Origin of the sequence: Acidithiobacillus sp. IBUN Pt1247-S3, assembly GCF_041146875.1 — a bacterium.
Taxonomy (GTDB): Bacteria; Pseudomonadota; Gammaproteobacteria; order Acidithiobacillales; family Acidithiobacillaceae; genus Igneacidithiobacillus.
The window spans coordinates 1-48,270 of record NZ_JBFRXP010000021.1; the positions used below are offsets into that span (position 1 = coordinate 1).

At 59.1% G+C, this 48,270-nt stretch carries 38 protein-coding genes, 1 tRNA gene and 1 pseudogene; 21 read left to right on the plus strand and 19 right to left on the minus strand.

Annotated elements, in window-relative coordinates; genetic code table 11:
* Positions 1-145 precede the first annotated feature (145 nt).
* The 4 genes and pseudogenes from AB4090_RS12605 to AB4090_RS12620 all read left to right on the plus strand — a co-directional run bounded on the left by AB4090_RS12605 (position 146) and on the right by AB4090_RS12620 (position 2,946).
* A tRNA-Lys gene (locus tag AB4090_RS12605) sits at positions 146-221 on the plus strand.
* A gap of 110 nt (positions 222-331) precedes the next feature.
* On the plus strand, positions 332-1,375 hold the full coding sequence (locus tag AB4090_RS12610; protein WP_369574238.1) for a site-specific integrase: 1,044 nt from the start codon (positions 332-334) through the stop codon (positions 1,373-1,375).
* 513 nt (positions 1,376-1,888) lie between these two features.
* A pseudogene (locus tag AB4090_RS12615) lies at positions 1,889-2,329 on the plus strand (transposase); the annotation flags it as partial.
* Between the two features lie 329 nt (positions 2,330-2,658).
* A complete protein-coding gene (locus AB4090_RS12620) occupies positions 2,659-2,946 on the plus strand; it encodes a YrhK family protein (protein ID WP_369574239.1) in 288 nt (95 codons plus the stop codon).
* 154 nt (positions 2,947-3,100) lie between these two features.
* Here AB4090_RS12620 and AB4090_RS12625 read toward each other — a convergent pair whose 3' ends face one another.
* The 7 genes from AB4090_RS12625 to AB4090_RS12655 form a co-directional block, all read right to left on the minus strand.
* Positions 3,101-4,516 (minus strand): MFS transporter, encoded by a 1,416-nt coding sequence (locus tag AB4090_RS12625; RefSeq protein ID WP_369574240.1) that lies wholly within the window; start codon positions 4,514-4,516, stop codon positions 3,101-3,103.
* Positions 4,517-4,656: 140 nt separating this feature from the next.
* Positions 4,657-7,035 (minus strand): sucrose synthase, encoded by a 2,379-nt coding sequence (locus AB4090_RS12630; protein ID WP_369574241.1) that lies wholly within the window; start codon positions 7,033-7,035, stop codon positions 4,657-4,659.
* A gap of 9 nt (positions 7,036-7,044) precedes the next feature.
* The gene (locus AB4090_RS12635; protein ID WP_369574242.1) at positions 7,045-9,150 is read right to left on the minus strand and encodes an HAD-IIB family hydrolase; all 2,106 of its coding nucleotides are present in this window, start codon (positions 9,148-9,150) and stop codon (positions 7,045-7,047) included.
* A gap of 56 nt (positions 9,151-9,206) precedes the next feature.
* Complete coding sequence (locus AB4090_RS12640; protein WP_369574243.1) at positions 9,207-10,148, minus strand: PfkB family carbohydrate kinase; 942 nt, start codon at positions 10,146-10,148, stop codon at positions 9,207-9,209.
* Positions 10,145-10,273: a hypothetical protein gene (locus AB4090_RS12645; protein ID WP_369574244.1), complete on the minus strand. Its 129-nt coding sequence runs from the start codon at positions 10,271-10,273 to the stop codon at positions 10,145-10,147. Before AB4090_RS12645 ends, AB4090_RS12640 begins: the two co-directional genes overlap by 4 nt.
* A 1,259-nt stretch (positions 10,274-11,532) precedes the next feature.
* The gene (locus AB4090_RS12650) at positions 11,533-12,399 is read right to left on the minus strand and encodes a hypothetical protein (protein ID WP_369574245.1); all 867 of its coding nucleotides are present in this window, start codon (positions 12,397-12,399) and stop codon (positions 11,533-11,535) included.
* The gene (locus AB4090_RS12655) at positions 12,377-13,708 is read right to left on the minus strand and encodes a helicase RepA family protein (protein ID WP_369574246.1); all 1,332 of its coding nucleotides are present in this window, start codon (positions 13,706-13,708) and stop codon (positions 12,377-12,379) included. Before AB4090_RS12655 ends, AB4090_RS12650 begins: the two co-directional genes overlap by 23 nt.
* 628 nt (positions 13,709-14,336) lie before the next feature.
* Here AB4090_RS12655 and AB4090_RS12660 point away from each other — a divergent pair.
* A complete protein-coding gene (locus tag AB4090_RS12660; RefSeq protein WP_369574247.1) occupies positions 14,337-14,876 on the plus strand; it encodes a protoglobin domain-containing protein in 540 nt (179 codons plus the stop codon).
* A complete protein-coding gene (locus tag AB4090_RS12665) occupies positions 14,873-16,123 on the plus strand; it encodes an EAL and HDOD domain-containing protein (RefSeq protein ID WP_369574248.1) in 1,251 nt (416 codons plus the stop codon). Before AB4090_RS12660 ends, AB4090_RS12665 begins: the two co-directional genes overlap by 4 nt.
* Here AB4090_RS12665 and AB4090_RS12670 read toward each other — a convergent pair.
* The 4 genes from AB4090_RS12670 to hemC all read right to left on the minus strand — a co-directional run bounded on the left by AB4090_RS12670 (position 16,120) and on the right by hemC (position 19,488).
* Positions 16,120-16,716, minus strand: coding sequence for a TonB family protein (locus tag AB4090_RS12670; protein WP_369574249.1), 597 nt, complete (start codon positions 16,714-16,716; stop codon positions 16,120-16,122). The two genes, AB4090_RS12665 and AB4090_RS12670, sit on opposite strands and share 4 nt — an antisense overlap.
* 86 nt (positions 16,717-16,802) lie before the next feature.
* Positions 16,803-17,789, minus strand: a complete 987-nt coding sequence (hemB, locus tag AB4090_RS12675; RefSeq protein WP_369574250.1) for a porphobilinogen synthase — start codon at positions 17,787-17,789, stop codon at positions 16,803-16,805.
* Complete coding sequence (locus tag AB4090_RS12680) at positions 17,786-18,574, minus strand: uroporphyrinogen-III synthase (protein WP_369574251.1); 789 nt, start codon at positions 18,572-18,574, stop codon at positions 17,786-17,788. The genes hemB and AB4090_RS12680 overlap by 4 nt, the downstream gene beginning before the upstream one ends.
* Complete coding sequence (hemC, locus tag AB4090_RS12685) at positions 18,571-19,488, minus strand: hydroxymethylbilane synthase (RefSeq protein ID WP_369574252.1); 918 nt, start codon at positions 19,486-19,488, stop codon at positions 18,571-18,573. Before hemC ends, AB4090_RS12680 begins: the two co-directional genes overlap by 4 nt.
* Positions 19,489-19,661: 173 nt before the next feature.
* Here hemC and AB4090_RS12690 point away from each other — a divergent pair, with 173 nt between their 5' ends.
* Positions 19,662-20,462, plus strand: coding sequence for a DNA-formamidopyrimidine glycosylase family protein (locus tag AB4090_RS12690; RefSeq protein ID WP_369574253.1), 801 nt, complete (start codon positions 19,662-19,664; stop codon positions 20,460-20,462).
* Positions 20,463-20,498: 36 nt separating this feature from the next.
* Here AB4090_RS12690 and AB4090_RS12695 read toward each other — a convergent pair whose 3' ends face one another.
* The 4 genes from AB4090_RS12695 to AB4090_RS12710 form a co-directional block, all read right to left on the minus strand.
* Positions 20,499-20,942: a rhodanese-like domain-containing protein gene (locus tag AB4090_RS12695; RefSeq protein WP_369574254.1), complete on the minus strand. Its 444-nt coding sequence runs from the start codon at positions 20,940-20,942 to the stop codon at positions 20,499-20,501.
* A gap of 88 nt (positions 20,943-21,030) precedes the next feature.
* Positions 21,031-24,093 (minus strand): efflux RND transporter permease subunit, encoded by a 3,063-nt coding sequence (locus AB4090_RS12700; RefSeq protein WP_369574255.1) that lies wholly within the window; start codon positions 24,091-24,093, stop codon positions 21,031-21,033.
* 10 nt (positions 24,094-24,103) lie between these two features.
* Positions 24,104-25,186 (minus strand): efflux RND transporter periplasmic adaptor subunit, encoded by a 1,083-nt coding sequence (locus AB4090_RS12705; protein ID WP_369574256.1) that lies wholly within the window; start codon positions 25,184-25,186, stop codon positions 24,104-24,106.
* Positions 25,183-26,649 (minus strand): efflux transporter outer membrane subunit, encoded by a 1,467-nt coding sequence (locus AB4090_RS12710; protein WP_369574257.1) that lies wholly within the window; start codon positions 26,647-26,649, stop codon positions 25,183-25,185. Before AB4090_RS12710 ends, AB4090_RS12705 begins: the two co-directional genes overlap by 4 nt.
* A 162-nt stretch (positions 26,650-26,811) precedes the next feature.
* On the opposite strand from AB4090_RS12710, the gene AB4090_RS12715 reads away from it, so the two are divergent.
* The 7 genes from AB4090_RS12715 (at position 26,812) to rpoS (ending at position 33,463) form a co-directional block, all read left to right on the plus strand.
* Entirely contained in the window at positions 26,812-27,516 is a 705-nt protein-coding gene (locus AB4090_RS12715; RefSeq protein WP_369574258.1) for a response regulator, read from the plus strand.
* A complete protein-coding gene (locus AB4090_RS12720) occupies positions 27,509-28,816 on the plus strand; it encodes an ATP-binding protein (protein WP_369574259.1) in 1,308 nt (435 codons plus the stop codon). Before AB4090_RS12715 ends, AB4090_RS12720 begins: the two co-directional genes overlap by 8 nt.
* A 152-nt stretch (positions 28,817-28,968) precedes the next feature.
* Positions 28,969-30,384 (plus strand): glutamate--ammonia ligase, encoded by a 1,416-nt coding sequence (gene glnA / locus AB4090_RS12725; RefSeq protein ID WP_369574260.1) that lies wholly within the window; start codon positions 28,969-28,971, stop codon positions 30,382-30,384.
* A gap of 112 nt (positions 30,385-30,496) precedes the next feature.
* Complete coding sequence (locus AB4090_RS12730) at positions 30,497-31,012, plus strand: DUF4124 domain-containing protein (RefSeq protein WP_369574261.1); 516 nt, start codon at positions 30,497-30,499, stop codon at positions 31,010-31,012.
* Positions 31,013-31,095: 83 nt separating this feature from the next.
* On the plus strand, positions 31,096-31,854 hold the full coding sequence (surE, locus tag AB4090_RS12735; RefSeq protein WP_369574262.1) for a 5'/3'-nucleotidase SurE: 759 nt from the start codon (positions 31,096-31,098) through the stop codon (positions 31,852-31,854).
* The gene (locus AB4090_RS12740) at positions 31,830-32,528 is read left to right on the plus strand and encodes a protein-L-isoaspartate(D-aspartate) O-methyltransferase (protein WP_369574263.1); all 699 of its coding nucleotides are present in this window, start codon (positions 31,830-31,832) and stop codon (positions 32,526-32,528) included. Before surE ends, AB4090_RS12740 begins: the two co-directional genes overlap by 25 nt.
* Before the next feature lie 2 nt (positions 32,529-32,530).
* The gene (gene rpoS / locus AB4090_RS12745) at positions 32,531-33,463 is read left to right on the plus strand and encodes an RNA polymerase sigma factor RpoS (RefSeq protein ID WP_369574264.1); all 933 of its coding nucleotides are present in this window, start codon (positions 32,531-32,533) and stop codon (positions 33,461-33,463) included.
* Between the two features lie 3 nt (positions 33,464-33,466).
* Here rpoS and AB4090_RS12750 read toward each other — a convergent pair whose 3' ends face one another.
* Positions 33,467-33,841, minus strand: a complete 375-nt coding sequence (locus tag AB4090_RS12750; RefSeq protein ID WP_369574265.1) for an Mth938-like domain-containing protein — start codon at positions 33,839-33,841, stop codon at positions 33,467-33,469.
* 87 nt (positions 33,842-33,928) lie between these two features.
* On the opposite strand from AB4090_RS12750, the gene alaC reads away from it, so the two are divergent.
* Genes alaC through AB4090_RS12775 form a run of 5 tightly spaced genes read left to right on the plus strand, consistent with a single transcriptional unit; the run spans position 33,929 to position 40,312 of the window.
* Positions 33,929-35,113 (plus strand): alanine transaminase, encoded by a 1,185-nt coding sequence (gene alaC, locus AB4090_RS12755; protein ID WP_369574266.1) that lies wholly within the window; start codon positions 33,929-33,931, stop codon positions 35,111-35,113.
* Positions 35,110-36,432 (plus strand): homoserine dehydrogenase, encoded by a 1,323-nt coding sequence (locus tag AB4090_RS12760; RefSeq protein ID WP_369574267.1) that lies wholly within the window; start codon positions 35,110-35,112, stop codon positions 36,430-36,432. Before alaC ends, AB4090_RS12760 begins: the two co-directional genes overlap by 4 nt.
* Before the next feature lie 12 nt (positions 36,433-36,444).
* Positions 36,445-37,584, plus strand: a complete 1,140-nt coding sequence (gene thrC / locus AB4090_RS12765) for a threonine synthase (protein WP_369574275.1) — start codon at positions 36,445-36,447, stop codon at positions 37,582-37,584.
* Entirely contained in the window at positions 37,584-38,543 is a 960-nt protein-coding gene (locus AB4090_RS12770) for a hypothetical protein (RefSeq protein WP_369574268.1), read from the plus strand. Before thrC ends, AB4090_RS12770 begins: the two co-directional genes overlap by 1 nt.
* Before the next feature lie 2 nt (positions 38,544-38,545).
* Positions 38,546-40,312: a DHH family phosphoesterase gene (locus AB4090_RS12775; RefSeq protein WP_369574269.1), complete on the plus strand. Its 1,767-nt coding sequence runs from the start codon at positions 38,546-38,548 to the stop codon at positions 40,310-40,312.
* 8 nt (positions 40,313-40,320) lie between these two features.
* On the opposite strand, the gene AB4090_RS12780 is transcribed toward AB4090_RS12775, so the two are convergent.
* Together AB4090_RS12780 and katG are read right to left on the minus strand one after the other, a co-directional pair.
* The gene (locus tag AB4090_RS12780) at positions 40,321-42,792 is read right to left on the minus strand and encodes a heavy metal translocating P-type ATPase (protein WP_369574270.1); all 2,472 of its coding nucleotides are present in this window, start codon (positions 42,790-42,792) and stop codon (positions 40,321-40,323) included.
* Positions 42,793-42,967: 175 nt separating this feature from the next.
* Positions 42,968-45,148 carry a catalase/peroxidase HPI gene (katG, locus tag AB4090_RS12785; RefSeq protein WP_369574271.1) on the minus strand — a complete coding sequence of 727 codons (2,181 nt, stop codon included), beginning with the start codon at positions 45,146-45,148 and terminating at the stop codon, positions 42,968-42,970.
* A 158-nt stretch (positions 45,149-45,306) separates the two neighbouring features.
* Between katG and AB4090_RS12790 the strand changes: the two genes are divergently transcribed.
* Both AB4090_RS12790 and AB4090_RS12795 read left to right on the plus strand, forming a co-directional pair.
* A complete protein-coding gene (locus tag AB4090_RS12790; RefSeq protein WP_369574272.1) occupies positions 45,307-47,571 on the plus strand; it encodes an FdhF/YdeP family oxidoreductase in 2,265 nt (754 codons plus the stop codon).
* A 66-nt stretch (positions 47,572-47,637) separates the two neighbouring features.
* The gene (locus AB4090_RS12795; protein WP_369574273.1) at positions 47,638-47,871 is read left to right on the plus strand and encodes a hypothetical protein; all 234 of its coding nucleotides are present in this window, start codon (positions 47,638-47,640) and stop codon (positions 47,869-47,871) included.
* Positions 47,872-48,042: 171 nt separating this feature from the next.
* Here AB4090_RS12795 and AB4090_RS12800 read toward each other — a convergent pair.
* Positions 48,043-48,270: DUF4168 domain-containing protein (locus AB4090_RS12800; RefSeq protein WP_369574274.1), on the minus strand; the 228-nt coding region annotated here is incomplete at its 5' end.

The window sequence follows — 48,270 nt, forward strand, 5'->3', positions numbered from 1 at the left end:
CACGATCATCCTCCGATGATCCCAAACTCAGACCGTTCAGGCTCACTTCACCTTGGAATCACGCCCTCCCTTCAGGCTCATGTGTCATTGGAAGAGGCTAGGAGTTGACCCCCTGGGTATGGACAACGCATAATTCACCGCCCTAGGGGGTGTAGCTCAGTCGGTAGAGCAGCGGCCTTTTAAGCCGTGGGTCGAGGGTTCAAATCCCTCCGCTCCCACCAATAAAATCAATGATTAAGGCTGGTGTCTAGGCCATTTTTTCATGCCGAGTTGATTTTCCGCGACACTGGCGCGACACTAACTACAGATTCGCTGTCGCGGAGATGTGCGCATGGCTACCATTTCACCCAGATTCGACGACCAAGACGTTCGCATCGGTTGGCAGGTCCGCATACGCAAGAAAGGCTATCCGTCACAGGTCAAAACCTTTCGCAACAAGTCCGAAGCCGAGCGGTGGGCGAGAGCGATCGAGAGTGAAATGGATAAAAGCGTGTTTGTGTCGAGGACTGAATCCGAGAACACCACACTGCATGATCTGCTGGACCGATATGCTCGGGAAGTCCTGCCGAATCTGAAAGGCGGTGCCCGCGAAATGTCCAGACTTCGCGCCCTGCAAGAGGGTATGGGTCAATACTCGCTTGCTGCGATCACTTCATCGTTGGTTGCCAGGTATCGGGACCAGCGTCTTGCAACGGTCAGTGCGAAAACCGGTCGCCTGCTTGGCCCGCAAACCGTAAAACATGAGATTGGATTGCTGCAAAGGGCCTTGAAGAAAGCTGTCATGGAATGGGGGATTGCTCTGCCCGGCGGCATCCCCACCGCTATGGTAGCCAAACCCAAGATGCCCAAGCCAAGGGACCGGCGGCTGGTGAATGACGAGGAAGCGCGGCTGCTGGATGCCTGCAGGAAATCCAGGAACCCCTGGCTTTTTCCCGTTGTGCGCTTAGCCATTGAGACGGCCATGCGTGCAGGGGAAATCGTGGAGGGGCCAGACGGCGAGGGTTTGTACTGGAAGCATGTGGACCTGAATCGACGCACCGCATTTCTTCCGGAGACAAAAAACGGCACGGCTCGCACGGTGCCGCTGTCATTATTGGCCGTGGAGACCTTACGGGCCCTGCCCCGCTCGGTAGATGGCCGGGTATTCCCGACCACCTACAACGCAGTCTGCAAGTTGGCATTTACTCGCGCCTGCAAGCGGGCAGTCGTCGAGGGCCTGCGCTTTCACGACCTGCGCCATGAAGCCACATCGCGTCTTTTTGAGAAAGGTCTGAACCCCATGCAGGTGGCGGCCATCACGGGGCACAAGACCTTGCAGATGCTGAAACGCTATACGCATCTTAGGGCGGAAGACCTGGCGAAGCTGCTGGGGTGATGGCCGAAAGGGTGTCAGCAATGCGGACACCGTGGCGACGATCAATCTGGGGACAAAAGCGGAAAGCGTCTCATGACGCAAAGGGGCTTGCGTCATTGCCGCCTGATGCTCCTCCGGCGATATTCGCAACCGGAGAACCGTTGTGTATTTCCGTGCCATGTCGTCAATCCCCAATGGAAGTTCCTATGACTATGGGGATGTGGCGGACCTGATCGCTGTTCTAACCAACCAGGCGCAATCGTTGGGCCTTGCGGGGTTCTGACTGACCGTGCGCCTTGATTCGGATGCGTTCGATGCGGGACAGGGGCAAGTCATGAACGGAGTAACGGCTTACGGGGCGGGACTGCGGTAGTGGTGGATATGGGACGAAGGGTTTATTGGCGATAGGGCTGCTACCTGTTGCTACTGTAAGCTTGGCAGACATAATTTGCTGCGAGCTGCAAACGCGACCCAACCGCGAAGCCTACCGGGGACTACTCGCTCTCCTGGCTAGCAGCGAGGGATGCTGTGCCGCTGGCTTATCTGGGGCATGTGCTCGTGGATAACCGCCATGGCTTGATCGCTGGAGAGCAGGTCACTGCAGCAGATGGAACTGCAGAGGTGGATGCTGCAGTGCAGCTCATCGAGGATCTGGGCGGCGCGGAGAGCATTACCTTGGGAGCCGACAAGGGCTATGATCGGCACGAATTTGTGCAGAATCTTCGTGACCGTAATGTCCCTCCTGTGGCTCGCAAATGCAAGGGATCAGCGGCTGATGGCCGGACCACCCGTCACGTCGGGTACACCATCAGCATTCGCGTGCGCAAGCGGATCGAATCGATCTTTGGCTGGATGAAGACCGTGGGCGGGATGCGCAAAACGCGATTCCGGGGATTGGATCGTGTGGGTCTGCACTTCGCCTTGGTGTCCACCGCCTACAATTTGGTGCGTATGGTACGACTGGGGATGGCGTGATGGGAGTGCTGCGGCTAGCCTTCGGGAAATCGAGCAAAGTGACTAGAAAAACCGCACAAAAGCCGTCTAGAAGTTCCTTCAGGCCGCGTTTTTCGAGAAAATCAGGTGCCCAGCAGATTTTATTTCAGGTTTTTCGCAGCCTGCTAGACATCGGCTGGGTCTCTAGGACTCTACAGCCGATGCCCGTGCCACGCTTTTGGGCTGCCTGCCTGCCTGCCTGCTTGAATTGCCTCGGTGCTGGTGGCATTACTCTATATGTAAGTGTAATGTTGCCTGAGCTGGGTACCGCGAGCGATGCCCAGTCTGCAATTTGCTACAGGAGGATACCTTTGCCGACAGACCCGCGCGCCCAACCCACCCTTCAGAAGGTGACACTCCACCTTGGCAGGGATGAACTGGTCATCCGCAACCGCTACGAAACTATCAGTATCATCAATGATTTCTTGATTGGTATCTTGTTTCTGGTGGGGAGTGTGTTCTTTTTCTATCCCAGCATGGAGACAGCTGGCGTGTGGCTTTTCGTCATTGGTAGTGCCGAGCTGCTCATCCGCCCGAGCATCCGTTTGGCGCGTAATATCCATGTCAAAAGAATCACCGGCAGCAGCTGGGACATGTAAGAGCACAAATACCTCAGTGATTACAGTGAAAAATCTGCGGCTCACCATGGACAGTCACGATGCCCGTTTCGGGGTCGCGAAGGGGTTGGGGATACATACGGGCTTCTGGCATCAGCACGGGTGCCAGCATACTTAGGACAAAAGCGGCCGCGCGTCAGCTTTGGGCCGTCGCCGGACGCGACGTCACCATAGCACCCGTTGGCGCCTCGGCCTGCAGTCCGTGACCCGATAGCCAACCCAGTAAAATACCAATGAGTGCCATGGCCGAGAGGGCGGGATATCCGATGGCAGCCACCAGCGGCCCGCCCAGAAAAGTGCCGACCACGGTTGCCACGGCACCACTGGCGTTAAACAAACCCATGGCCGCTCCTTGGCTGAGAGGCGTCAGCCGCGCGGTCAGGGTCATCCCGGAAATGCTTTGCAGAGGCCAGGCGAGAATAATCAAGACGAAGCCCAGCAACGCAATCAACGCTTTGGGTATGGGTAAGAAAAACACACCCAGGAGCAACGCAAACCCAATAAAGCGAAGGATCAGTGACCAGCGATATACCCTTCCGGCACCATACTTGCCGGACAACTGGCCACCCACGGAATACAACACCAGGGCAATGGCGGCAGTGACCGCATAGGTACTGGACGTCAACGCGGGCGCTACGGCATAGGCTTTTTGCATGGCGACGGGGAAATAGGCAAAAAAAGCAGCGACCCCAAATGCAACGATGAACCACGAAAATAAAAAGCGCCCAAAGCGCGTATGGGCAATGGCTCCCAACTGTTTGACGCCATGCACGGATAAATGGTGGGAAAAGCGCAGGAGTCCACCTCCCAGTAATTCAGGGCGACCAAAATTGGCGAGAAAGCGCCAGTCCAGTTCGCGTCGCATGTGTTGCCCGATTTGTGCGGGCCAATCACTCTGGGAACCTGCCGGCAGCCCTTTCGCGCCCAGCCATAGCGCCGGCAACAACACTAGCGCCGAACAAATCAGGCCCCATTTGAAATCACTGACGAAAATGCCTGCCACCAACAGTCCGGCCACCTGCCCCCCACCATTGAAAGTCTGCAGCCAGCCCAGTCGAGGTTCCCACTGATTTTGCGGATCGAATTCCACAACAAATAAACTGGCCATGGTGGCCACCGCCGACGTACCCGCACCCGCCACCAGTGACAATCCCGCCCAGGTATAAACCCCTGGCACAAACGGCATGAGAGCCAGGGCCACCACTAGCGCCACAAAACCTGCAAAGAAAATGGGGCGGTGCAGGCGGCGACGGTCGGCCAGTCCACCCCACAGGGGCGAACTGAGCAGGCCCAAATTAAACCCACCCATGACGTAGGCGACCCAGCTCAGGTGGTGCGTAAGCGCAACGATCATCAGCGGCAGCAGAATGGGGAGCAGCCCCGACGATACTGCGCCAAGTAGGGCGTAGGCCAGAAACCAAATGGAAATCCAGCGTCGTGGTGACGCTAGTACTTGGCGCAGGCGTGCCAAGCGTGCCTGCGCCAGACGGATACGCTGCGCCAGGAATTCTTCAGGTGTTGGGCCGGGCGTTACCTGGGGAGCATCTGCCATGATTACACCTCCGGAGAGCGGGTCGGGTCCAAAGCAGCAGATAGCACTGCATAAAATATATGGATGACCATTCCAGCCATTGGTTCCCTTGGGATTGATTGCAAATGTTCGGCAACGTCCCGCTAAGGTGGAGGGAAAACCTAGCCCAGGGGCACCTTTTGGGCCAGCGGCCGCCACTGCAAGTGCTGAAACATCTGCAGATAACGCCGTGCCGCGCGCCGATCGGTCTTGCGCATATAGCGCCAGAATCCGAAAATGCGCGCCAAGGTCATCATGCGCGTGGCATAGTGTTGCCAGGTGTATTGGGCACTGACCCTGGCGAGAGCGGCATCGGAAATGGCCTTCCAGATGCTGGGGTCTGCGGCCGAAGCCTCCAGAAAATCGGCCAATTTCGTGGCCGATCCAGCGATGTTATTGGGGTCGATATGAAAACCCGAGACCTTATCCTCAATGATCTCCAACGGGCCGCCAAAACGGGTGGCAAATACGGGGAGTCCAGAACTCATGGCCTCGATGACCGTCAAGCCAAATGCCTCGAACAGGGCGGGCTGCACGAAACATCCACCACCATCGGCCACATGGCGATACCATTCTCCCGCCAGACGCTTGTCCAGTAGCGCACCGATCCAGCGCATTTGTCCATCCAGATCGTAGTGATCCATCACATCATGGATTTTTTGGATCTCGACGCGCTCTTCTGCATCCTGGGAGGCGTGCAGATCGACGTGACCACCGATGATCACCAGATTGGCTAGCTTGCGGAGCCGCGCACAGCTCCCGAACATCGTCACGAGGCCACTCAGATTTTTGATGTGGTCCATGCGCGCCATGCTGAAGATAATGGGTTTTTGGGGATCCTGCAGCATGCCCCGGTGATCCACTTCAGGGGTTTCCGAATAGCACAGTTTCTGAATGTCCTCCTGCAAGAAATTGAGACGATCGGCAGTACGGGCATAGGAAAAATAATAATGCGGATCAGCGCCGGGTGAGACGATATTGAACTTGGTGTCAAAGACGTCGATCCCGTTCTCTACCCGATACAAACCGGGCAGACTGTAGTTCTGATGGCCTTCATATTGCCCCACTTCCTGTTCATTACCGGCGATTTCCTGATAGGTGCTGGCGACGATGATGTCGGCGGCATTCATGGCGATGAGATCCGCCGTAAACTGGCAGGCAAAATGGTGGCTGGCATCATGATCACGCCAATAGAGGTCGCTGTAGAGATATTTGCTTTTTTCCAGGGCATGGGCAATGTTGCACTGTGTCACGTTCAGCCGCTCGCTGAGTAGGGAAGCCACCATATTGCCGTCCGAATAATTGCCGATCAGTAGATCGGGACGGTGTCCAAACTCCGCCAATAGCTCGCGCTCCAGGTCTTCCGCATAGCGTTCCAACCAGGGCCATATTTCAAATCGCGAAATCCAATGGGGATGTACTGCGCCGTTGGGATAACGAAACGGAACCCGCAAGATTTGCACGTTTTCGGCGCCGTGGACCGCCTCCAAACGTTGATTACAGGTTGTGCCATCGGCATCGGGGATCAGGCGGGTGGCGATCAGTATACGGGGGATGATGTCCACGCCCTGACGTTGCAGACGCGCGCGCATTTCCTGTTCCAAGGCGCGTGCCTGATCCAGGATATAAACAATTTGTCCGCCAGTATCCGGTCTCCCGAGTACCTTGTCTTGGGCAAACCAGCCGTGAATGGACAAGATCAATATACGGGAAATCATGGGAATGCGGTCAATGAAAGCTTCCAGACTTTCGGCCGACGGTGCATCCAGCAGATCCATGAGTAAGCGCATGGTCTCGCGCACGCGCCCGGCACAATCCCCCCAGCCCGGCGCAAAACCCCGACGCGTCATCTCCCCCACGATGTCCGTCCAGGGCGTCGTCTTGGGCAGGGTACCGAGATACTGGACGGTTTCCCGCAAGGTCTCAAAATCCGGCGTATCACCGCGCACCATCAGCGATTGGCCGTTCAACTTGTGTAGCGCCAAAAAATCGAGAATGCTCTGCCGACCCTTGGCAATGTCCGCAAACAGCGCTCCGGCCAAACGCCGATTCATGTACATCAATCCCTGGCCAATGGTGGCCTCGTCACGCAGACGATAAGGGGCGGTCTGGAAATCCTCAAAGTCCACCGTCAATACCGCTGCATTCGCTGCTGCCGGTGGCAATACCTGACTTTCCTTGAAAGCCAGATAATCGGCTACCTCCAAGGCTTCCAAGTGCAAATGTTCGCGATGCAGGCGCCAATATTCCCAGCGTCCTGGTCCCGGCCGCCACGCCATATACCACCAGGGATCGGCCATGATGGATTCCTGCAAACGACTAAAGAAACGTTCCAAGACCTTTAGTTCGCTATCCCCACCGTATTGGCTCGCGAATTCGGCGAAGGATTTCTGCAGATCGGTATACAGCAAAAACGTCCGCTGCTGCTGAAACAAATGGCGCATCAGGCTGGATACACAATGGCCGTTATGGGCAATACACTGCTGCAGATCGTCTGACATGGGCGCTCCTTATTGGGCAAAGGCGTAGTGTTGGATGCCTTCCATAATCCCCCAGGCATAAAAGGCATCGGCAAAATAGATGTGCGGTTTCTGCCGCAGGCGGCGCAGTTCTGGGCTGTGATTGCCCACCACTACTCCGCATATTTCGCCGCCCATCATGTCGGCGTCGTTACCCGAATCGCCAGCGGTCAATACCGACTGCAAAGGCAATCCCCAGCGAAAGGCCAAAAAGCGGATGGCGTGCCCCTTGGACGCGCGTGCGGGCAATACGTCCAGATAACGCCCATGAGACTGAACGACATGGGCGGCAATTTGGCGATGGCGCAAACGGTCGTGGAGTTCTGTCACCGCTGGCGGGCGTTTGGGATCAAAGTAATAGCTCACCTTGAATTCACTCTGGGTGAACTTCTCTTGCAGGCGCAGACCGGGAATGTCGCTCAGGGCCTGAGTGACGCCATCGCGCCACCAACGATGGCGCAAATGGACCGGCCAATCGGGATCTTCGCGCAGGTTCTTGCCATAAGTGATGCGGGTTCCCACATCCGTAATGTAAAAATCCGGATCCGGCACGTGATGGTCGCGCAACACCTCCATGCTCTGGCGTAAATTCCGACCCGTCGCCACGCCAAAAGCGACTTTGGGATGTTTATCCAGCCATAGCAACAGCTCCTCCAGTCCGGCGGGGTCGCCGACCAGGGTGTTATCAATATCGCTGATCAGCAGATGGGTGGCCAAGGGCAACACCCGCCGCCCCGCTCCGTGGTGTACCAATCGCTCCCGCCGCAACTGTTTGCGTTGGCGCCGCAGAATCTTTTCGATTTCTGTCAGGTAACGTCCCGCATGGGCATCCCAAGTGTACACGCGCCGTACACCCTGTAATCCCGCGCGACTGGCTTTGAGCCAGAACTTGCGATTGTTGCCGAGCTGACGGATGGCCTGCTGAATATCCTCTCGGCACAAGGGGTCCACCAATATGCCGTTACGACAAAATCGTAAAATGTCGCGCGGCCCACCATATTGGGTGGCCACCACCGGCACCCCGGACGCAGCCGCCTCCAAGAGGGTTAAGCCAAAAGGTTCCGTCAAGGCGGCATTGACGAAGACCCCCCGGTGCATGGCCGCAAAGCGGTAATATTCCGGGACTTCATCGGGTTCGTGATGCTTGGGAATGGCGATCTGCCCATAAAGATCGTAGCCATCAATGGCATATAGCAGTTGTCTGGTGACTTTGGCGGCACTACGGGGCAAATCTTGGATCTGGTCCCGCTGGCCCATGAGCAAAATGAGATTGAACTGTGCACGCAAATCCGGTGCCGCTCCATAGGCTTCCACCAGACGTATGAGATTTTTGCGTTCATCGGGGCGGGCAATGGCCAAAATCGGCGCCTGACGCGGGCGCTCCAGAAAGCGCTGGAGGGTGGGGAGCAGGGGCGAGCTCTGCCCGCGCTTTGGCGCGGAAAACCGATGCAGATCAACGCCCGGTGGGATAACCGCAAAACGCGGCGCATCCGCGTGATCATACAAACCATACTGTTCTTCCACCTCTTGGCGGGTACTGGCAATAACCAGCGACGCCTCGTCGAGGATGGCCTCTTCCACGGCAATACGGTGGGGAAAATGAAACTGGCGGTCGATACTGTCGGCGTTGCGCCCCGCCGCCAGCAAGCGTTGGCGTTTATCCCGCCCCAACGAATGTCCGGTGTGTAGCAGCGGAATACCCAGCAAGCGCGACAAGCGGATACCGACATATCCCGCATCTGCGTAGTGGCTGTGAATCAAATCGGGGATGGCGGCTTCGTGGCGTAAAAATTGGAGGGCCGCATCCACAAAACTATCGAGATAGTCCCATAGCCTTTCTTTGGCCAGATATTTGCGTGCCGGCCCCGCCCGTAACCGCACGATTTGCGCCTTGTCCCCCAAGCGCTCCCGCCTGTCCGCATGGATAGGACGGGTTTCAGCATCATCAAAAAGACGGGTGAGTAGATCTATCCGCTGGACACGCGGGTCGCGTGCCAAGGCTTGCATTTCTTCGAGGACGTAAGCTATCTGACCGCCCGTATCCGCATCCGCTCCCAGCTCCGGGTTCGCACAGACCCGACCGTGGATGCTCAACATGAGAATGTAAAGACCATCCTGTTCCGGCAATCGATTCACCTCTCTTCGCGGGTTGTTCAGACCCCCCACTGTTGCAAAATGCGCCGATAAAAATCGGGACGATCCGGGAGGGCACCGGCCATACCGCAGACCGACGCCGCAAGATCTGCCCCCCGCTGCAGGCAGCGTTGGGGAGGCTCGTCCCGCAGATAGCCCCACAGCCAACCCGCCGTAAAGGCGTCCCCCGCCCCCACCGTATCCTGAACCTGAGCCATGGCAACGGCATCTTGCCGCAGAAAGGTGCCCGACTCCCAAAAGGCCGCGCCTTGCGCACCCAAGGTCAGAAGGACGGCATCCACCTCCATCTGCCGCGCCAAGGACGCCATACGGACGTCCTGTGGCGCCGCAACGGACCAGCCAAAACAGGCCGCCAAGGTGGCCCATTCCTCAACATTCAATTTAAGTATAGACGCTCCCCGCACCTGTTCGCGCAAACGCTGGGGATGCCACCAAGGATCACGCAAATTGATGTCGACGAAGCGCCACGACGACCGCGCACAGAGTGTGCGCCAAGTGCTGCTACTGGCACCTGTTTCCCGCAGCGCCAAGGTACCGTGGTAGAGCCAGGGGATGGTCTGCGCCAGGGGCACGGGGATCTCGATGGCATCGTAAGCCTGATGGGGCAGAATCTCGAAGTGGTGCTGTCCATCCCCCTGCAGGTGCACCCGGACCCGCCCCGTCGGTAACCGGGCGTCCACCTGCAGATCCTGGGGGTCGCCTCCCGCCCCCCGGACCCGTTCCCGCAACAAGTGACCGCTATCATCGTCTCCCACCCGGCTGACAAAGCGCGGTGCCATGCCCAGCCCCCAGAGATGTTGGGCAACATTGAAGGGCGCCCCACCTGGCCGCTGAAGGGCACCGAAATCGTCCACCAGGCACTCGCCAAAGAGGATGCCGCCCGTCGCCGTGGGCGGGCGCGGGGCCTTCGCTGTTGGGGCTGGGGCATCATGGCGCATCATCGGGTTGCCACCTTGGCACGTCCGTGCCAGGTGACGACGTTGCCCCGCGTCAGTGACAGCGCAGCCGTACCGGGATGCAATGCATTGGTGGACTGGATGGTATGTCGATACTGTTGGACCGCCATGGGCACGCCTCCCCCAGATGGGCACCCACCAGCTATAGCATAGGCAGCGTCGGGCGTTAAGGGTGGACGCAGACACCCCCCACAGCCGCCATGGCCAGGGTACCTGACGCCGGCAGGCCCCCGCTATACTGCGGGGCGCGTCAGGGGAGGTCGTCCCGCGCCGGGCTCAGGAGCTGCACGAAGGTTTCGGTGCAGTGCCACCAGTCCTGGACCAGAGCAACATAACATTCAAACTAGATGTAAGCTACAAGCAGTAATGTCCCCTGCGACCGAGACGGCTGGGGCCTATTATCTGGTCGGCAGCGCAAGGCCGATCGCGCAACGACGCGCGAAAAGGCTTGCTGAGCATGCCGACTCTCTTGTAAACCGAATTTCCGTGTTAAAAGCCTCTTCTAGGTTTATGGGAGTGTGCCCCAGCTGTATGACGGCCAGCCACATTACTGAAAAGCTCTGACATTTCTCCTTACCATTACAACGCTGCCAACGGCCAAACCCCGCGACAAACAACGTGCGAAGAGGGGCGATCGGGGTTTCGGGGCGTAGCCCTGAACAGGGCGGGGTGTAGGCAAAGTGGCGATAGCGGAATTGTCCTACCACCCCTTACCCTGCCCTACATCCCCGCCCGCCGATTTCGCGCCAGCACACAGTTTTCACACAAAGCTCACACCGAAACCTCACTCACGTCCCTAGATTCACATCAATATCCACCACATTCACACTCACGCCCCTAGATTCACACGGTTTTCACATTACTTTCACACAAACTTCACACGCCCATCAAAAAAATCACATTGTTTTACAGTGAATTGCACAATATTCACACGGACCACGCACGACCATCCCGCTCCTTTCACCAAAAACATGCGATCAGGTCTCGCAGATCCCTATAGAGGTCATGGGTGGCTATGAATAAGGAATCGAGAACTCTTTTAGCGCCACCAGCGCCCGCCGTATCGTCAAACGCGCCCGCGCACTGGCGTCCACCATCACGATTCCTGCCGCTGTCCAGCAGCCCGCGACCGGTACATCGCTTGCGCAGATATCACCCCCTGCATCATCCGCTATCGCGGGTGGTGGTGATGGGAAAAGAAAAAAGATGTTGCCGCCGTCCCCGGCCCTTCCTTTTTCCCTCCACCCGTTACCACCCCCGTTGGGTGCACGCCCCTCAAGGGCGGGCATCCCCAACGGGGAATGCCTATATCTTGATATTCCCTTGATGAATATCTTGATAGGAACCAGGAATATGGGTAACGCGCAGCTTATTTCCCAGGAATATGGGTAACACGGTCCCCCCTTGATCCTGTGTGATGGACGCTGCCGTTTTCTTTGACTTCGACGCCCAACGCCGCAAGCGCTGCGGCATCTATCAGGAGTTCCATCTTCGCCTTTCGTGCTGCGGATGGGTTTTTACTGCCCGTGTCAAATCCGACCCGCGCGCATATCCCCTCGAACGTCTCGTGTACGCTCGTGTGTGACAGGCAGTAGCGGGCAATGGCTTGGGACAGTCCATGCGTTAAGCTGACAATCGGTGCCAGCTTGTAGTGGATGTTCTGATCGTCCCTCAGCAGATACGTCATGGCCTTGCTAAACGTCACCTTGAGCATTGCGCGACGGTCGCTGTCACCACCATCATCGTCCCTATGGGCAAAGTTGCAGGTGCCGTGGGTAACGGGCTTGCTTGATGCTTCCTCGAAGAGGGCAATGATGCCTTCTGTCATGCGGTGGTGCTGTTTGCCGTCGTCCCAGATCATTTCAACGCGGGCCTGTCGCATGTCTTCCAGTAGTTTGTGGATGTAGTTGTAGGGGAGAGGTGTGCGCCCTGCGCTGATCGCCTTGCGAATCTGGTACGGGTCTACCAGCACGCTCAGTCGCCCACCGTCCTTGAAATGCTTTTTCTCACGATGCAACAGCAGCGCATCGAGCAGGTCACGGTGTCCCTGCCCCAGCTTACCACTGACCGTGATGCTGCCGAACGCGGTTTCGTGATGCCGCTTTACGATGGTCGCCGGACGGCGCGAGGGCTGGAACATCGGTAGCTGGCTCTCATGGGCCGTGGCGATGCGCGTGAGCTTCTTGGGCGCTGCGGCGTCTGCCGTTTTGTGATTAGAAAATCGCATCGTCGTCATCCCCCGGTTCCTCTGTGAATATCCCATGAACCACTTCGTCCATGCTCTGATGCCTGTCGGTGAGGCTGTCTCCGTTTTTGCCCGCGTAATAGGAGTTACCCATCGTCGCGCCCGGCGTGGGTGGTGGCGTGGGCTTGCTGTTGCCCCGTTTCTTGCCCTTTATCAACCTCTTTGCTGCCGCTGCCCGTTCGTCCCCCTCTGGATCGGTCTTTTCCTGCAATTTTGTGGGTAGGAGTACGCCGGTGCCTTCCTCGCGGCTGAACCAGCAAGGGTCCGTGGGTTGGGTGTAGTTGGGCTTGGCGCAGTTGAAGCAGATATACTTCCAAGCATTCTGGCTCTCAATGTCCTCGCCATCTGCCGTCTGCGCGTGCTCCGCATCCTCTACGGATAGCCGCTGGACATACCCCGCCCAGCGCGCGTTGTCGGTGATGGCCGATGCGCCACGTGCCGCATGCTGGCTTTTTCCATCGGCATTTTTCGCTACGTGATGCAGGAACAGCACCCCGGCGCCGGTGTCCCGTGCGATCCGGTCGAGGATGACCAATAGCCGCGACATTTCCGAATTGCTGTTCTCCTCATAGCTGTGGGCCTTGCTCAGGGTGTCCACGATAATGAGCCGGTATCCCCGGTACCGGGCGATGATCTCCGCTTCTTCGACTTCCACGTCCACGCGGGTGCCGACACAAGGCAGAATCGACAGGTTTTCGGGGTGCAGTCGCGCTCGCGCCGTCGGGTCCAGATGCTGGCCGATGGCAAACGTCCGGTGATGTACGATGTTTTGATGGTCTTCCAGCGATAGATAGGCGACCCTGCCCGTCGTCAGGCCCATCCCCAGCAGGTTTGCACCCGTGGCGATGTCAATGGCAAGTTGTAAGGCAAAGAAGCTCTTCCCCGTGGCACCCGCCGCCGTCAGGATGCCAACGGTCACCCGCACAAAACCGTATACGCCCAGAATGAAGTCCAAAGGTTCGGGGGGTGTTTCGACCATCCAGAGCGCGGAGACCGGCTGCACGCTCTGCAGCCCCGCCGCAGTCTTGGACTCGTGTTGCAGGGCTTCGGTGATGGCCTCGCGCAGGAAATATTCGCGCTCTGTGTCATAGCCCTCGTTGTTGTACCTGCCAATCCAGCCATCTTCGATCGCTGCCAGCCAGAGGGCGTGGCGTTCCGCCGTGGATGTATTGATAACCCGGCGGCGATTCCTGACGGCGATCTCGCCCATACGCATAATTTCCGCACAACGCTCAGGCGTGATGTAGCCTTTGGCAAACGCGCCGTGCAGGTCCAACGGTTTCCAGCTTTCTTTGTTCATGACAGGCCCCTCAAATCGATTCCTGTCACCTATAGGGATGTAGCGGACCTGATCTCTGGCTTGATGTTATGGTGACGTACACGTCAGCCGGACCGTGCGGGATATGGTCTGTTTGTCTGTTCATTGGGGTGAGGATGATGAGATACTCTGTTCTAGGGAATGTGGTTCCGCGCTCCAATTTCGCTCCACTGACTTTGTGTTTGGCCGTGTTTGAGCGGGTATGGGCGTGTATGAAAGTGCAATGATTTTAATAACTTATGATGCAACGCATTGATTAGAAAAGGGTCTTTTTGGGCCTTTTAAGCCGTGGGTCGAGGGTTCAAATCCCTCCGCTCCCACCATACTAGAGTCATTTTTCAGTTGAACCTTTGGTCTGCGGTCACATCCTCGGACAAAAAATCGCTCCAGAATCTGCGAGCGTTTCGTAGCTTGGGCGGTAATCCCTTGCAAAGCGCCAGATATGCACTAATCTTTCTTGTGTCGGTGGTATGGCTCCAAGCCTAGATGAGGCGCACAGTTCTCTCGCTTCTCTATAGATTGGCAGCCGCTGATACGCTGGGGTGTTGGGAAGTGCGATCAGGCCGGTTGCACCTGGAAGCAGGGACGGTTGATAACCTGGAGGGTTTTGATGGATTTGCTACAGTTTGCGCAGCAGGACCCACAACTACAGGTTTTTGTTGCAATAGCCGGGATTACTGCAGATGATCTTTGTTTGCTGCAGCAAGCTGCACCAAAAATAGTCCCGATTGTCCCAGAAATAGTGGATTTGTTACAAACCAATCTTTCGCAACGACCTGAAATTGCAGCCAAGCTCAGCCAGGCCTATGTCAACTATTCGGCACATCTTGCCCAATGGCTCATAGATCTTTTTTCCGGCCCGCATGATGAAAGTTTCTTGCGTCAACAAGAGAAATTGGGGGAAAGAAATGTTCAGCATAAAATTCCGCCTCTGTACAATGCCTTTGTGATGAGTTTTTTGCGCGCGGCATTGCCTCATTCCTTTGGTAAAAACGCAATTGCACGGGAGTTTCCAGACGGAGCCCTGACCGCCGCTACATTGCGCCTCCTTGATTTGTGTCAATACCTCACGGATCGGGCATATACTAGCCGTTTACTAGAGGTCACCGGGATCTCCAAGTCTCTCCTCGACCGATTGATGACCGTATGAATGATACAACTGATAAAATAGCCGCAAGTCTTGACCTCGTAGCCCGACAAGCGATTCTTGACGGCAAGGGTAATGTGCAAGCGTATGAATTGTTGGCGCGTGAAGAGTATAGTCCAACAGAAGACCCATTTTTAGCTTCAGCGCAAGTTTTGGTAAAGGTGTTTTCAATCTATCAGCTGGAGCAACTTCTGGATGGAAAAAAAGCATTCATAAATTTTACAAATAGCTTGTTTGATGAGAAAACATTAGAACTATTTCCTTGTGAGCGGGTAGTTCCTGAATTTACGATTACCGAAAACCCGGATCGCGACTTTCTTGGCAAAGTGCAATACCTGAAGCAAAGTGGGTTTCGGATAGCTCTCGATCGATTTTCTGGGCAAGTGTGGGAAGTTGCCCTTTTGCGTTGGGTAAACTACGTAAAGATCGATGTTAATTCTCTTGATGTGTCAGAAATTCAAAAACTATTGAAGCTTGTCCGCGCACAGAAATATGCCACCCGCATGCCCTTACTCATTGCTACACGCGTGGAGACGCGAGAGCAGGCAGATTTTTGTTTTGCCAATGGTTTCGACTGGAGTCAGGGGTATTTTTTTATGCGCCCACAGATCGTCTCCAGCCGTCATGTTGGCAATGATCAAAGAAATCTCTTTCAATTGTTAAACCTATTGTCTGGGGATGGCCCAATTGACGAGATTGAGGAGGGCTTTCGGCACGATCCAACCTTATCGTTTCAATTGCTGCGTTATCTCAATTCCGCAGGTATGCGGCGGGGCCGAGAAATTGACAGTATTCGCCAAGCGCTGCTCGTCCTGGGACGGGTACCCCTGCAACGTTGGCTTACCCTTCTGATGTTTACCAGTCAGGGGCCACGCAAACATTCCCTGCTGGCAATGGCAAGTAGTCGCGCGCGTCTTGCTGAGCTCCTACGCATGGAAAGTGCGCATCTGGAGCAGGCGCCAGAGGCTTTGCATCGGTCATTCCTGGTGGGAATGCTGTCTCTGATCGATGCTTTGTTCGACCAACCATTGGCGGAACTCTTGGGCGAACTGAAATTGCACCCTTCGGTCACTGCGGCATTACTGGAACGCGAAGGTGAGGACGGGGTATTGCTGCAGCTCTTAGAGAGTATAGAACAGGGGGACTACCAGGCGGTTCAGCAGTGGGCCAAGCATGCGGGCGTGCCGATCGCGAGTGTGAATCGTTTGGCTTTGGAAGCCATGGCGTGGACAGCGGCGTTACCACGCTAGTGGAAATTCCAGGTACGAATAATACGCAGGTTTTGTGGTGGGCTTTGCCACGCTGAGGGTAAGGGTGGAAACGGTGCGGCAGCAATCAAGATTTCCCGCACTGCCTGTGCAAGCGCACGGTTCTGCTCGCCCTGTACTATTTGGATGCGCAAGAGTTGCCCGGAAGCCGATATCGTGACAGCTACCACGATTTTTCCGATCGGGAGCTTTTGCGTCGTGAGCGGCGACTTGGCTAAGGTAAGAATGTGCTTTTGCCAGAGTAAGAGATAGGCAGCCAGTTCCTTTTGCTTGGCAGCAGTTGGTAGTGTTTCCGGACTCTGTTCGCTGCTTGCTAGCCCGGCGCCATGTGCCAAGCTCGGGATGTCGGTGGCCGGATGAAACTGGTTGAGCCGAGGCAGCGGCGCTAAAGTGATTTCAATACGAGAGTCATGCGCCCTTAGTGTTTTTTGCGTTTGGTATCTCTCGGGCAGGAGTACGGCGATAAAAAGCAAAAGGAGAGATCCCACGACTGCGGTAGCCGCCAGGAGCCAGGGGAAAAGTTGATCTAGATCAGCAGCACGTGGCAAAAATAGCCGACCCAGACGTAGAACCATACGAATGAGGCCGACTCTGAGCCAGAAAACGAGTAATCCCAACAGATCTCGAGTCATAGATCGACGATGATGGGAAGCCGCTGGGTTTACTGGAGCCAGTCACAAACCTCCAGCGCTGAATAGGTGATGATGCCATCGGCACCCGCACGTTTGATGGCAAGCAAGGATTCCACTACTGAGTTGCGCAAATCCAGATAGCCCGCCTGGGCGGCAGCGCGCAGCATGCTGTATTCCCCCGATACCTGATAGGCAAAGACCGGGAAATTACAGCGCTCGCGTACATCGCGAATCAGGTCCAGATAGGCCATGGCCGGTTTCACCATCACCATATCAGCACCTTCTTCCAGGTCTAGCGCCAGTTCGCGAAAGGCTTCGCGGCGATTAGCGGGGTCCATTTGATAGGCGCGGCGATCCCCAAAACTGGGAGCGCTGTCGGCGGCATCACGAAAGGGGCCGTAAAAGGCACTGGCGTATTTGATTGCATACGAGAGTATGGCGATGTTTTCGTGGCGCGCCGCGTCCAGGGCCTCGCGAATCGCCATTACCATGCCATCTACCATCCCCGATGGGGCGATGATGTCTACCCCCGCCTCGGCATAAGACAGGGCCTGCTGCTGCAGATTTTCCAGTGTGGCGTTGTCATCGCGATCGCCATGAGCGTCAAGCACGCCGCAGTGACCATGATCGGTATATTCGCAAAAACAGGCATCGGCGATGACCAGCAGCTCCGGAAAGCGCTCTTTGATGGCGCGGCTGGCGCGCTGCACCAGACCTTCACTTGCCCACGAGGCACTGCCAACTGCGTCTTTTGTGTGTGCCTCCAGTACGCCAAAGAGCAGCACTCCGGGGATGCCACGCGCAACGGCATCGCTACAGAGGCGCAGAGCGGAGTCGATGCTGTGTCGATAGACGCCGGGCATGCTGGAGATTTCGCTGCGGATGTCGTCGCCTTCCACCAGAAAGATTGGCAGCAGGAAGTCACTCGGGCGCAGATGGGTTTCCCGCAACAACGCACGCATGGCCACTTGCCGGCGCAGACGCCGCGGTTGATGTCGCGAACGACAGAAACTCATGCCGTTTTCTCCTGCTCTTGTGCCCATTCTTCCAGGGCAGTAATCAAACCAGCATTGCTGGCTTCGGGGGCGATCCAGGGCGCTGGCAGGCCTTTGCTCGTCACTGCCTCTGCGGTTAGCGGGCTGATGGCGATGATCGGCGTCTTCTTCAGCCAGCGTTGCCCGAGCCCGCCGACCATCTGATAAAAATTGTGAAAAATTTCTGGGCTGGTGACGGTAACGGCATCCAGCTCGCCACGCGCCCAGGCATGCAAGAGTGGTGTAGGATTGGCCCCGGGTACAACGCGCCGGTAGCAGAACACCTTCTCCACCGCAGCGCCGCGCTGGCTGAGGGTTTGCTCGATGAGCTCGCGGCCTTGGTCGCCAGCAAAGAGGGCAAACTGTTGTCCCGCGACTTCCTGCCATTCTGGGCTATCTAACAAACTCTCCGACCCCGCGCGCTTGGGGGCCAAGGTGGCCTCGATAGCAAATTCTGCCAGGGCCTTGGCGCTTTCCCGTCCTACCGCAGCAACCCGAAGTTTTTTCGGCCAATCCTGCTGCCCGCGACTCTGCCAGCGGCTCAGGGCAAAGTGCACGGCATTGCGGCTGGTGAATACCGCCCAGTCGAACTCGTTGATGCGATCCAGGGCATCATCCAGCGAATGCCAGGTATCCGGCGCGTCAATTTGCAAGGCGGGGAAGGCAATGGGCCGAGCGCCAAGGCGTTGCAACTCGGCAATCAATTCGGCGGATTGCTCCTTGGGACGGGTAACGACAATGCCCTTTTTCTGCAAACTTGCGCTCATGCTGGTTGTAACTCCTGTATAATTTTGCCCGCCCCCTGCTGTAGCAAATCTTCGGCGACCTTCTCGCCAAGCACGGAGGGATCCGTGCCAGAGCCGCGCGCGCGCAATACGGTTTTTCCATCAGGGCTAACCACTCGACCTTCCAGGTGCAAGCTTTCGTTTTCCCAATGCGCGAGGGCGGCGACCGGTAGTCGACAATCGCCGCCCAATTTGCGGTTCATGGCCCGTTCTGCGCGTACACAAAGACTGGTTTCCTGATGTGTGAGGGGTAGCACTAAAGCCCGGGTATTTTCATCGTCGGTACGGATTTCGATACCGATCGCCCCTTGTCCTACCGCGGGCAAGGAGTCCTCGACCGCAAAGAAACTGCGGATGCGTTCCTCCATGCCCAGACGCTTCAGTCCGGCCGCCGCAAGGATGATGGCGTCGTACTGGCCGCTGTCAAGCTTGGCCAAACGCGTCGCCACATTGCCGCGCAGATCCTCCACCTGTAGGTCAGGACGCCGGTGCAATAATTGCGCCCGCCGGCGCAGGCTCGAACTCCCGATCCGAGCGCCCTTCGGTAGTGCGATTTCATTTTCGTATTGGCTGGAAATAAAGGCATCGCGTACGTCTTCGCGCTCCAGGATCGCTGCCAGTTCCAGACCGTTAGGCTGCATGGCTGGAACGTCCTTCATGGAATGTACGGCAAGATCAACTTCGTGTGCCAGCAGCGCACTCTCGATCTCTTTGACGAAGAGACCTTTGCCGCCAATCTGGTGCAAAGGCGCCGCCAATTCCTGATCGCCCGTTGTGGTCATGGGTACCAATTCCACGGCCAAGAAGGGATCACGGGCAAGCAACAACCCACGCACATGCTCTGCCTGCCAAAGTGCTAGGGGGCTGGCCCGAGTACCAATGCGCAAAGGATTCATGGCGTAATTTCGTCGGCTGGCGGAAAACGCCCTCCACCTTAGCAGTGCCACTCCTCCTGTCAAGCGGTTACCGTGCAGACCCTGCATGTATCCTCATGGGTGTAGGCCTGGTTTCCGCTTGGCGTTGAGGCGCGGTAGACTAGCGGGTAAATTACGGTCAGAGAGAAAAGAAAATGGCAGGATTGCCCGAAATTGAATTATTCAAACAGAAATTGCAGCGGAATGTGCTGCGCAAAAAACTTGGGGCACTGCGTCTGCAGAATGCCAAGGGCGAGCAACTCGCCGAAGCTGGTGGGCTTGCGGAAGATGCCTTGCAAGGGAAAGAGATTTCCGATATCCACCGTTATGGTACGCAAATCTTCTGGGAGCTCGACCGGCGCGAGATTCTCGCCCTGCAGCTCGGGGGCGATTTGACCATGGAGCTTGAGCGCGGCGCTCCACCCGAAGAGGGATGCGAAAACCGTGCCGGTCTGGAGTTGGCGATCAATGCCCAGCTCCGCCTGCGCTTGCAGGGGACGCAATTGGGGACGCGACTGCGTTTGCTTGATGAGGGTAGTGATGTAGATTTTCTTACCAAACTCGGACCCGACCCATTGCTTGTCCCAGTGGAGGGGTTACGTCAGTTGCGCGAATCGTTGGCTCGGCGCCGCAGCGCGCTGCGCAATGTGCTGCTCGACGACAGCTTTGTGACGGGAATTGGCCCACTTTGGGCTGACGAGATCCTTTTTCAGGCGCGTTTGCGCCCGGATCGCACAGTTCCCAGCCTTAGCGAAGAAGAGCGTGATCGCTTTCTTGAACAGATCCCGCAAGTCTTGCATCGGGTTATGCGTTCCCAGGCGAAGACTCCCTTGTTACCGAAGACCTTCGTTACTCGCCACCGCGAGGATGGGCATTGCCCCTCCTGTGGCGGTGCCTTGGAGCAGCTCGCGGTAGGCGGCAAGACAGCGCTGTTCTGTCCTGCCTGTCAGGTGTAGGGCTCCCGCAAAAACAAATCCCAATTGGGAGAGGTGTCAGGGATGACGCCAAGGCAGGCCGCTGGCCTTCCAGCCCTCCAACTTTCCACGTTGCCCCTTTTCGTCGCCCTTACCGTCAAAGCCGCCGAGGATGTTGTAGGCGTGCCGATAACCTAGCTCGCTTAAGTGCTCGGCGGCCTCGGTAGAGCGACCCCCGGTGCGGCAAAGAAGCAGGAGCACATCATCTGGTTTGGTGACTGCCTGTATCTGCTGGTCAAAATCTGGATTGGGCGTCATACCGGGGTAAAGTTTCCACGGTACATGGCAGCAGCCCTCGACAAAACCCGAGAATTCCAATTCCGGGTGCGAACGCACGTCTACCAGTTTGGCCTTGGGATGTTCCCGCAGCACTGTATGCGCCTCTTCTGCTGTGAGGTCGCCAGCATGTTTTTTGCCTTGGACCCGCTGCGCCGCTCGCGTGAGAATCTCTTCAGTTTCCATAACGCCTCTCCTTGTACGCAATTAACGCATCTTACCGGAAAGCGGCAAGCAAGAACCATTTCTCATTGGGGCCGGTTTTCCGGCTGCATTATGCACGGTGCAACTTGCTCCCAAACCACACATAAAACGCCGGCACCACAAAGAGCGACACCAAAGACCCAAACCCCAAGCCGCTGACAATGACCAAACCCATAGAGAAGCGGGCATCGGCATTGCCGCCAGCGGCGAAGAGCAGCGGGACAGCCCCGGCGATCATAGCCGCCACGGTCATAAGGATGGGGCGCAGGCGCAGGGCGGCGGCTTCTACCACCGCCGTGCGTTTGTCCAGGCCGCGTTCCTGTTGCAACTGCCGGGCAAACTGGACGATCAGAATCCCCTGTTTCGCGATAAGGCCGATGAGCATCACCATCCCGACTTCGGAATAGATATTGATGCTGGACAGGCCCAGGGCAATGGGTAGCAGCGCCCCAAAGAGGGCCACCGGCACCGCCGTTAGCACCACCAAGGCATCGCGGAAGCCATTGAACTGCGCCGCCAGCAGCAGGAGCACCATGAGCAAGGCAAAGGCAAAAGTCACCAGCAGACTACTGCCCTGGGCCATGTACTGACGGGAGACACCCGCATAGTGGATGGCATCGCCGGCGGGCAGGTCGGCGTGGCTGCGCAAGAAGTCCAGCGCCTGACCCAGGGACACCCCCGGCGCCGGGTTGGCCTCGATGAACACCGCCGGCAACTGCTGGAATTGGGGTAAAAAGGTGGGTGCCGGCTCGGCCTTGAGGCTGACAAAGGTCGAGAGGGGCACCTGGGCACCGCTGGGGGTCTTGATGGTGTAATCCTTGAGAAAATCGGGATTGGCCCGCAGCGCCGGGGGTACCTGGGGCACCACGCGGTAACTCAGGCCATCCATGTCAAAGTAGTTGACGTAGTTGCCTCCCAACAGCGTCTCCAGGTTTTTGCCGATGTCGGCCATACTCAGGCCAAAACTCGCCGCCATCTCCCGGTTGATGACCACTTGCTGGATCTGATTGTTGTACTTCAGATTTTTGCAGACGAAGCTGAACAGACCGCTGGCCTTGGCCTGCTGAATGAGCTTGCGTGCCGTAGCATCCAGTTGCGGGTAACCGCCGCCGGTACTGGTGATGACAAACTGCACCGGCAGGCCGACGGCGGCCCCTGGCAAGGGCGGCAGACCAAAGGCCGACAACTTCATCCCCGGTACTTGTTCTGCCAGATTCTGAATTTTCGCCCGCACCTGCTGGGTGGTGACGGCGCCACGCTGGGGCTTGAGGACCAGACCGGCCATCACCTCATTGTTGAGCAGCATGCCGCCAATCCCCACCCCGTTGACTGCAAAGCTATGGCTGCCGGCGGGGATATGGTCGAACACCGATTGCGTCAGGTAACGGTCGTAGGCGTCCATGTACTCTAGGGTAGCGGTAGGTTGGGCGACGCCATTGACGTAGACGATGCCCTGATTGGCGGGCGGGGCCAGTTCGCTAGGGCTGATGGCCATGAGGGCAACAATGCCCAGGGTCAGGGCAAAGGCCAGGGTGACAATGGCGGGCCAGAAGCGCAGGCTGGCCGCCAGCCGCCGGCCATACCAGCCCTTGAGGCCATTGAACAGACGCTCAATGCGCAGGGCCATGCCGGTGGCGTGGCCGGGCTTCAGCACCCGCGACGCCAGCATGGGGGCCAGGGTCAGGGCGACAATCATGGACAGCAACACCGTGGCGACAATGGTAAAGGCAAACTCGCTGAATAAGTGCCCCACCAAGCCGCCGATGAAGGCCATGGGCGCAAACACCGCCATCAGGGTCGTCGCCATGACCAGGATCGGGCTGGCCAACTCGCGGGCGCTGACAATGGCCGCGTGCAGGGGCGTGGCCCCGTGCTCCATGTGGCGATGGACGTTTTCGACGACGATGATTGCGTCATCCACCACCAGGCCAATGGCCAGGACCATCGCCAATAGGGTCAACAAATTGAGGGTATAGCCCAGGCCGTGGACAATGCTCATGGCGCCGATCATGGCGGCGGGGATGGCCAGGGCCGGCACAATCAACGCCCGCCACGAGCCCATGAAAAAGTACACCACCAGGATCACGATCAGCAGCGCCAGACCAATGTCCACCAGAACCTCGTGTACCGAGTCCTGGACAAAGCTGGCACCATCATAGAGCACATAGCCCTGCATGCCGGCGGGCATTTCCCCCTTCAGGGTGTGCATCACCTTCTTCACCCCTGCCGCCACCTGCAGGGCGTTGCTACCGGGTGCCTGCATAATGCCCAGGTTCACCGCCGGCTTGCCGTCCACCAGCACCGACGAATCATAGGTCTGGGCGCCCAAGGAGACCTTGGCTACCTGATCCAGATGGACGGGTACGCCCTTTACCGTGGTCACTACCAGTTGCTGGAACTCCGCCACGGTATGCAAGGCGGTATTGGCACTCAGGGACACCGCCGTGTATTCCCCGCGCAGGCGGCCTACGGCAGCGACGAAGTCATTGGCCTTGAGCGCCGCCTGGACCTGGACCGGGGTTACCCCCAGCACCGACATCTCCTGGGGGTTGAGCCAGATGCGCATGGCAAAGGTGTTGCCGTTGGGGCCGGTACCCGGCGGCAGGATGGAGGTCACCCCTACCCCCGCCACGGTCTGGATGGCCGGCTGTACCACCCGCGTCAAATAGTCGGTAATCTGCTGCTGGTTGAAGCCCTTGCCATGAAAACTCAGGTACATTAGGTACGCCCCCGAGCCCGGCATCTCCTGCACCACCGGCTGCATAATGCCCGGTGGTAATTGGTTCAAGACCGTATTCACCTTACTCTGCACCTGGGCCAGGGCGGCGTTGGGGTTTTCGCCCATGCGCATATACAGGGTCAGGATCGACAGGCCATCCTCACTCACTGCCGTCATGTAGTTAATCCCCGGCACCTGGCCCACGGCCTTTTCCAGGGGGGCGGTGATGAAGGCGTTGACGGTCTTGGGGGTCGCCCCAAAATCGTGGGTGGTCACCGTCACCATGCTGCTGTTGGTGGGCGGATATTCGGTGATTGGCAACATCCCCAAAGAGCGCAGGCCAAAGAAAAACAGCGCCAGGGTCAGGGTAATGGCCAGCACCGGCCGACGGATGAAGGATTCGGTAATCTTCATGATGCCTTCCTCAGAGGGTCACGGCATTGTTGATACGCACGGCATCGCCATTGCGCAGTTTGACCTGACCGGCGGTGACCACCTCATCACCCGCCTGCAAGCCCGAGCGGATGACGGTCATCTGGCCTACCTGGCTGCCCGTTTCCACGGGCTGCTCGTGGGCAATCAGGGTGTGTTTGGGGCCGGGCTTGAGCACGTAAACAAAGTCCCCGTAGCTGTGGAAGCTCACTGCCACCGTCGGGATCATCACCTGGGCCTGGGGGGCGGCCTGCTGCAGGCGCACCTGCACATACATCCCCGGCTTCAAGCCCGTGGGCTTGGCAATGCGGGCGCGCAGGGCCAAGGCGCGGTTGTCTGCATCCACATGGCTGGATACCGCCGTCACCGTCGCGTCATATTGTTCCACCCGGTCACCGTCATGGATTTGCACCGTCACCTGGGCACCGGGGTGCAGGGTCCGCGCCGAACGCTGAGGCAGGGTAAAGTCGACTGACAGGGCTTGCAGATTTTCCAGGCTGACCACGGGGCTGCCCGCCGTCAGGTACTGGCCCACATTCACCTGGCGTAGGCCGAGCACACCAGCAAAGGGCGCGCGCAATTGGGTGTTGGCAAGTTCGTCTTGCAGGGCCTGGACCTTGCCTGCCGCCGCCGCGGCGTCATATTGGGCCTTGTCCAAGGCCGCTGTAGATATCCCGTGGATGGCATAGACCTTTTGCGCACGGGCAAAGTTGCTCTGGGCCAGGGCCGCCTGGGCACGGGCCTCCTGCAACTGGCCGGGCAGGGCACCGGGGTTGACCTGCAACAAGGTCTGCCCCGCCTGCACCGCTTGCCCGGAATGAAACTCCAGCCCGGTAATGACCCCTGCCGTTTGCAGACTGAGCACCGCACCCGCCTGGGCCACTACCTGGCCCACCGCTGTCGCCTCGGGCGCTACGCTTTTCTCTTCGGCCTTGGTGGCCGAGACCGTAACCAGCGGGTTGGCTGCGGCTTGCAGGGCCGCGTGCAACTGCCGCTGACGCCAGAAATAGCTTCCCCCCACCACCACAACGAGCAGGACCAGGGCAATGCCCACCAGCAAAAAGGCTTTTTTCATGATTGGGCTCCAGAATGGGCGGGTTGGGCAGGAGTGGCAGCGGGGGTCCAGCCATCCCCCAGGGCAAGGAAGAGGCCGACACTATCCAGATAGCGCTGACTGCGCCCCTGAATAGCCGCCACGGTGTCTTGTTGATAGGCAATTTCGGCATTGAGGACGGTCTGGTAGGCGGTATCGCCATCGCGATAGCGTGCCTGGGCCAGTTGCAGGGCGGCTTTGGCCGCCGTCTGGGCGGTCACCTGTTGGGTGTAGGCGCTATCCGTAGCCTGCAAGGTGCGCAAGGCATCGGCCACCTGGCGAAAGGCCGTTAGTACCGTCCCCCGGTATTGGGCGCTGCGCACTTGATATTGATCGACGGCGGCCTTTTCCTGGGCGGCCAGGGCACCGCCATGGTAAATGGGGGCGGCAAGGCTCGCCCCCAAAGACCAGAGGGTAGACATCGGGTTGAAGAACAAGGCCCCGCTCTGGGCCGCCTTGCCAATGCTGGCACTCAGGCTGATCTGCGGATAGCGGTCGGCCGCCGCCAGTTTGGCCTCGGCGGCGGCGGCATCCAGGGCCGCCCGCGCCGCCACGATGTCCGGTCGCTGCTCCAGCAGCGCCGAGGGCAGGGTGGTGGGTAGGGGATTAGGCAGTTGCAGGTCCCGCAGCCTGGGCAAGGGCAGGGCGCTGTCGGGATTGCGCCCGAGTAGCGCGGCCAGGGCGTGCTGCGCCGCCGAACGCTGGGCCGCCAGGGGGGCGATACGGGCCTTCGCCGCGGCAGCAATGGCCTTTTGTTGCTCCACGGTCTGCAAATTCGTCGCCCCCAGGTGGTACTCCTGCTCCAAGAGCTGCAGCAGGCGGGTATCGGCCCCGGCAATCTGCCGTGCTGCCTGCCACTGGGCATTGGCCTCGGCACCGCTGATGACGACCTGGCTGACCGCCGCCGCGAGAAAGACCTGGGCCTGCTCCCATTGCGCCTCAGCAATAGCGGCGCGGGCCTTGGCGGCGTGGATTTGGTCGGCCTGGCGACCAAAAAGATCGGGGGCGTAGCTGATGCTGAGGGTGCCCAAAAGCAGGCTGTAGGGGTTGCCAGGGATGCGATAGGCGCTGCCGCCATTGGCCCCCGTGCGCAACGCCCGCTCCCGGCTCACCCCGGCACCCGCATCCACCTGGGGCATCAGCCCTCCCTCGGCCACCCCCACCAGGGCCTGCTCTCGTGCCAGACTCGCTTGGGCCGCCTGCAGATCAGGATTGGCCTTGCGTGCCTCGGCAATGTAGTGATCCAGCAAGGGCGAGTGCAGCAGGTTCCACCAGTCTTTTTGCTCCTGCCGAGTCCAGCGCACGGCCTGCGCCCCGTGGGCTATGGACTGCGCGGTGTAGCGCGTCGGCGTCGAGACCGGGGGCGTCGGCAGATGGGGACCGACGGCGCAGCCAGCGAGGCTGAACGCACACAGAGCAAAAAAGACCGGACGGAATACGGGCATGGGCAGGCTCCTGAAAGACCTTGCCACTCTATCTCTCGCCCCGGCAGGAATTCCTTGCCAAGAGGTAAGCAAACGTAAACCAAATGTAAATGACGCCGCTGATTTGCAAACAGTTACCAGATGCGCTCCGCATTTTCGGGGCGAACGCGTTAGAATTAGCACATGGCTACTCAACACTTGCTTATCGTCGACGACGACCTGCGCCTCCGCAGCCTTTTGGAATCCTACCTGCAAGAGCAAGGCTTTGCCGTGCATGGGCTGGCGGATGGCACGCGAATCAGCAGTTTTCTGCGTCAGCAATCCGTCGATTTGATTGTTCTCGACCTGGGTTTGCCCGGCGAGGATGGCCTCAGTTTGTGCCGCCGCCTGCGCGCCGAGAGTGATGTACCGGTTTTGATGTTGACGGCCCGGGGGGATGAAGTGGATCGAATTTTAGGCCTGGAGATGGGGGCCGACGACTATTTGCCCAAGCCTTTCAACCCGCGCGAGCTCCTGGCGCGCATCCACGCCATTTTGCGCCGCCTGCAGCCGCGCACGCGGCGGGTCACCGGCACACGGGAGGCCTTGCAATGCGGCCCCTTCCGCATCGATTTCAATGCCCGCACCCTGTTTCGGGATGGGGTCGCCCAACGCTTGACCAGCGGTGAGATGGACCTGTTGCTGCTATTGGCCGAACACGCGGGCCAGCCCTTGTCTCGGGAACAATTGTTGCTGCTCAGCCGGGGCCGGCGCTGGGAGTCTTTCGACCGCAGTATTGACGTACTAATCTCCCGCCTGCGTCGGATACTGGAGGAGGATCCGACGCATCCTCGATACTTGCAAACCGTTTGGGGACACGGATACGTGTTTCTCTGTCCAGATGCTTGATTGGAAGCTACCCTGGCCGCGGTCTAGTTTCGCGCGTTTTGCCCTGTTGTTAAGTCTGCTCATTCTGGGTAGCCAGGTCGCTGTTTGGGCAATGTATCAGCGGGAGGTTCTGCATCCGGCAGCTACTCGCTTGAGCTCGCTTCTCAATGGCGCTTATGCCCTGTACCAGCGGGGAGCCGGCCCGCTCCCTCCGGGTATGGTGACGGCCCCGCCCTACGCGCTACCCGGAAGAGTTCCCAAAGCGGATTTTCTACAAATGACGGCGGCCCAGTGGGAGCGGCAAGCGCACGGCGCGCAATTTCGCGTGGAACCTCTGGCGAATGGCCAAACCCGCATTTGGATTCGCGGCCAAAATGGCGAGCCTTGGCTGGGTTTGCCTCTACCGAGTCTGGATCTCGGCGGCTGGTGGTTTCTCGCTTTTCGCCTTGGCCTGGTCTGGCTGGTGACTCTGGTCGGCGTTTTGCTGGTGGTACGGCAGATCAATCGTCCCCTCACCCGTTTGGCGCGCAAGGCGCGCGCCATCGGTCAGGGTGCCGCCCCGCAGATAGAGGGCAGCGTCGGTGGACCCAGCGAGGTGCTTGCCGTGGAGCGGGCCATGGAGAACATGGCCAACGACCTACATGATCTGTATGAGGAACGACAGGTCTTACTTACGGCTATTTCGCATGAACTGCGCACCCCGCTCTCCCGGCTGGCGGTGGCTTTGGGGCTTTCCGACCGGCAGTTGCTGGCGCAGCGGGAAGAGATGCTCAACGATATCGACGACCTCAACGGTCGCATCGATCGCGTTCTTGCCGTGGTCCGCAGTGGACAAGAAGAACCCTTTGTTACGGGAGATGCTGCGCAACTTTTTACGCGATTGGTCGATCTCGCTGCGGACGAGTATGGCCTGGAAGTGCGTGCGCAATATTTGCCAGAAGGGGTCAGCCCATTGCGCTACAAGCCGTTGGCTTTGGAGCGGGTGTTCCGCAATCTCCTGGACAACGCCCGCCAATATGGTGATGGTCGGCTCGATTTGCGTTGGCACCAAGTGGAGACAGAATTGGTGTGGATCATCGAAGATCATGGACCCGGCGTCAGCGCCGAGCGCTTGGCTCTTCTTGGGCGCGAAGTTCTACCGCCTGGCCAAGCGCGTGGCATGGGACTTGGTTTGCGTCTCAGTCAGCGTATTTTGCACTGGCATGGTGGTCGGTTGATTTTTGCCGAAGCCGCAGGAGGAGGTCTGCAGGTGTGTATTTGCCTGCCGATATTGCTCGGTGAAGCTTCGGTGCTGTCGCCCAAGCACTCGCTGCATCGGTAGGGAGTGTGCATTGGCGAGCGTGACCCTATCGCCAAGACTCACCCACAAGACTCACCCACCCTAGGCGCCGCAAAGATTCCGCCGTACACTTAGCGGATTGGTGCCCCAATTTGGGGCGTGCTTTGCTAACGAGTGCCGTAAAGGAGAAGCTCATGGGGTACAGCCCGAAAGATGTGTTGGAATTGATTGCTGACAAAGACGTAAAGTTCATTGATTTTCGTTTTACGGACACCAAGGGCAAGGAGCAGCACGTCTCGGTGCCGTCCCATACCATCGAAGAAAAGACCTTTGTCGAAGGCAAGATGTTCGACGGCTCTTCCATCACTGGCTGGAAGGGCATTAACGAGTCGGACATGATCCTCCTGCCCGAGGCGGAATCGGCGGTGCTCGATCCCTTCACCGACGAAGTCACCCTCATTATCCGCTGCGACGTCATCGAGCCCGCCACCGGCCAGGGCTATGAGCGTGATCCCCGCTCGGTGGCCAAACGCGCCGAGGCCTATCTGCAGAGCACCGGCATTGCCGATACCGCCTACTTCGGCCCCGAGAATGAGTTTTTTGTCTTTGACTCCGTGACCTGGCACATCGACATGAGCGGCTGCGGCTACAAGGTCGATGCCGAAGAGGCGGCCTGGAACTCGGGCAAGGAATACGAATCGGGCAATATGGGCCATCGCCCCGGCGTCAAGGGCGGGTACTTCCCCGTGCCTCCCGTGGATTCTGCCCAAGACCTGCGCTCGGCCATGTGCCTGGCCCTAGAAGAGATGGGCCTGACGGTAGAGGTGCACCACCACGAAGTCGCCACCGCCGGCCAGCACGAGATTGGCGTGAATTTCAGCACCCTCACCCGCAAGGCCGACGAGGTGCAGATCCTCAAGTACGTCATCCACAATGTCGCCGCCGCCTATGGGCAGACCGCCACCTTCATGCCCAAGCCCATCGTCGGCGACAACGGCAGCGGTATGCACGTGCATCAGTCCCTGGGCAAGGATGGCAAGAACCTCTTTACTGGTGATGCCTATGGCGGTCTGTCGGAACTGGCCCTGTACTACATTGGCGGCATCATCAAGCACGCCAAGGCCATCAACGCCCTCACCAATCCCAGTACCAACAGCTACAAGCGCTTAGTGCCGCACTTTGAAGCACCAGTGCTGCTCGCCTACTCAGCCAAGAACCGTTCGGCCTCCATCCGCATCCCCTATGTGAGCAATCCCAAGGCGCGGCGCATCGAGGTGCGTTTCCCGGACTCTACCGCCAACCCCTATCTGGCCTTTGCGGCGATGATGATGGCGGGCCTGGATGGCATCCAGAACAAGATTCATCCCGGCGATGCCATGGACAAGAACCTCTATGATCTGCCCGCCGAAGAGCAGGAGAAGATCCCCGGTGTGGCAGCCTCCCTGGAAGAGGCCCTGCGGGCGTTGGAAGCCGATCATGAGTTTTTGATGAAGGGCGGCGTCTTTACCCCGGACTGGCTGGAAGGCTATCTGGAAGTGAAGTGGGCCGAGGTCCAGGCCCTGCGCGTCACCACCCACCCGGTCGAATACCAGATGTACTACAGCCTTTGAGCTGATGCGGGTTCTGCCGCTGGAGCCCCGCCTTGGCGGGGTTTTTTGCATCTTGCGGCAGTTCCTTTCTTGCTCTAATTGCCTCCTACAGCGAGGTTACAGGAGTCTGATCATGCAGCAATCCAAACTCGGCGTTGGCGTGGCACTGCTTTTTGTTTCTCTTCTGCTGGCCGGCTCGGCGGTCGATGCCGAGGCGACAATTTATCGCTGGGTCTCTCCAGGTGGAGTAGTAAGTTATGGCGAAAATCCGCCAGCGAATGCAAGCCATGTGGAGACCCTTGATGGGATGCCGATGGTGACAGCGCCCAGTACCAGTAGTGAGCCCGCCGCACCGGTGGCGATGCCGCCCAAGCCGGAGGCAAGGGAGCCGCTGCATGCCGACGCGCGTGAACATCGTGTGCTCGAAACGGAACTGGCGGCTGCGCGACTGCAGCTTCTGCAGGCCACCCAGGCGTATGAAAAAGGGAAAGCGGTGCGTTATGGCAATGAGCGTAACTACGCACGTTACCTGCAGCGGATAGATAGTCTGAAGCAGGCAGTGCACGATGCGCAATTACGGGTGCTTCTACTGCAGCATCAACTGCAACAGGGGTCCGCTGGCGCAGATACAATGGGACCGCAAAGCTAGACCACTTGCTAGTGGCTGGCGTACCATAGTTTGGCGATCAGCAAGCTGCAGATCGCAAGCCGGTCTCCAGCTATGGATGGTCTATGCCCCGAATCCTTCTCAGTAATGATGATGGTTATCTGGCTCCTGGTCTGGCTGCCCTGGCCGAGGCCTTGCAACCACTTGGTAGCATCGAGGTGGTGGCGCCGGAACAGGATCGCAGTGGGGCCAGCAATTCTCTTACCCTCGACCGACCGCTGCGGGTACGCAAGGGGCTCAACGGTTTCCACTATTTAGTCGGCGGCACGCCCACCGATTGTGTGCATCTGGCGGCCACTGGGATCCTGCCTGAGCCACCGGAGATGGTGGTCTCCGGCATCAATCGCGGCGCCAACATGGGCGACGACGTGCTGTACTCCGGCACTGTCGCTGCGGCCATGGAAGGGCGTCATCTCGGCATGCCAGCTATGGCAGTGTCCCTGGTTGGGCGCGAGCCAGAGCACTTTGCCAGTGCGGCACGCGTTGCCGCAGACTTGCTGCGCGGTTTGCTGGAAAATCCTCTTCCTGGCGACACCATCCTCAATGTCAATGTCCCGGACTTGCCTTACGCGGATCTGCGTGGCTTTGAAGTCACGCGCCTGGGACGGCGGCACAAGAGCGAGATGCTCATGCCAGCGGCTGATCCGCGCGGTGAACCGGTCTATTGGATCGGGCCGTCCGGCCGGGAAGCGGATGCTGGTCCCGGCACGGACTTTGACGCCGTGCGTCGCGGCTGTGTTTCTATTACCCCCCTTGATCTCGATATGACCCGCTACAGCTTCATGGAAGATCTCTCGCAATGGCTGCGTTGTTGCGCGTCGTGAATCCTGAAGTGGGGATGATTTCGCCCCGTACTCGGGAGCGCATGGTGGCTACGTTACGCGCTGCCGGTATCGAAAACGAGCGGGTCTTGACGGCGATGGCACAGGTGCCGCGGCACCTTTTCGTTGCCGAGGCCTTGGCCAGCCGCGCCTATGAGCCGGTGTCACTGCCTATAGGCTGGGGGCAGACCATCTCCCAGCCATTGATCGTCGCGCGTATGTTGGCTGCCCTGCTGGATAGCGGAGAGCCGCAGCGCGTGTTGGAGATTGGTACAGGCTCTGCGTATCAGACGGCTTTGTTTGCGGCCTTGGGTATGGAAGTGTTTAGCATTGAGCGTGTCGAAGGTTTGCATATTGCCGCGAAGGAACTTTTACAGCGCTTGCAGATTCCAACCGTGCATCTGCGTTTGGGGGATGGTAGTTGCGGCTGGGAGGAACTTGCCCCCTTCAATGCAGTCGTTTTTACCGCGGCTGTTCCTTGCGCCCTGCCGCCGTTATTTCATCAACTGGTTCCGGGTGGGTGCTTGCTCATGCCCCAGGCCGATGTCGCTGATGAACAGCGTCTGAAACTGTATCGTTGGAATGGACAAGATGCCGAAGAGGAAGATCTCGGCGGATGTCGTTTTGTCCCGCTACTCTCTGGGACAGTCAACCAGAAGGATCACATAGGAGCCTGAGCATGAGCACCGAAGCCCTGGATCTGCAATCGGATTTGGAACTGGAAGAAGACAGTATTCAGGACAACGATGCAGCCGACCCGGTCTTCGCTGACCATGGACCAGATTGGGATGCCACCCAGTGCTATCTGCAGGAAATCGGTCATAATCCTTTACTCACCGCCGAAGAAGAAATTACGCTCGGGCGCTTGGTGCAGCGGGGTGATGCGAAAGCGCGGCAGCGCATGATCGAATGTAATTTGCGCCTTGTCGTGCGTCTCTCGCGGCGCTATATCAATCGTGGGTTGCCTCTACTCGATTTGATCGAGGAGGGCAATCTGGGCCTAATCCACGCCGTGGGTAAATTCGACCCGGAAAAGGGTTTTCGCTTTTCGACCTATGCGACTTGGTGGATTCGCCAGAACATCGAGCGTGCCTTGATGAACCAGACCCGCACCATTCGCTTGCCCATCCATGTGATGAAAGAAATCTCCTCCATTCTGCGCACTGCGCGTTGCCTCGAGCAAAAGTTGCAGCGCGATCCGACCCCCGAGGAGGTCGCTGCGGCGCTGGAGCGTCCGGTAGAGCAGGTGCGTCAGTGTCTAGACCTGGATGGGCGGGTCACTAGCCTCGACTCCGGCGGCGGACGCGACGAAGATCATGGTTTGGCTGATATCGTCCATGACCCCGAGGTGCCTGGTCCCGAAGATCGCTTTGCCGAAAGCGATCTCACGCAACGCATACACGGCTGGATTGCGTCACTGGAGGAAAAGCAGCGCTTGGTGCTGTTCTGGCGCTTTGGTTTGGATGGCAACGATGGGGCCACCCTGGAAGATGTCGGTGGCCGCCTGGGCCTGACGCGCGAGCGGGTGCGGCAGATTCAGGTAGAAAGTCTGCTATTGCTGCGTCGGCGCATCGAGGCGGAGGGGCTCGACCCCTTTAACCTTTTTGCCTAGACCTCAGGCACTAATCGGTAGTAACGCCACGGCTACTTGCCGATCTTCCGCTAACAGAATGCCATAGGTACGGCAGGCAGCGGCACTGTCCATTACCTCTAGCGCCAAGTTTGCCCGGCGTAGCTCCCGCAGTAGCGTGATGTCGAGATGTTGTGTGCGCCCAGTGCCAAGCAACAGGACTTCCGGCGGATTGGCGAGCAGTGGCTGAAAGTCGGCGACGCCGAGTAGTTCGGCCCGTGCTGGCCCCCAGGGATGCTGGAGCAGGGCGTGACTGAGCAGGATGCCGCCGCTGTAGTGCTGGCCATCGATCACAAAGCCCAGGTCATCGTAAGACTGTAGGCTATGCCGTAGCCCGCCGACCTGTCGGTGTAGTTTCATCCCTCCCTCCTCAATTGACAGCATCCATTTGCCTCTCTATTGTTCTTCGATTTTGGTAGATGCCTCAAGGGCAGGGTTCTGGTAGCCATGAATAGCGATTTCGAGCGGATTCGACGTCTCCCGCCATATGTCTTCAACATTGTCACGGACCTGAAATTGCAGGCCCGCAAGCGCGGCGAGGACATCATCGACTTCGGCATGGGTAACCCCGACCAGCCGACCCCGCAATTTATCGTCGACAAGCTCTGCGAAACTGCTCAGCGCGGCGACACCCATCGCTACAGTGTTTCGCGCGGCATCCCGCGCCTACGCAAGGCGATTTCCGGTTGGTACGAGCGTCGCTATGGCGTCTCCATCGATCCCGAATCCGAGGCCATCGTCACCATTGGCTCCAAGGAAGGGATAGCGCACCTGGCGCTGGCTACCATGGGACCAGGGGATACCGTGCTGGTACCCAGTCCTACCTACCCTATCCATCCCTACGGTTTTGTCATTGCTGGCGCCGACGTGCGCCACGTACCAATGCTCCCCGGTCTCGATTTCTTCGAAGAACTAGAAAAGGCGGTGAAGGCGGCCTGGCCCAAGCCGAAGATGCTGGTGATCAATTTTCCGCACAATCCAACAGCGGAAGTGGTGGATCTCGATTTCTTTGCGCGTATCGTCGAGTTTGCCAAGGAGCACCGCATCTGGGTGGTGCATGACCTAGCCTACGCCGACATCGTCTTTGATGGTTACCAGGCACCGAGCTTCTTGCAGGTGCCGGGGGCCAAGGATGTGGGTCTCGAGTTTTTTACCTTGTCCAAGAGCTATAACATGCCCGGCTGGCGCGTCGGTTTTGCCGCCGGCAATCCCAAGCTCATTGGTGCCCTCGCGCGCATCAAGAGTTATCTGGACTACGGTACCTTTACGCCCATTCAGGTGGCATCCATTACCGCCCTGGAAGGACCGCAGGACTGCGTGGAAGACATCCGCCAGATGTACGAGCAGCGCCGCGATGTGCTCTGCGAGGGCTTGAATGCGGCGGGTTGGGAAGTGGCGAGTCCCAAGGCCACCATGTTTGTCTGGGCGCGTATTCCAGAGCAATTGCGCAGCCTCGGCTCGCTGGAGTTCTCGAAGATGGTGCTGGATCGCGCCAAGGTGGCGGTGAGCCCCGGCATCGGCTTTGGTGAACTCGGTGATGAATATGTGCGCTTTGGTCTGGTGGAAAACGAACATCGTACCCGCCAAGCCATCCGCGGCATTAAACAGATGTTTCGTGAGGGTTGGGGATGAGTGTGGAAAACAGTCCCGTGCGTGTCGGTATCCTCGGCATGGGTACCGTTGGACAGGGTACCGTGCGGGTACTCACGCGCAACGCTGAAGAGATCACCCGCCGCGTGGGGCGGGAGCTGCGCGTGGTTCATGCCGCGGTGCGCAACCCGGAGCGTTTGCAGGGGCTGGATTTTACCGGCCAGGTCAGCGCCGATCCCTGGGCGGTAGTACGCGATCCTGATGTCGAGGTGCTGGTCGAGGTCATGGGCGGTACTGGGCTGGCACGCGAGCTGATCTTGGCGGCCATCGCCAGTGGCAAGCATGTGGTCACCGCCAACAAGGCCCTGCTTGCCGAGCACGGCAACGAGATTTTTGCCGCCGCCCAGGCGCAGGGGGTGATGGTGGCCTTCGAGGCCGCCGTGGCTGGTGCCATCCCCATCATCAAGGCCATTCGTGAGGGGTTGGCGGGTAACCGCATTCACTGGTTGGCGGGTATCATCAACGGCACCAGTAATTACATCCTCACGCAGATGTTCCGCGAGGGCTGGAGTTTTGCCGAGGCCCTGACCAAGGCCCAGGAGCTGGGCTATGCCGAGGCCGATCCGGCCCTGGACGTGGACGGTGGCGATGCCGCGCACAAGATTACCCTGATGGCCTCCATTGCCTTCGGGATTCCGGTGGATTTTGCTCATTGCCATGTGGAGGGCATTCGTGCCCTGCAGCGCGAAGATGTGGTGTACGCGGCAGAGTTGGGCTATCGCATCAAGCTCTTGGGCATTGCGCGCCGGCGCGCCGATGGCGTCGAGCTCCGGGTACACCCCACTCTTATCCCCCAGGACCATTTGCTGGCCCATGTGGAAGGCCCTTTCAATGCTGTGCTCGCCGACAGCGATGCGGCGGGACAGAGCCTCTACTATGGTCGTGGCGCGGGTGGCGACCCCACCGCCAGCGCGGTGGTGGCGGACCTGGTGGACGTGGCGCGGACCATGACCGCCGATCCCAGCAATCGCGTGCCCCACCTCGCCTTCCAGGCCGATGCCCTGAGCCCCTTGCCCTTACTGCCCATGGCGGCGGTGGAGAGCGCTTACTACCTGCGTATCCAGGCCGAGAATCGTGCCGGCGTGCTGGCGCAGGTTGCAACGATCCTGGCGGAATATCAGATTTCCATCGAGGCGCTGGTGCAGCGCGAGCGCCCCGGAGCCGCTTCGGTACCTATCGTCCTCCTCCTGCATCGCTGCCGGGAGGGCGACCTGGAGCAGGCCATTGCTCGCATCGAGGCGCTGACCGTCGTCACTGCGCCGGTGCTGCGCCTGCGCGTTGAGGCCCTGGGCGAAGGTTAATTTCTACAAAGGATCTGCGACATGACCCGTTACACTGGCATTATCGATCGTTACCGTGCTTTCCTGCCCCTAAACCCGGAAACCGAAGCAGTTTCCTTGGGTGAGGGCAATACGCCTCTCATCGAATGTATCAACCTGCCGCGCCAGCTTGGCATCGATATTCGCCTCTTTGTGAAGTTTGAGGGCTTGAATCCGACCGGCTCGTTTAAGGACCGCGGCATGACCATGGCGGTCACCAAAGCGAAGGAAGACGGCAGCGAGATGGTGATCTGCGCCTCTACGGGCAATACCTCGGCGGCGGCGGCGGCCTACGCTGCTCGGGCGGGGATGCGCGCCTTCGTCGTTATCCCTGAGGGCAAGATCGCCTTGGGCAAGCTCTCCCAGGCGATGATGCATGGTGCCTTGGTGCTGCAGATTCGTGGTAATTTTGATGCCGGGATGCAGATTGTGCAGGATGTGGCGGCCAATGCCCCCATTACCCTGGTGAACTCGGTCAACCCCTATCGCTTGCAGGGACAGAAGACGGCGGCCTTCGAGATCATCGAGGCGCTGGGTGAGGCGCCGGACTACCACGCCCTGCCCGTTGGGAACGCTGGCAACATCACTGCCCACTGGATGGGCTACTGCGAGGCGACCGACCCGCGTTGTGACGCCAATGATGTGCTCACTGGTGCCTGTAAGTTTTGCGCTGGCCAGTGTCCCTACGGTCATGGCAAGCCCGGCAAGCGCCCCAAGATGCTGGGTTTTCAGGCGGCGGGCAGTGCGCCCTTCATTGCTGGCGATTTTGTGCGCGACCCCGAGACCATCGCCACTGCCATCCGCATCGGCCGCCCGATGTCCTGGGAGCAGGCGCATCAGGTAGAAAAAGAGAGTGGTGGTTGGTTTGCTGGATACAGCGACGAAGAGATCCTTGAGGCGCAGCGCTGGTTGGCACAGCACGAAGGCATTTTTTGCGAACCGGCCTCGGCGACTTCCGCGGCGGGCGTGGTGGCGGCTGCCCGCGCCGGTAAAATTGAGGCTGGGGCGACGGTGGTTTGTACCCTGACCGGACATGGTCTGAAAGACCCGGACACTGCCATTGCCCAGGGCGGCACGGTAGTCACGGTGGATGCCAATCTGGAGGCGGTGCAGCGCGCCATCCTGGAGCGCTGATGCCACGATTAGGGCTCTGGCTGCGGGGATTGCACGTAGTACCCCAAGAAGACTTGGGTACGCTGCTGCCTAAGCTCTGGGGCCAGGGGAGTGCAGAGCGCCTGCCGGCAGAATCCTCACTGGAAGCTGCCGGTCGCTTGCTGGGTTTTCCTGCAGCTTTGCCTGCTGCTGCCCTGCTCGCCTGGCAAGATGGGATAGACTGCGCTGGAGATTGGGTGCTGGCCCTGGAGCCGGTGGCCATTGGCGGGCAGGCGGGGCGGGCGGTCTTGCAACCCGTCGCTTGCTTGGCTGATACAGAAGACGCCGCCCTGCTGGCCGCAGCCAAGGCGCATTTTACGGGTACCCCCTGGCAATTGCAGCGCGGCCAGCGGCGCTGGTATCTGCACGCGGCATCCCCACTCGATCTGCACACCCCTGATCCCGATACGGTTTGGGGCCATGAACCGCTGGTGAGCCAGATCCGGGGCAGTGATGCCCGTGCCTTCCACGCCTTCCTCAACGAATTGCAGATGCTTCTCGCCGCGCATTCCGTCAACGAAAAGCGCAGCGCGCAAGGGCTAGACCCCTGGTGTTATTTCTGGCCCTGGGGAGAGGGCAGCTTGCCATACGAGCGCCCGCATACATCCTGGACGCATCTCGCGGCCCAGCAAGAGGAGTTGCTGACGGCGGGGCGCTGGCTGGGACTTGCGGACTGGGAACCCGGAACGAATTCTTGGCCAGAAGCGCTACTGTGGGTATGGCCAGAAGATTGGCTCTTTCCGGAAACGGCGCAGCGTTTCGCGCAGGAGAAGAGTGCGCTAAGCGATTTCCGCAAACGCGGGGGAACGCTTGATATGTACACCGGCCTGCTTGCCCAGGCGGCCGGCATAGAACATGTGCTTTTGTCGCCAAGAAGCCGCTGGGCCTTTTGGCGCGGTCGCCGACGTCCGGGATCGGCGACGCAATCGGGGAGCTGGTAGCCATGCAGCGATCGGAAATTTGCACGCGCCGTGTTGCCCATGAAGTGGAAAATGCGGCTCTGGAGCTGGGCTATAGCCACTTGCAGGCACGCCTCATTGCCGGCCGTTTGGGGGCGGAACATGCCGGGCAACTCACGCATCTCCTGCGCGCCGGAGTGGCGCAGATCAATCCCCCTGACCTGCTCCCGGATATTGATCTCGCCGTGCAGGCTACCGTAGGTGCCTTGCGGCGGCAGGAGCCGATTCTGCTGATTTCTGACTTTGATGCGGATGGTGCCTCGGCCCACGCGGTCTTGAAGATTGCCTTTCGCGACCACTTTGGTGTGCCTGAAGAGCGTATCCATAGTTATATCGGCCATCGCCTGCGCGATGGCTATGGTGTTTCGGAGAACCTTACCGACCGCATTCTCACCAATGCGCCGCGCCCGGCACTGGTCATTACCGCCGATCAGGGCAGTACCGATCACGCACGCATTGCCCGCCTGCGTGATGCCAACTTTACCGTCATTGTCACCGACCATCACGGGGTTCCCGAGGTTGGGCCGCCGCCAGCCGCCGTGGCCTGTGTGAACCCGGTACGTCGCGATAGCCGTTTCCCTGATCCCTTCATTGCCGGGGTGCACGTTGCTTGGCTCTATTGCTGTGCGGTGCGGCAGGGGATGCAAAGGGCGGGGCTGCTCGCGACGGATGCACCGAAGCTCGGGCATCTGCTGGATCTGGTCGCCTTGGGTACGGTGGCGGATTGCGTGGACTTGGCGCGCTCGCCCAACAATCGCGCCATCGTCGCCCGTGGACTACGCCTGATGAATGGCCCGCGCCGGCGGCCGGTATGGACGGCGTTGATGGCCCTGGCCCGTGGCGGCGCGCAGATCGATGCTGCGACCTTGGCTTTTCGTTTTGCCCCTCTGATCAATGCCCGTGGGCGACTGGACTCCGCCGAAGACAGCGTGCGCCTGTTTTTGAGCGAGACCCTGCCTGAGGCCGAAACTCTGGCTGCCGTGCTGCAAGAAGACAACGAAGCGCGTAAGAGCGTGCAGGCGCAGATGCTGCGCGGCGCCCAGGCGCAAGTGCAGGAACAGCTACGAGCTGGCCGCGCGGCGCTGTGCATTTTTGACCCCGAAGGTCATGCCGGGGTACAGGGGATTTGTGCCTCCAAGCTGGTCGAAGCCACGGGTCGCCCGGTGGCCTTCTTTTCGCCCAAAGACGATCCAGAATTCGTCAGTGCTTCCCTGCGCACGGTCGGCAGCTTCCATGTGCGGGATGCGCTGGCGGCGATCGCCGTGGATCATCCCGAAGACTTCGTTGCCTGGGGTGGCCACGCTGGGGCTGGTGGTGTGACTCTGCGCCGCAGCGCCCTGGAGAGGTTTTCTGTCGCCTGGGCAGAGCTGGCTATGGCGCATTTTGCCAGCGAGCGCCTTGGCCCCCGGATCTGGACTGATGGTGTTCTCACGTCCTTGCCAAGCCTCGAACTGCTGGCAGAGATTGCTGAGTTGGAGCCCTTCGGGCGCCAGTGGGAGGCGCCGCTTTTTGTTGGCGAGGGCGAGGTGACCAGTCTGCGCCCGGTGGGCGATGGCCGCCACCTGAAGCTTGCCTTGCGCATGCCCGGTGCGGACTTTGACGCCATTTGGTTTTTTGCCAGCGAGGATGGCGTGAGTCCCATCCAGACGGGCCAGTCGATCCGTTTTGCCTATGCCCTGGAGCGCAATGACTGGCGCGGCGAATCGCGTTTGCAACTCCAGATCCGCCATGCGGAGCCTTGTGCTACGTAACGCCAAGTTCAGGCAAAGGCACTGATCCGGCGCAGGCGCAGGCTGTTGCCGAGCACAAAGATGGAAGAAAAACCCATGGCCACGCCGGCGAGCATGGGGTTGAGTTGGGCGCCCCAAGGTAGGAAGATGCCAGCAGCCAGGGGAATCAAGAGAATGTTGTAGAAAAAGGCCCAGAAGAGATTGCCGCGAATGCGCCCAAGGGTCTGACGCGCGGCTTGGACTGCGGTGACCAGGGTGCCAAGATGCGGATGGCTGAGGGTGACATCGGCGGCTTCCATGGCGATCTCCGTGCCGCTCGCCAGGGCAATGCCCACATCCGCCTGGGCGAGAGCCGGGGCATCATTGATACCATCTCCCACAAAAGCTACGCGCCGCCCCTGCGTCTGCAGGTTTTTGGCTACCTTGGCCTTGTCCTGGGGTAATACCCGCGCATGGACTTCTTCGATGCCGAGCTGCTGGGCTACCTGTTGGGCAGTAGCCTCGCTGTCTCCCGTTACCAGGGCGAGGCGCAGCCCCATCTTGCGCAGTGCCGCACAAACCTGCGCGGATTCCGGGCGCAGGGCATCGGCTACCGCCAACCAGCCGAGATATTGGCTGTCGCGGGCGACAAAAACGACGCTGGCACCGGACCCTTCCTGTGCGTGCAACGCATCGTCAGCGGGTATTTCCACGGCGTGCTGGGCAAGAAATTCCCGTGTACCCACGCGCACCCAGTTGTCGGCGATGCGGCCTTCCACGCCTTGCCCGAGCAGCGCGCGAAAGTCTTCCACGGAATCCAGTGCATCGGGGGCGGCCTTGCCGATGGCGCGGGCGATGGGATGTTCGGAATCGCGCTCAACGGCGGCGGCCAGAGCCAGAGTCTCTGCGGCACCGCCCTGGGCGACCAGTTCGGGATGTCCGCGGGTGACGGTGCCCGTTTTGTCGAAGAGTATGGTGTCGACCTGCGCTAGCATCTCCAGGGCGCTACCCTTGCGAAAGAGCACTCCCAGCTCGGCGGCGCGGCCGGTGCCTACCATGATCGCGGCGGGCGTGGCGAGGCCCATGGCACAGGGGCAGGCGACGACCAGTACCGCTACCGCTGTTGCCAGCGCCAGACTGATGTTGCCGGAGTACAGCGACCAGAAGAGAAAAGCGAGCAAGGCAATGGCAAGAACCAGCGGTGAGAAGATACGGATGACGCGGTCGGCGAGGCCCTGAATCGGCAGCTTGCCGGTTTGCGCAGATTCCACCATGGCGATGATTTGTGCTAGCACGGAATCCTTGCCCAAGCGGGTAACCGCAATCGTCAAGCGCCCATCCTGGCAGTAGGTGCCGCCAACCACGTCCGCGCCCATGGAGCGCCGCTGCGGAATGGGTTCACCGCTCAACATCGACTCATCAACGTGGGCGCTGCCTTCGAGCACCCGGCCATCGGCAGGGATGCGTTCGCCGGGACGCACCAGGATCTGATCGTCCAAACGCAATTGCGCAATCGGGACCTCCTCTTCCTTGCCCTGGGCATCAATACGCCGCGCCGTTTTCGCTTGCAACTGCAAGAGCGCACGAATGGCCGCCGAGCTGCGCCCCTTGGCGACTTCTTCCAGATACTTGCCGAGCAATACCGCGGCAATTACCACCGCGGCAGAGTCGAAGTAGAGATGCCGGGCGCTGGCCGGAAACACAAAGGGCACGAAGAGCACCAGACTGCTATACAACCAGGCGGCGCCGGTACCGGTGGCGACCAACGAATTCATGTCGGGGGACAGATGTCGGTAGGCGATCCAGCCGGGGCGGAAGAATCGGCGTCCGGGCCAGAAGAGCACGATACTAGCCAGGGCAAATTGCACGCCATCCCAGAATTCGGGTAGTGGCGCATGTTTCTGAAGCCAGGTCGCAAAGCTTGGGGAAAAGGCGGAACCCATGGCCAGGATAAGGACGATAATGGCCAGCCCAATAGCCAGCGCGACATCACGACGCATGGCGCGCAGCCCAGCGGCTTTGCGACTTTCTGCATTGCCCGCTTGGTTGCCCGCCAGATTTTCGGCACCGTAGCCCGCCGCCTGGATGGCCACGATCATTTCGTCAACGGAAATGCTGGCAGGCAGGTAGCGGACATCGGCGCGCTCCGTTGCCAGATTGACGCTGGCCTCCAGTACCCCCGGCAGACGACGCAGGGTGCGCTCCACCCGGCTGCTACAAGAGGCACAGGTCATCCCCTGCACCGCAAGCTGCGCATCGGCAGTCACTGCGCCGTAGCCGGACTTGCTGATCGCGGCCACAAGGGCGGCGGCATCAGATTGCGCGGGGTCGAAGTGGATTTCTGCCGTCTCTGTAGCCAGATTGACGCTTGCCTCTACCCCCGCCACCTTGTTCAAGGCACGTTCGACGCGGCTGCTGCAAGAGGCGCAGGTCATCCCTGTCACCCCCACCCGCAGCTTTTGCGTGCTTGGGGTGCGGGCGATCTGGGTACGGATAAGCTCTTGCTTCGCTGTGCTGTTCATGGGGACAGTGTAAACCTTGCACTTGCTCATAAGGTCAAGCGGAAATCTTTCGCCCGTAGAGCTGGCTTAGTTTCCCGGCTTTCAAAGCAAAATGTGGACTAGAGGGCGACGTTGCTGCGGGATTTGCTTGGTGACGACTCCGGAATTCGCAGACCCGGAGTCGTCAGTAGCTACGTCAGACCGCGAGATCGAAACGATCGGCGTGCATAACCTTCGCCCAGGCACGCGCGAAGTCTTCGACGAACTTCTGATGGGCATCGTCCTGACCATAGACCTCGGCGATAGCGCGTAACTGTGAGTTGGAACCGCAAACGAGATCCACCCGCGTGGCCGTCCATTTCTCCGCGCCGCTGGCGCGATCGCAAACGGCAAAGATCTGTTCACCCTCCTTGGCCTTCCACACATACTTCATGTCTAAGAGGTTTCGGAAGTAGTCTGTGCTGAGAACCCCAGGTCGATGGGTAAAGACGCCATGGCGACTGCCCTGGTAGTTGGCATCGAGCATGCGCATGCCCCCCAGGAGCACCACCAGTTCCGGTGCGCTCAGGCGTAGCAACTGCGCCTTGTCGACCAGAAAGTCCTCGGCGGGAATGGAAGATTCCGCACGCAGATAGTTGCGAAAACCATCAGCAAAGGGTTCGAGCACGGCAAAGGCCGCGACATCGGTCTGCTCGGCACTGGCATCCACCCGCCCCGGAGTAAACGCCACTGTGACCGGATACCCTGCCGCTTTTGCCGCCTCTTCCACCGCCGCATTTCCCGCAATGACGATCAGATCGGCGAGCGAGACCCTCTTGCCACCCGTAGCACCGACATTGAACTCCTGCTGAATGCCTTCGAGCTTGCCCAACACTCGTGCCAGTTGCTCGGGCTCGTTGACCGCCCAGTCCTTCTGTGGGGCAAGACGGATGCGTGCGCCGTTGACACCACCGCGCTTGTCGCTACCGCGGAAGCTGGAGGCCGCCGACCACGCGGTGTAGATCAGAGCGCGCGCCGGTAGGCCACTGGAGAGCACCTTTTCTTTCAGCTTCGCGACGTCCTGCGCATCAACCAGCAAATGATTCAGGGCCGGCAAGGGGTCCTGCCAGAGCAACTCTTCGGCGGGTATGTCGGGCCCCAGGTAGCGGGATTTTGGTCCCATATCGCGATGTGTCAGTTTGAACCAGGCACGCGCGAAGGCATCGGCGAACTCTTCCGGGTTTTTACGGAAATGCTGGCAGATCTTGACGTACTCTGGGTCATAGCGCATCGCCATGTCGGCATCGGTCATGATGATCGGCACCTTTTTGCTGGCATCGGTTGCCGCTGGTGCCATATTGCTGTCGGTGTGCTGCTTGGGGGTCCACTGCGAAGCGCCAGCGGGGCTCTTGACGTTCTCCCATTCGTTGTCGAAGAGCACCGTGAAATAGCTCATGTCCCAGGTGGTGGGTGTTGGCGTCCAGGAACCTTCCAGGCCGCTGCCAATCTGGTCACCGCCCTTGCCGCTGGCAAAACTGCTAATCCAACCCAGGCCCTGATTCTCTAGGGCGCTGCCTTCCGGGGCGGGGCCAACCTTGCTCGCGTCGCCAGCACCGTGGCATTTACCAAAGGTGTGTCCGCCGGCGGTCAGAGCCACGGTTTCGTAGTCGTTCATCGCCATGCGCGCAAAGGTCTCGCGTACCTCCCGAGCGGACGCCATGGGGTCAGGTTTGCCGCCCGGTCCTTCGGGATTGACATAGATCAGACCCATCTGCACGGCAGCCAGGGGGTTGTCGATATTGGACGCGGCGTCATGGCGCTGATCTCCGAGCCAAGTTCCCTCTGGGCCCCAGTAGACCGACTCGTCGGGTTCGTAGACATCCTCGCGCCCACCGGCGAAGCCAAAAGTCTTTAGCCCCATAGACTCCAGGGCACAGGTTCCCGCCAGGACAATGAGGTCTCCCCAAGACAGGCGGTTACCGTACTTTTGCTTGATTGGCCAGAGCAGGCGCCGGGCCTTGTCGAGGCCAACGTTATCCGGCCAGCTATTGATGGGAGAAAAGCGCTGCTGGCCCATCCCCGCACCGCCACGGCCATCGCCAGTGCGATAGGTTCCGGCGGCATGCCAGGCCATACGGATAAAGAGCGGACCGTAATGGCCATAGTCCGCCGGCCACCAGTCCTGCGAGTCGCGCATGAGGGCGAAGAGATCCGCCTTCACGGCGGCCAGGTCCAGCTTGTTGAATTCCTGGCGATAGTGAAAATTACCGCCCATAGGGCTGGTCACTGGGCTGAACTGGTGCAAGATCTTTAGGTTCAGCTGATTAGGCCACCACTCACGGTTACTCTTTTGCTGATTGGCTGTAGGGTTGGGATGGAACGGACATTCTCCAGACATGGCACTCTCCTTTTGCTCGTGGTTTGTCCTGCGTGGCCAATATATAATCCATACTTGGACAGAGTCAAATTAACAAATGCTTATGGTTCTCAGCATTTCGGCAGAGAATGCTTTGTCTTTCTATACTCAGAAGCGTGGCAGTACAGTGGAGAATGCACATGGGAAAAAGTTCGCAGGTAAATCTGCCCAAACCCCCGGCGGGTGGTTGGGGTTCGGTGGAAGGCATCGTACACATCTATGGGGAAAGCTGGGCTACGCCGGCTGCCTTAGAGACCCTGGCAAGGCTGAATAAGCCCGGTGGTAGCATGTGTACCTCCTGCGCCTGGCCGAAGCCGGTCAACTATCACCCTTTCGAATTCTGCGAAAACGGCGCCAAGGCGATCTTGTGGGACACCACTTCGGCGCGTTGCACGCCCCGATTCTGGGACAAGCACACGCTTGCAGAACTACGCAACTGGACGGACCACGAATTGGAAAAGACCGGACGTCTTACCGCGCCGCTGCGCTACGATGCCGAGCAGGATCGCTATGTGGAGGTCAGTTGGGGCGAGGCCTTTGCCGCAATCGGCCAGGCCCTGCGCCGCCTGCCGCGCGAACAGGTGGTGTTTTATGCGTCTGGGCATGCTGGTCTGGAGGCCTCTTATCTGTATGCCCTGCTGGCCCGCGTTTACGGTAACAACAACCTGCCGCAAAGTTCGAATATGTGTCACGAGACCACCAGTGTTGGTCTCAAGCGGGTGATCGGCTCGCCCGTAGGCACGGTAATCTGGGAAGATCTGGCCGAGGCCGATTGTTTCTTTTTCTTCGGCCAGAATCCCGGAGTCAATTCACCGCGTTTTCTGCATCCCCTCAAAGACGCGAAAAAGCGCGGCGCCAAGGTCATCACCTTCAACCCGGTGCGTGAGCAAGGCTTGGTGGCCTTTGTCGACCCGAGCAGTGTGTCGGACATGCTTACCGGTCACGAAACGCAGATCTCCGATCAATATCATCAACTGCGCGCCGGTTCGGACATTGCCGCCCTCACTGGCTTGTGCAAAGCGGTACTCGAGGCGGACGAGGCCAATGGTGGAATGGTCATCGACCATGCCTTTCTGGCGGAGCACACCCACGACGCTGCGGCATTTCTGGATTTTCTGCGGACGACATCCTGGTCTGCTATCTGTGCGGAAACGGGGTTGACGGAAGACGCCCTGCGTGCAGCGGCAGCAGTATACATCGCCGCCAAACGGGTGATTGGCGTCTACGGTATGGGGCTGACGCAGCAGGTGCATGGCTCGGTGAATGTGGGCATGTTGGTCAACTTCCTCCTGCTGCGCGGCAACATTGGCCGCCCCGGCGCGGGCTGCTGTCCGGTGCGCGGGCATTCCAACGTACAGGGGCAACGTACGGTGGGTATCGCGGAAAAGGCAGCACTCATACCGATGGATAAGTTGCGCGAGCTCTTCGACTTCGAGCCGCCGCAGAAAGACGGCATGCATATTGTGGATGTTGGCGAAGCGTTGCTACGCGGTGAGGTGGCTGCCAGCATCAGCTTGGGTGGTAACCTGCTGCGTGCCATGCCCGATATTGCCCGTTTGCAGGAGGTCTGGCCGGAGCAGGAGCTGACGGTGACCGTTTCCACCAAGCTGAATCGCAGCCATCTATATCCGGGAAAAGAGTCTTACATCCTCCCTTGCCTGTCGCGGGTGGAGATTGATGAGCAAAAAACGGGTAATCAAATGGTTACCATTGAGGACAGTTTTTCCATGATTCATCCCTCGGTGGGGCACCGCGAGCCAGCCTCGCCTAAGCTACTTTCGGAGTTGGCCATTGTCGCGGGTATCGCTAAGGCAACTTTGGAGCCCAATGCCAAGCTGCGCTGGGAAGACTGGCAGGATGACTATGGTCGAGTGCGCGATCTTATCGCCGCCACCTACCCGGAAGACTTCCACGACTTCAACGCCCGCATCCAAAAGCCTGGCGGTTTCTGGCGGGTGAATGCGGCGCGCGAGCGTATTTGGAAAACGCCGAGCGGCAAGGCGGAATTTACCGTACCCGAGCGGCTCAACGCGCTAGACTTTGATGATGCGCCAGGGCGTTATCGCCTCATCACCTTGCGCTCCAACGACCAGTTCAATACCACGGTTTATGGCTACTCCGATCGCTTCCGCGGTATCGAGGGCACCCGCGATGTCCTCCTCATGCACGCCGAGGACATCGCCGATGCGGGTCTTCGGGCAGGGCAAAAGGTCTCGTTGCTGGGGGATGCCGCAGATGGCATCGAACGCCGGGTCGATGGCTTGGAACTAGTCGCCTACGAGATCCCGCGCGGAACGGTGGCCGGCTATTACCCGGAGCTCAATCCGCTAATCCCTATCAGCGAGCACGACAAGCTCTCGAAGACCCCTGCCTCCAAGGGCATTGCGGTGCGTTTGGCGCACTAGCTATGTTTGTCGATTATTTTCCCGGACGTTACGCCTGTGGGAGTTTGTCTGTTTAGAGTAGTCCCTATGCTAACGACAATCCCGCTGATGCTGCCGGCAGTAAGCGCGGCCTCCGAACATTTCTTTGTGGTTGAAGCAGTGATTTATTCGCCCGAAAAATCCCACAGTTTGCTACATGCCGCAGCTTTTTGGGCAAAGACGAGCAGGCTTTCAACAGATGGTTGCAAACTCGCCGTTACCGATCAAAAGATCGCCTGCTGTGCCAGCGAAATTAGAGGGTGTCCAGATCTGGTGACGTAAATTCGGATGGAAGAAGAGCGCAAAAAATCCGCACGACAGGGGAGAGTAGCGACATTATCTGGCCCGTGATGATCATCGGCACCAAAAAATTGATGCCGACGCTATTGGTAGATTACCTGACCTATAAAGCCTCAAAATAAATTACGGACGTCACGTCTAGGACTATTTATCCTAACCTATTTTGTGCAAATCTTCTTCTGTGCGTTTGGCAAACGAAGGGTCGCTCTCCGCCCTTTTTAGAAGCGTTTCATATCGCACCGGAGTTAAATGGTGTTGAGCAAGAACCGCAGTGATTTGTTTGTCATAACTTTGTAACTTCTGATGCTTTTCTGTCGCATTCAATTTGTTGTTCGCGATTACCTGATGGGCTTTCATATCAATTGGTTGAATTTGCTTGAT

What these genes read in the sequence shown, in the direction of transcription:
- AB4090_RS12635 (WP_369574242.1), bottom strand. Translation starts at nt 9,150, where the DNA reads ATGTTGAGCATCCACGGTCGGGTCTGTGCGAACCCGGAGCTGGGAGCG.
- hemC (WP_369574252.1), bottom strand. Translation starts at nt 19,488, where the DNA reads ATGAATCCTTTGCGCATTGGTACTCGGGCCAGCCCCCTAGCACTTTGG.
- AB4090_RS12665 (WP_369574248.1), top strand. Translation starts at nt 14,873, where the DNA reads ATGAATGATACAACTGATAAAATAGCCGCAAGTCTTGACCTCGTAGCC.
- glnA (WP_369574260.1), top strand. Translation starts at nt 28,969, where the DNA reads ATGGGGTACAGCCCGAAAGATGTGTTGGAATTGATTGCTGACAAAGAC.
- AB4090_RS12705 (WP_369574256.1), bottom strand. Translation starts at nt 25,186, where the DNA reads ATGAAAAAAGCCTTTTTGCTGGTGGGCATTGCCCTGGTCCTGCTCGTT.
- AB4090_RS12740 (WP_369574263.1), top strand. Translation starts at nt 31,830, where the DNA reads ATGGCTGCGTTGTTGCGCGTCGTGAATCCTGAAGTGGGGATGATTTCG.
- AB4090_RS12640 (WP_369574243.1), bottom strand. Translation starts at nt 10,148, where the DNA reads ATGATGCGCCATGATGCCCCAGCCCCAACAGCGAAGGCCCCGCGCCCG.
- AB4090_RS12610 (WP_369574238.1), top strand. Translation starts at nt 332, where the DNA reads ATGGCTACCATTTCACCCAGATTCGACGACCAAGACGTTCGCATCGGT.
- AB4090_RS12645 (WP_369574244.1), bottom strand. Translation starts at nt 10,273, where the DNA reads ATGGCGGTCCAACAGTATCGACATACCATCCAGTCCACCAATGCATTG.
- AB4090_RS12710 (WP_369574257.1), bottom strand. Translation starts at nt 26,649, where the DNA reads ATGCCCGTATTCCGTCCGGTCTTTTTTGCTCTGTGTGCGTTCAGCCTC.
- katG (WP_369574271.1), bottom strand. Translation starts at nt 45,148, where the DNA reads ATGTCTGGAGAATGTCCGTTCCATCCCAACCCTACAGCCAATCAGCAA.
- AB4090_RS12650 (WP_369574245.1), bottom strand. Translation starts at nt 12,399, where the DNA reads ATGACGACGATGCGATTTTCTAATCACAAAACGGCAGACGCCGCAGCG.
- AB4090_RS12775 (WP_369574269.1), top strand. Translation starts at nt 38,546, where the DNA reads ATGCAGCGATCGGAAATTTGCACGCGCCGTGTTGCCCATGAAGTGGAA.
- AB4090_RS12715 (WP_369574258.1), top strand. Translation starts at nt 26,812, where the DNA reads ATGGCTACTCAACACTTGCTTATCGTCGACGACGACCTGCGCCTCCGC.
- AB4090_RS12630 (WP_369574241.1), bottom strand. Translation starts at nt 7,035, where the DNA reads ATGTCAGACGATCTGCAGCAGTGTATTGCCCATAACGGCCATTGTGTA.
- AB4090_RS12730 (WP_369574261.1), top strand. Translation starts at nt 30,497, where the DNA reads ATGCAGCAATCCAAACTCGGCGTTGGCGTGGCACTGCTTTTTGTTTCT.
- AB4090_RS12760 (WP_369574267.1), top strand. Translation starts at nt 35,110, where the DNA reads ATGAGTGTGGAAAACAGTCCCGTGCGTGTCGGTATCCTCGGCATGGGT.
- AB4090_RS12680 (WP_369574251.1), bottom strand. Translation starts at nt 18,574, where the DNA reads ATGAGCGCAAGTTTGCAGAAAAAGGGCATTGTCGTTACCCGTCCCAAG.
- AB4090_RS12690 (WP_369574253.1), top strand. Translation starts at nt 19,662, where the DNA reads ATGGCAGGATTGCCCGAAATTGAATTATTCAAACAGAAATTGCAGCGG.
- AB4090_RS12770 (WP_369574268.1), top strand. Translation starts at nt 37,584, where the DNA reads ATGCCACGATTAGGGCTCTGGCTGCGGGGATTGCACGTAGTACCCCAA.
- AB4090_RS12720 (WP_369574259.1), top strand. Translation starts at nt 27,509, where the DNA reads ATGCTTGATTGGAAGCTACCCTGGCCGCGGTCTAGTTTCGCGCGTTTT.
- AB4090_RS12750 (WP_369574265.1), bottom strand. Translation starts at nt 33,841, where the DNA reads ATGAAACTACACCGACAGGTCGGCGGGCTACGGCATAGCCTACAGTCT.
- surE (WP_369574262.1), top strand. Translation starts at nt 31,096, where the DNA reads ATGCCCCGAATCCTTCTCAGTAATGATGATGGTTATCTGGCTCCTGGT.
- AB4090_RS12700 (WP_369574255.1), bottom strand. Translation starts at nt 24,093, where the DNA reads ATGAAGATTACCGAATCCTTCATCCGTCGGCCGGTGCTGGCCATTACC.
- AB4090_RS12795 (WP_369574273.1), top strand. Translation starts at nt 47,638, where the DNA reads ATGCTAACGACAATCCCGCTGATGCTGCCGGCAGTAAGCGCGGCCTCC.
- AB4090_RS12660 (WP_369574247.1), top strand. Translation starts at nt 14,337, where the DNA reads ATGGATTTGCTACAGTTTGCGCAGCAGGACCCACAACTACAGGTTTTT.
- AB4090_RS12625 (WP_369574240.1), bottom strand. Translation starts at nt 4,516, where the DNA reads ATGGCAGATGCTCCCCAGGTAACGCCCGGCCCAACACCTGAAGAATTC.
- AB4090_RS12780 (WP_369574270.1), bottom strand. Translation starts at nt 42,792, where the DNA reads ATGAACAGCACAGCGAAGCAAGAGCTTATCCGTACCCAGATCGCCCGC.
- AB4090_RS12790 (WP_369574272.1), top strand. Translation starts at nt 45,307, where the DNA reads ATGGGAAAAAGTTCGCAGGTAAATCTGCCCAAACCCCCGGCGGGTGGT.
- AB4090_RS12655 (WP_369574246.1), bottom strand. Translation starts at nt 13,708, where the DNA reads ATGAACAAAGAAAGCTGGAAACCGTTGGACCTGCACGGCGCGTTTGCC.
- hemB (WP_369574250.1), bottom strand. Translation starts at nt 17,789, where the DNA reads ATGAGTTTCTGTCGTTCGCGACATCAACCGCGGCGTCTGCGCCGGCAA.
- alaC (WP_369574266.1), top strand. Translation starts at nt 33,929, where the DNA reads ATGAATAGCGATTTCGAGCGGATTCGACGTCTCCCGCCATATGTCTTC.
- rpoS (WP_369574264.1), top strand. Translation starts at nt 32,531, where the DNA reads ATGAGCACCGAAGCCCTGGATCTGCAATCGGATTTGGAACTGGAAGAA.
- AB4090_RS12695 (WP_369574254.1), bottom strand. Translation starts at nt 20,942, where the DNA reads ATGGAAACTGAAGAGATTCTCACGCGAGCGGCGCAGCGGGTCCAAGGC.
- AB4090_RS12670 (WP_369574249.1), bottom strand. Translation starts at nt 16,716, where the DNA reads ATGGTTCTACGTCTGGGTCGGCTATTTTTGCCACGTGCTGCTGATCTA.